Genomic DNA, 54,721 nt, shown 5'->3' on the forward strand with positions numbered 1-54,721 from the left:
CCGGCACCTGCAACATCTTGCCCACCGCAGGCTGGTCGCCGAATAACTGTCGAGCCAGCGACTGCGTAATGATCAAGGGCTCGGCCGTTGAAGTCGTTGGCAGGCCGCTGGAAGGCTGGTTGACGCCAAAGTCGCGATATTCCTCCGGCAGAAAGTCCCGGCCCGCCAACAGGTCCACCCCCAAGGTGCGGACGAGACCGACGCCGAAGTAGCCGTTCACACCCACCTTGGCGCCCTGCGGCGATTGCAGCGTGTAGTCGATCATCATCGTGCTGATCATCGGCAAGCCCAGCGCCGCAGACGCGGAGCGCACGCCGGGCAAGTGGCTCAACGCCAGCTCGCCCGTATGCACTTCGGCGGCCGTCCACGGGCGCACGGGCGAGGCAATCTGGTCGACCAGCACCAGTTCGTCTTCCGCCACCCCGCTGGGCGCGATCATCGGCTGCACGCGCTGCCACACAAGGAACAGCACGTTGCACAGAATGGCGCAGGCCAGTGCCGTCTGGAACAACACCAGCGCAGGCATCAATGCATGGCGGCGAAGGATCTTGAGCATGATGGCAGGTGACATCGTCGTACTCCTTAGGCGCTCTTGACCTGCAAGCCCGGCTCGACGCGTGAGGCGCGCCAGGCGGGCAGCCAGCCCGTGACGATACCTACCGCGAAGGCAAGTGCGAACAACGCTCCAAACATCGCCGGATCCAGCCGCGCCAGATCGGTGAAGCCGCCATCCTGCAAACGCAACGTCCACAATCCGAACAGCGTCAGCGGCAAGGCCATCACGCCGCCGATCAGGCAGATCATCGCCGCCTCCAATACATGCTGCTGGAAGATGGCGCGGCGCGGTGCACCCAGCGCGCGACGTATGCCGATCTCCGCGCTACGGCGCAGGAAGCGCGCGGCCAGTAGGCCAGCGACATTCGCCATGCACAGCAACAGGAAGGACCCTGCCAGCCACGCATTGAGTCGCACGTTGTCAGGCACGACATTTTGCTTGCTCAGCCACGCGCCAACGCCGGTCAATTGGGCCGGCCTCGGCTTGCCATAACTGGCCATGGCTTGTTGATTGTCGAGGTAGTGCTGCAGGTACAGGAGAAAGTCGTCCGCCTTGGCGCGATTCGGCAGGTCCACCCAATAGCTCAGTGTCGCGCAATGCCTGGCGTCACTGGTGAACAACGATTTCGTTTGAGGGCCATCCTCGTCGCAACCATCCGTGCCCGCCAAGTCCACGCCCGCGTCCAACAGCGCGTACAGCGGGACAAACGCCTGGTCACGGCGCAGGTTGCCGAACGTAAACGACGCCAAGTCATAGAAGTGCGGCTGCGGCGAAAACGGCGCACTCACCCCGATGATGCGGAACACGCCGTGTCCAAGAAGAAGGTCGCGCCCCAGTACATCGGTGGTGCCATACAACGACTGCGCCATCTCGCTGTCGATCACCGCGACCGGTGCGTGCGCCTGATCCTCCGCCGCCGTCCAGCCGCGTCCGCTCCGCAGCGACACGCCCAGCATCGGCATGAACTCGCTGGTGGTGGCAAGCAGGTAGTCCCTGCCCTTGCGTGGTTTGTCTCCGTCGCTTTTGAAGCCGGTGAACACGCTCGCCATCGGCGCCTGCCATGTGGCACGGTGATCGCGCAGCAGTTCTTCCGCATCGCCCAGCTTGATACGGTGATGGTTCTCGATCGTGAGGTCGTTGAGCGACTGGTTCTGCTGCGGCTTGGCATGCACCGTATCCACCCATGCCAGGTACAGATGATTGCTGCGCCCTGGCAGCGGATCGGCGGTGAGCTGGTGCAACAGCGCCAGCGTTGTCATGGTGGCTGCCAGCCCCATCGCAACGGTGAGTACCGCAAGCACTGTGCTACGAGGAAAACGCGTCAAGCCGTGCCACGCTAACATCAGGTTGTAACGCATCCGTTGCTTCCCTGTTGCCTGATTTACCTGCCTGACGCAGCACTCTTTGCGTGCTGCTCCCCTGTGACATTAACCGGCGCAGCGCCGGCCATGCCATTCCCCGCAAGACATCACACCGATCGCGTCGCCACCATTGGCGGTACCTGCGACGCGCGCAAGGCCGGCGCCAATACGGCTAGCTGCCCCAGCCCCCACAGCACCAGCGCACCCACTGGCAGGTAATACACCGGCAGGCGCGGCACTTCGTAGAACTTCATCAGCACCAGATTGAGCGCGAAGGTCAGCACCATGCCGATGGCGATGCCCACCGTCACGATCAGGAAATTCTCGGCCTGGAAGTAATGCAGGATGTCGCCGCGCGTGGCGCCGATGGCGCGGCGTATGCCGATCTGTTTGCGCCGCTGCTGTACCCAGAAGCTGGCCAGCCCCACGATGCCCAGCGCCGTCACCAGCAGCAACGCCACGATGACGCCGGCCAGCGTACCGACCATGATGCGCGTCTGGCGGAAGAAGTCCGAGCGAAGCTCAGGCACGGTGCGGCTCTGCTGCAGGTCGAGCACCGCTTCCGGGGCCGCCTTCTGTGCGGCGTCGCGAGCTTCGCGCAGCACGCGCGGAAGATCGCCAGGATTTGCGCGCAATGCATAAACACCATTGAGCGACGCGCCTGGATTCACCGGCACGAACACGGACCACTCGCCCGCGCTGTCGCCATGACCACCGCCTGGATCGGGAGGCGTCAGGTGCGCCATCACGCCGATCACCCGGAAGTGGTGCTGGTCCGAAAAGAACTCCTTGCCCAGCGGGTCCTGTCCGGGCCACAACCGCTCGGCGAACGCGCGGGTGATCCAAACCGAGGGGTTCTGTGGCAACCACAGGTCGGCCGTCTGAAAGTCCTCCGGCTGGAATGCACGTCCCGCCACCAGTTGCAGCCCCAGCGTTTCCACGGCACCGGGACCGCCCGCGTAGAAGTGCGGCACGGCGATGAAATGTTCGTGGTCGAGGTTGATGCCGGCATAACCCGTGGGTTGCGCGAACGGCACGGCATTGACCACCGCGACCGACTGCACGCCGGGCACCCTGCGCAGCGCGGTGGTCACCCTGGCGTTGAGGTCGGCGCCCTTGCATCCGTCACAACCTAGGTTGATCACCGCCAGCGATGACTCGGCCACGCCGCTCTCAATATGCAGCGCCCGAAGCTGCTCCACGATAAGAAAACAGGCGTTGCACAACACCGCGCAGGCAAGCGCGATTTCCAGCGCGATAAGCGCCGTGGCGAGACGATGACGGCGCAAGGCGGAAAGGATGGGAGCAAATTGCGTCATGGCGGGCCTCACAGCGATTTCAGTTGCCATGCCGGCACCACGCGGCACGCACGCACTGCCGGTAGCGCGCCGGCCAGCAGGCTGGCGCCGATCGCGGCGACGAAGGTGAGCAGGAACATCGGCACATCCAGGCGCGCCAGATCCGCATAGGCCACTGGTTGCTGCCGAATAAACCAAAGGCCCGCCATGGTCAGCAACCACCCACACGCCCCGCCGATCAAACCGATCAAGCCCGACTCCACCATGTACTGCGCGAATACCGCCGCGCGACTGGCGCCCAGTGCGCGGCGCAGACCAATTTCGCCACTGCGCCTCAGGAATTTCGCCAGCAACAAGCCCACCATGTTGACCAGGCAGATGGCCAGAAAAGCCACCGCCAGCCAAGCCTGCAGTCGCACATTGCTGGGCAACACGCCATTGAAATCCAGCCAACCCATCAGGCTGCGCATACGCGTGTTGCCCGAATGCGTAAAGCGACCGATTGCCTGCTGCTGCGCCGCGTAGTCAGCCACGAAGCGTCTATAAGCGGCGACGTGGGTGGCATCGTTGATCTGCACCCATAGCGCGACCCAAACACAGGGAGAATCCTGCAAATGTCCCGGATGCGCGGGCATCTGCCAGCAGGTGAACTGCTGGAAATTGCCATCATTGACATCCAGCCCGGTAAAGAACGGCGTGATCACGTCTTCCGGCTTGGCATAGAAGTCGCTGGTATCGCCCGCAGCAAAGCGGCCGCCCCGGACTGCGTAGAACTGTGGCGAAGGTCGCCATGGCTTGAGCACGCCCACGATACGCACATCGCTGCTGCGCAGGCGCAGGACGCGCCCCACGCTGTTCTCGCCGGCGAACAGCTTCTGGTTGAGATCGTCAGTGATCACGGCCACGCGCGCGCGGGCCGCATCATCCTGCTCGCTCCAGGGCCCGCCATAACGGAACGGCACATTGAACATGCTGAAGAAATCCGCCGTGGCCGACAGCATCGGCATCATCACGGCGGGCTTGCCGGCATCGGCCGTATCCAGCCGCACCGTGCTCTGCACCAGCATCACCTGACGATCGGCGCGCTTGGCGCTCCACAGGTCTAGCGCTGACCGGTAGTCCAGCATGTCCAGCGGTTCGCTGCTGTCCTTGTTCTTCGGATCGGCGTCCACTTGCGGATAGAAGATCGCCTGGCTGCGCCCCGGCAAGGGATCGCCGGAGAGCAGATGCACCACCGTGAGCGTCGTCATGCTGGCGCCGATACCCACCGCAATGGCCAACACCATCAATGCGGTGAGTATCTTGTTGCGGCCGAGACTGTGCAGCGCCAGATCGAGGTAGTAACCGAACATTCCCTTGTCCCTCCGTGGCTCAGACCGAACGCGTGGCGACCACCGGCGGCACCGCTGCTGCACGCATCGCCGGCCCCAGCACGGCCAGCTGCCCTATCGTCCAGAGCAGCAAGGCGCCCACGGGGAAATAAATCGCCGGCAGCCGCGGCAGTTCGTAGTGAACCATCAACAGCAGGTTGATGCCGTAGGCCAGCACCATGCCCACGCCGATGCCGATGGTGGCGAGCAGGAAGTTCTCGGTCTGGAAGTAATGCAGGATATTTCTGCGCGTCGCACCCAGCGCGCGCCGCACGCCGATCTGCCGGCGACGCTGTGCGACCCAGAAGCTGCCCAGGCCTACGATGCCCAGTGCGGTGACCACAAGCAGCGCCGCACATACAGCCACCAGCAGTCCCGTCATCGCGCGATCGTTCTGGAAGAAATCCTCGCGCATGTTCGACAGCAGATGCTGCTTGAGCACGATGCGATGCGGGTTGATCTCCTTGAGCTTCGCCACTGACGCCTTCAGCACCCGCTCGCGGTTCTTCGGGTCGTCCACGCGCACGATGTACTCGTTGTTCGCCACGCGTATCGGCAACACCATCGAGTAGCTGGCCGCCGAATCGTCCCAGATCGATGGGCGAATCAGCTCCTTGACCACACCCACCACGGTGAATGCGTAGTCGGACATGTAGACCTGCTTGCCCAGCGCCGACTGTCCCGGCCACAGGCGATTGGCCATCTTCTGCGTGATCACCGTGACGTGCGGAATGCCCTTGGCATCTTTCGCCGCCGCCGCGCTGACCACTTGGTCCATGTCCATATAGTCATCGGCGTGCAGTTCGCGCCCCGCGATCAGCTGGGTGCCCAGCGTCTGGGTGACGTTCTCTCCGAAGTAGTCGGTGGCATTGAGCGTGGCGAGGCGCTGCTTGGGATCGAGCTTGATGCTGCCGTTGGACGAGGAATTGCCGAACGGCACCTGGTTGACCGAGGCCACCGACACCACGCCCGGCACCTGTTGCAGCGCGGCCAGGTCCTCCGCGCGGCGCGCCTTGTCGTCCTTGGTCACGCCGATGTTGGTCAGCGCGATATGCAGCAGATGCTGCTCATCCACGCCACTCTGCATATGGATGCGCTCGATGCGCTGGTTGATGATGAAGACCGCGTTGCAGACGATGGCGCAGGTCAGCGCGATCTCCACGATCACCAGGAAGGCGGTGGTCTTGTGGCGGCGCAATGTTGAGAGGATCGGAAGAATGTCCATGGTCACTGGCTCTTCAGTTGCAGTGCGGGAGTGATCTGGCAGGCACGCCATGCCGGCAGCAGGCCGGCAAGCAAGGTGGCGCCAACCGCCAGCAGGAACGTCACCAACAACATGCCCATGCTCATATGCGCGAGCGCCGCGTAGCTGGACGGCTGCTTGCGCACCAGCCACAGGCCGAAGAAGGCCAGCAGCAGGCCGACCATGCCGCCGGCGAGGCCGATCACCCCGGACTCGATCAGCAGCTGTGCAAACACTTCACGCTTGGATGCACCCAAAGCCCGGCGCACACCCAGCTCGCCGGACTTGCGCAGGAATTTCGCCAACATCAAGCCCACCGTGTTGACCAGGCAGACCAGCAAGAAGCCCAGCGCCAACCAGGTCTGCAGGCGCACATCGCCGGGCACCACTTTGTTGATGTCCAGCCATTCCATCAGGCTGGGCAGCTGTGCGTTCGGCGGACGCTGGAAGCGACCGAGCGTCTTCTGCTCCTGCGAGTAATGCACCAGGTAGTCGCGATAGGCGGCGACCTTGTCCGTGCCGTTGATCTGCACCCAGAACTGCAGCCAGACGCATGGCGAAGTTTCGGCGTGTTCGTCGTCACCGCCGCCTGTGCCCCAGCAATCGGTGGAGCCGCTGTGTTCGAAGTGGACATCGCGAGCGGTGGTCAGCGGTACGAAGACGTCTTCCACCGAGCCGTAGCTTTCCATGTTCAAGTCGTAGAAGCGCGGCGTCGGGCGCCAGGTGTCCAGCACGCCAACCACCTGGAACGCACTGTCCTTCATGCGCAGCGTTTGTCCGACGCTGTTCTTGCCGCCGAAGAGCTTCTCATTGAGCGTGCGGCTGATCACCACCACGCGCGCCTTGGCGTTGTCTTCGGACTCGCTCCACGGACGACCGTACAGAAACGGCAGCTTGAACATCGGGAAGAAGTCGCTGCTCGTGTAGCGCGCATCGCTGAAAAATGGATCGATGTTGGCCTGTGCCGGCTGCACCGGCACGGCACCACCCGTCATCAAGGCCTGGCGGTCGGCGCGCTTGGCATGCAGCAGGTTCATGCCGTCGACCCAGCTGACCTGTTCCGGCGGGCGCTTGCCTTCCTCGTAGCCGTCCATGTCGCGCGGATCGACCTGCGGATAGAACAGCGTGGCGCTGGTGCCGGGCAACGGATCGCCCGACAGCACATGCAGCACCGTGAGTGTGGTCATGCTCGCCCCGATGCCCAGGGCGATCGCCACCACCATCAGCGCGGTGAGAATCTTGTTACGCCTGAGGCTGCGTAGCGCCAGGTCAAGGTAATAGCCGAACATGTGGTTTCCCCTCCTTAGCACCCTCCACGCGATCACACCGATCGCGTGGCCTCCACCGGCGGCACGCGCGACGCGCGAAGCGCCGGCGCCAGCACCGCACCCTGTCCCAGCAACAACAACATCGCCACGCCTGCCATCAGATACACCATCGACAGGTGATGCATCTCAAAACGCGTGACCATCCACAAATTGATCGCAATCGCGAGCACCGCCCCGAACAGCACGCCGCCCACGCTGATCAGCAGGTTCTCGGTCATGAAGTAATTGAGTATGTCGCGCCGGGTCGCACCCAGTGCGCGCCGCACACCGATCTGCTTGCGGCGCTGGCCGACCCAGAAACTGGTGAGACCGACAATGCCTGCCGCGGTAACGGCCAGCAGCACCGCGCAGATCACACCCATCAGGATGGCCATGCCGCGATCGCTCTCGTAGGCGCGCGAGCGCACTTCGCTGAATGGAAGCACGCCATCGTCCTCGTTGATCACGCGTCGCGGGTTATGCGCAAACAGCGCCTTGACCGCGGCCGGCATGGCTGTATCGAGCTGCCCCGGTCGAGTGCGCACGATGTAGAACGCGCCCAGCGACACATTGAGCCGCTCGGGGATGATCACCGAGCGATAGGCGAACTCGGAGGCCCAATGCTCCACGCTTTGCGCCTGCAGCAGCTCCACTTCGCCCACGACGGTCGCCGGACCGCCGATCAGGTAGATCGTCTTGCCCACCGCGGTTTCGCCCGGGAAGAGTTTTTCCGCCAGGGCCTTGGTGATGATGACTACCGGCGGCGCGAGCTTGTAACGCAGGTCCATATGGCCAATTTCCTCGGCGCGGAAATTGCGCCCGGCGATGAGCTTGAGGTCCAGCGTGTCGATAAAGTTTTCGTCGGCGAAGTAGATGGTTGCGCCGGAGGTGTCCTGGACCTGGTCGGGCTTGAGCCTGATGGCGTCATCCCAACCGTCGCCGCGCAGCGGATACGAATTGCTCGGCGTCACGTTTTGCACGCCGGGTACCTGGCGCAGCACCTGCAGGTCTTCGCGCATCTGCGCATCGGCCTGATCGGGACCGGGCGCGCCTACCCATTCGCTCTTGATCACGAAGGTGTTGGCTTCGTCGATGCCGCTCGGTTCGGACAGATGCGCCACGCGCTGCTGGATGATGAACAACGCATTGCAGACAATCGCCAGCGTCAGCGCGATCTGCGCGGCGATCAGAAAGGTGCCGGCCTTGTGCCGGCGCAAGGCGGAAAGAATCGGTTTGATCTGCATGGCTCGTCCCTCCCCTCAGTTGGACTTGAGCTGCCAGGCGGGCTGCACTTGCGCCGCCCGCCAGGTGGGATAGAACGCCGCAACCACGGTCGCCGTGATGGCCACCAGCAGGGTCAACAGCATCAACGACACGTCCAGGTGTGCAAGCCGCGCAATCTGCGGCTCGAACACCATGCCCAGGCCGAGCATGCCGATCGCGGTGAACAGCAATCCCAGGGCACCGCCCGCCAGTCCAACCATCGCCGCCTCCGCCAGGAACTGGCGATAGATGTCAGCACGCGAGGCACCGAGCGCGCGACGCACGCCAATCTCCGGAGCGCGGCGCATGAACTTCGCCAGCAGCAGGCCAATCGTGTTGACCAGGCAGATCAGCAGGAAACCGAACGCCAGCGTCATCGAGATGCGGCTTTCCGGCGGCACCGCATGCTGGTAGTCCAGCCATTCGCGCACGTTGCGCAGGCGATTGTTGGGAGCCCAATTGAAGCGACCCGCCTTGCGCTGCTCACGCGCGTAGCCGTCCAGGAATTGCCGATAGGCCTGTACCTGCTCGGCATTGTTCAGCTCGACCCATGGGTTGATCCACACGCATTCGCCCTGCAACCAGCTATCCCAGGTATCGCCGCGCTTGCCGTCGCTGCCGCAATTGTTGTTGCCGCGTGTGTCGATGTGCTGCGCGATGGCATAAGTAAAGGGAATATAGATCTGCGCCGGATCAGCATAGGCATTGCCACTGAAGGTGTCGAAGAAGCGCGGCTTGGGATCCCACTTGTTGGTGACGCCGACGATGCGGTACTGCTTGTCGTCCAGCACCAGTCGCTGACCAACACTGTTGTTGCCGCCGAACAACTTCTGATTGAGCTCGCGGCTGATCACGATGACGGGCTCGCGCGCTTCGTCTTCCGCATCGTTCCAGCCGCTGCCATACAGGAACGGCACCTCGAACATGCTGAAGAAGTCCCCGTAGGTGGCATAGCCGGGCGCCTTGAACGGCATGCGGTGCGGGTCATCCGGCATCACCGAAAGACCCACCGGATACAGCATGGTCTGGCGCGCCGCCTTGTGCGCCCGCATCAGGGCCACGGCGTCGACATAGTTGAGCGCCGAGGGCGGCTCGCCGTGGCGGTTGTATTGCGGTCCACGGTTGTCGATCAGCGGCACGAACAACTGCGACGACTTCTGCGGGATCGGATCACCCGATACCGCACGGAACACGGCAAAGGTCACCATCGACGCCGCCACGCCAAAGCCGATCGACATGATCATCAATGTCGTCAGCAAGACGTTGCGCCGAAGGCTCGCCGCGCCCAGTCGCAAGTTGTGCACAAACATGCCGCTCATCGTTACCTCGTGTTTCCCAACAGGCCTTGCGATCCTTGTCTTGCTACACCACGCGCCGGTCAGACCGAGCGCGTGGCTTCCACCGGCGACACGCGCGAGGCGCGCATGGCCGGCGCCAGCGTGGCACCCTGCCCCAGCAGCAGCAGCGTCACCACGCCCACCAACACATAGACCACCGACAAGCGCGCCATCTCGAACTGCGTCACCAGCCACAGGTTCATGCCGACCGCGAGCAAGGCGCCAATCACCACGCCGGCAATGCCGATCAACAGGTTCTCGGTGAGGAAGTAGCTGAGAATGTCGTGCTTGGTCGCGCCCAGTGCGCGTCGCACGCCGATCTGCTTGCGGCGCTGGCCAACCCAGAAGCTCGTCAAGCCGACGATGCCCGCGGCCGTGATGCCCAACAGCACCAGGCACACCACGCCCATCAGGATGGCCATGCCGCGGTCGCCCTTGTACGCATACTCACGCACCTGGGCGAAGCTGCGCACGCCACGCTCGGAAGGAATCACGCGCATGCGGTTGGCCTTGACCAAGGCTGCCGGCGCCGCCTTCATCACATCGGCCAGCTGGCCGGGCTTGGTGCGGATCAGGTAATTGGTGAACGCACTGGTGAGTTGTACAGGCTGAATCAGCGAGTTCTCGTAGAACGAGTCGGACCACGTGCCATTCCACGGCACCTGCAGGCGCTCCACGATGCCCACGATGGTGCTGGGCGACTTGGAATCGCCGATATAGATAGTCTTGCCCAGTGCCGAACCTTCCGGATACATCTTGTCGGCCAGCGCCTTGCTCACGATGATCGCGGCCGGATCGGGTATGGCCTGCGGATCGGCTTCCACGATTTCGTCCGGACGGAAGTTGCGTCCGGCGATAAGCTTGAGCTCCATGGTCGGCAAGGTGTGCTCGTCGCCGAAGTATTGGGTGGTATGTCCTTTGGAATTCTTCGCATCCGGATCGGTGCGCACACCGGTGGACCAGCCACCGCCGCGCAGCGGATAGGAGTTCAAGGCCACCGCGTCCTGCACGCCCGGAAGCTGGCGCAGCGCGACCAGGTCCGCCTTGACCAGAGGACCCGCCTTGGTTTCCTCGGTGCCGACGAAGCGCGTCTGTATGGCCATCAGGTCGCTTTCCACCATGCCGGTGGGACGCTGCACGCGGTCCAGTCGCTGATGGATGATGAAGATCGCATTGCAGACGATCGCCAAAGTCAGGGCGATCTGCATGGCGATGAGAACCGTGCCTGCCTTGTGACGCTTGAGCGCGGCGAGTATGGGCTTGATCTGTAGCATCGTCGTCGCCTCAGTTGGATTTCAGCTGCCATGCCGGCTGCACTTGCGCAGCACGCCACGTGGGATAAAAGGCCGCCAGCACGGTCGCCAGGATTGCCAGCAGCATGGTGAGCAGTACCAGCGATCCGTCGAGCGTGGCGAGCTTGGCGATATCCGGTTCAAACACCAGCGAGATACCCATCACGCCCAAGCCCGTGAGCACCAAGCCCACAACGCCACCGGCCAGACCGATCGCGGCTGCCTCGATCAGGAATTGCAGGTAGATCTCCTTGCGCGTCGCGCCCAACGCACGGCGCACGCCGATTTCAGAGGAGCGCTTCATGAACTTGGCGAGCAGCAAACCCACCGTGTTTACCAGGCAGATCAGCAGGAAACCCAGCGACACCAGCAGCGAGACCTTGGCCTCCTGCGGCACCACCTTCTGGTAATCGAGCCATTCGGTCACATTGCGCAGGCGCGTATTGGGTGCCCAGTGGAAACGGCCGGCACGCTGCTGCTCGGCGGCGTAACCGTTGAGATACTGGCGATAGGCATCCGCCTGGGCCGTGGTCGGCAATTCTGCCCAGTAACCCAACCACACGCACTCGGACTTGATCCACGCATCCCAACCCTTGCCCGGGTCCTTGCTGCAGTTGTTGTTGCCGTTGGTCGTCGTCTGCACTTCCACGGCACGCGTGAAAGGAATGAACACTTCGATCGGATCATCGAAGCCATTGGTGTTGATGACGTCGTAGAACACCGGCTCGGGGTTCCACTTGGCCGCCACGCCGACGATGCGGTAATCGCGGCCGTTGAGGTTGATGTTCTTGCCGACGCTGTTGGCGCCATTGAACAGCTTGTCGTTGAGCGCCTTGCCGATCACGGCTACCGCTGCGTGCGAGGCATCTTCGTCCGCCGTCCAGCCATGGCCATAGAGGAAGGGAATGTCGAACATCGGGAACGCGTCGGCATACCACGCGTAACTGGTTTCGCGGAACGGCAGCATGGACGGATCCGCCGGCACGATCGACATCGCCGCCGGGAACAAGGCCGTCTGGCGCGTCGCCCGCTTGTCGCGCATCAGGTTGATGGCGTCGGTATAGGTGATCGCGTTGGGCGGCTCGCCCTTGTTGTCTTGCTGCGCTTCCGGACCCCAGTTGTCGATCTGCGGCACATACAGCTGCGAGGACTTCTGCGGAATCGGGTTGTTGGAGGTCGCGCGGAACACCGAGTAGGTGGTCATCGACGCGGCCACGCCGCAGCCGATCGCCAACACCATCAGCAGGGTCAACAGCGGATTTTTGCGGAGGCTGCGCAAGCCAAGCTGGAGGTAGTAGGCGAACATGGTCGTCCTTTACAGGGCTTCAATCCGCCTCCTGCCGAAGCAGGAGGCATCGGCGGCCGGCTATCAGGCCGGAGCGTTGTTGCGGGCGGCGTGCACGGCGTGGTGGAAGCGCGGGTCTTCCGCCAGGTCGACCACCTGACCGTCGATGATGTGCACGTTGCGCTGCGCGCGGGCAGCCAGCTCCGGATCATGCGTCACCATCACGATGGTGGCGCCTTCGCGATGGATCTCTTCCAGCAGCTCCATCACGCCACGGGCCATCTGCGTGTCGAGGTTGCCGGTCGGTTCATCCGCCAGCAGCAGGCGCGGCGAACCGGCGAGCGCGCGCGCAATAGCCACGCGCTGCTGCTGACCGCCGGACAGTTCAGCCGGATAGTGCTTGGCACGCGAAGCCAGGCCCACGCGCTCGAGCGCATCCATGATGCGTTCCTTGCGTTCGGCCGCCTTCATGCCGCGATAGCGCAGCGGTACTTCGACGTTGTCGAACACATTGAGGTCGGGAATCAGGTTGAACGCCTGGAAGATGAAACCGATCTTCTCGTTGCGGATGCGCGATCGCTCGTTGTCGTTGAGGTTGCTCACTTCAACGCCGTCGAGGTGGTACTGGCCACCAGTGAAGGTCTCCAGCAGGCCGGCAATCGTGAGGAAGGTGGTCTTGCCCGAACCGGACGGGCCGGTCACGGCGACGAACTCGCCTTCGTTCACATTGATGTTGAAGTCGCGCAGCGCATAGGTCTCCACCACTTCGGTGCGGTAGACCTTGGACAGATGAGTCATCTTGAGCATGGTGTTGTCCTTCGAGTGGTGGTTAGTTGGAGGTTGCTTAATTAGAGATGGCGACACGCTGGGCGCCCTTGAAGCTGTCGGTACCGGAGATCACGATGTTGTCGCCTTCCTTCAGGCCATCGAGGATTTCCACTTTGTCGATGCTGCTGGCACCCACGCGGATGGGATGCTTTTCCGCCACGCCGTCGCGCACGAGGTAGGCATAGCTGCCACCCGATTCGTCGACGAAGGAGCCGCGCTGCACGGTGAGCACGTTGTCGCGCTTGTCGAGCAGGATGCGCACGGACAGGCGCTGGTTCTGGCGCAGCTGCTTGGGCGTCTGGCCGTCGAAGCGCAGGCGGGCGGCGACTTCGCCATTGACCACTTCGGGCGAAATGGCGCTGACCAGGCCCTTCCAGGTGACGCCGTTGCCGCTGATCTCGCCGGTCATGCCGATGCCCAGGTCACGCGCGAAACTTTCCGGCACCTTCATTTCCACTTCGAGCGCGGACAGATCGATCACGCTGACCAGCTGGGCATCCTTGGCCACGGTGGCGCGCTCAGCAATGAACAGCTGGCCGACCTGGCCGTCCACCGGCGACTTCACGTTGAGGTCGTCCACCTGGCGCTGCAGATCCTTCACCATCAGCAGCTGGCGATCGTGCGCGAGCTTCTTGGACTGGATGTCGAAGTTCAGGCTGTCGGTGTTGGTGGCCAGATCGGTCTTGGCATGCTCGAGCGTGATGCGCATCTTCTCGAGCGTGTCCTTGGACTTGTCCACGTCCATGCTGGGCACCGCACCCAGCGTGAACGCCTTCTGGTAGCGGGCAAGGTCGCGTTCCGCGCCCTGCTTGTCGATGCTGGCGTTGTCGAAAGCCTTCTGCAGCTCGCCGCGCGTCTTGCGCGCATCGATCTGCGCACGCAGGTAATCCACCTGCATGGCGTCGGCGGCGCTCATTTCCTGGGCGAGCTTGTTGGTCAGTTCGGGGCTGTCGATGACGGCCAGCACCTGGCCCTTCTTCACCGCATCGCCTGCGTGCACCTTGAGCGTGACCGCACCGCCGTAGGTGGCATAAAGCGTGGGGCTGACTGCCGCCACCACCTTGCCTTCGGCCGCGATATCGCGGACGAACGGACCGCGCTCGACCGTGGCGAACGCCAGACGCGAGCTGCTCACCGAAGCGTCGGCCGAGAACAGGCGCCCAATGCGCGGACCGAACAAGGCCAGCACGGCCACCACGGCCACGCCAATGCCGATCAGCAGCATGCGGCGCTTGGGGTTGGATTTGACCTCGACCAGTCGGTCTTGTGCGGAGGTATCGCGAATCATCGATGGGTCCCTGGCCGCTGACAATGCGGCCCCTGACCCTACTGAGCAATCCGCGTGCCAAGTCCAAAGCGCCGATTTATTCGATATTTTTCAGCGAGTTGAAATGTCACCCAGGGCGCGGACAGCTGTCCGCGGACACCTGCACGGACAGGCGGACAAACGTCCGCGGACGTGACCGTGACGCCTGCCTAGTCGAACGCCGGCGCCAGCGACACCGCCGCCGCCCTCGCCACGTCGCGGGCAATGCCCCGGCCCAGTGAGGAGAGTTGTCCCAGCGGCAGCGTGTCGAGCACATCCAGCGACGCGATCCGCGCGGTGTGAAAACACAGCAGCTCCGCAATCGCCGCCTTGCAGGCCACTTCGCCGGGGCATACCGGCGCGGCCGGCAGTGGCGTGCCGCCGGCGAGCAAGGCATCCCAGGCGAGATAGTCGGTGTCCGGCAGCAGGTGCAGGCGGGCGCAGAACGTGCCGGACGCATCGAAGCAGTCGATCCATTCGCGCGGGCCGTCTGCGCCGATCATGCTTGATGCGCGCAGTTCTTCCGTTTGCAGCAGCGGCGCCAGATCCTGCCGCGTCACCAGCCAGCCCGGAGCCAGCTCGCGTGCGGGACGCGAGGCGGCGCAAGCCGGCAGATACAGCACGCCACCCAGCGATGGCAGGCGCGCGGCGAGCGTCGTGCCGTCGATCCGAACCGAGCTGCGGCTGATGGTCCATGCCGCCGTGTCTGTACCGGATCGGTTCGTAGCAAAGGCATGTGCAAGCCAGCCAAACATCGTCAGTACTCCTTGGCAGGAAGCGACCTGGCTGGCGTTCGAAGGAGAACCGCGTGGCTTAGGGTCTTGAGAGGTGTCCCGGCCGTGGCCGGAGGAAGGCGTCCTTGCCCATGAAGCTCCCTCGGGGGAGACGGCATGCCCGGCGCCGGCCTGCGCCGCGGCAAGGCTTACTTGGTGAGGATCAACTTGTCGTTGCGGGTCAGGCGCAGGTGGTACTCGCTGCCCTGGTGCTGGATCACCAGTTCGCGCTCGCCTTTGAGCAGCATCTGGCTGGAAACACGGCGAGTGGCGGCATCCGGCGCGGGCACCGAGGGCTTCAGGCTGAGCAGGCGGAACGGGCGCGCCAGGGCGTCGGCACCCTGAGGGAGGGACAAAACCGTGGTCATGGTGGAGCTCCGCAGGAGAGTGGTGACACCTCAGATGATAATAATTCTCATTTCCGTGTCAACACCCTGTTTTGCCGGCGGTCGATTGCCCTACGCGCTCCTTGGCCAGCCTGTCATCCAGGCTGCGGGTTCCCATCTGCGCGTAGGCCTTACAGGCGGCGGGGTCCACCAGGGGATCGGGCGCGCCGGCGCTGCGGCGGGCCACCTTCTCGAGGAAATAGATCTGGTCGGGATGCGGCACCATCAAAATGTCGCAGGGCAAGCTGGCGATCACGGCCAGCCCGTGCCTGTAGTTGCTCACCCGCTCCGGATGGGCCGCATCGCTGTAGCGGAAACTGCCAGCCGTCAGCGCGCTGATGCTATCGGCGTAAACCATGTTGAGGCAGCGCTTGCCCTCGCACGACTGCCATGTCCAGGTGGTGCTGCCGGGGGTATGTCCGGGTGTGTAGTGGGCAGTCACGGTCACGTCGCCCAGGCGGACCACGCCGTTGTCTGCAACGACCTCCACCGAACTCACCGGCGGATACGTCGGCGCGTCGCCGTATTGCGGATCGTTCGGGTAGTGGCCACCCAGCTGCAACTCCTTCGCACCGACTTCACTTGCCATCACACGCGCACCGCTGTCGCGCGCGATCGCAGCGATGCCGCCGGCATGATCCGAATGCGCGTGCGAATTGAGGATGCGCTTTACATCGTGCAGCTGAAAGCCCAGCGCTTTGATATTGGCCTCGACCAGCGCGGCGTTCTGCGGCAGCGTGCCATCAAGCAGCACCAAACCGTCAGATGATGCGATAAGAATGGCGGTGAGCCCGTGCGTGCCGACGTAGTAAGTGTTGCCGTAGATGCGAAACGGCTGCTGCGGTTGCGTCCAGGCCGCCTTGTCAGCGTGCGCCACGGTGATCGAGGCGAGCGCGAGGCAGCCGCCAATCGCGATGCGGGAAAGTTTCATAAGCCAACATCCGTGATGGAAAGTCGGGGCAGCATGTCGCGAATTTTGCGGATGCCGAGGGCCGTGCGCGGGCGACACGGCGACCAGTTGTGGCAAACCGCGGGCAAAGGGCATTCGCTGTGTGTGGGAGCGCACCCTGTGCGCGACAAACCAACGGAGCGATACACCCAGGCGTGGCGGTCGCGCACAGGGTGCGCTCCCACAGAAAATCAGCTCACGCTACCGCCGTCGCGATGCGCCTCAACACATCCCCATCCAGCTTCGGCAACAACGCCAACGCCCCAAGATTCTGCTCCAGTTGCTCCAGCTTGCTCGCACCCAGCATCACCGTGGAAACATGCGGATTGGCCAGGCACCACGCAATCGCGAGCTGCGCCATGGAGACGCCGAGTTCATCGGCGATCGGCGCCAGTCGTCGCACCTTTTCAAGTCGCGAGCCGTCATTCTCGAGCACCGCTTCACGCAGCCACTCATAGCCCGGCTGCGCCAGACGCGATTCGGCAGGCACGCCATGGTTGTACTTGCCGCTCAGCAGACCCGACGCCAGCGGCGACCAGATGGTGGTGCCCATGCCATAGGTGTCGTACAGCGGCGCGTATTCCTGCTCCACGCGCTCGCGATGCAGCAGGTTGTACTGCGGCTGCTCCATCGTCGGCGCGAACATGTGGTTGTCGCGCGCCGCCCGATGGGCTTCGATGATGGCCTCCGCCGGCCATTCGCTGGTGCCCCAATAGAGCACCTTGCCCTGGCGCACCAGTGTATCCATGGCTGCCACGGTTTCGACAATCGGCGTATCCGGATCGGGGCGATGGCAGAAGTAGAGATCCAGATGATCGACACGCAAACGCTGCAGCGCCTGATGACAGGCTTCGATCACATGCTTGCGCGACAGGCCGCGCTGGGTGGGCAGCGGATTATCCACCGCGCCGAAATACACCTTGCTCGACACGCAGTAGCTGTCGCGGGGAAAGCGCAGATCGGCGAGCACATCGCCCATCAGTGTCTCGGCGACGCCATGGTTGTAGACCTCGGCGTTGTCGAAAAAATTGATGCCGTGATCGTGGGCCATGGCCAGCAGATCACGCGCCAGCGAACGCCCCACTTGCGTGCCAAAGGTGACCCACGCGCCGAATGAAAGCGCAGAAAGCTGCAGGCCGGATGTGCCAAGGCGACGGTATTGCATGGGAGCGCTCCACGGGTGGGGATGGAACAGCATGCCAACAGCGTGCGTCATTCGTCCATCGTTGTGCTTTACACGTGGCACCGACACGGGGCGCCCTAGACTGCGCGTTTTCCCACATGCCACCCTCCCCGACCGGAGCAATGCCATGTCAACCATGCAAGGCTGGGCTGTCCAGGAAGGGGGCAAGCCGCTGGTGCTTGCCGAGTTCGATCTCGGCCCCTTGGGCGCCGAAGAAGTGGAAGTGGCGGTGGACTATTGCGGCGTCTGCCACTCCGATCTTTCGATGATCAACAACGAATGGGGCATGTCGCGCTTTCCCTTCGTACCGGGGCACGAGGTCGTCGGACGAGTCACGGCTCTGGGCCCGCAGGCAAAAGGGTTGAAGGTAGGCCAGCGCGTGGGCATCGGCTGGACCGCGGGCAGTTGCATGCATTGCCATCAATGCCTGTCGGGGCACCACAACCTGTGTCCCGAAGTGCAGCCGACCATCGGCGGCCATCACGGCGGTTTCGCCGACAAAGTGCGCTCCCACTGGGCCTGGGCCATTCCTCTGCCCGACGGCATCGACCTGCCGAGTGCGGGCCCGCTGTTGTGCGGCGGCATCACGGTGCTCAAGCCGTTTCTGGCCTACAACATCAGCCCGACCGCCCGCGTTGGCGTGGTTGGGATCGGCGGCCTGGGGCATATGGCGGTGAAGTTTGCCCGCGCCTGGGGTTGCGAAGTCACTGCCTTCACCTCCAACGCGTCGAAGGCGGACGAGGCGCGCAGCTTCGGTGCGCACAACGTCGTTTCCAGTCGCGATGCCAACGCGATTGCGGGCATCGCCGGCTCGCTGGATCTATTGCTGGTGACGGTGAATGTGCCGCTGGACTGGGCGGCGCTGCTCGGCACACTCGCGCCGCGTGGTCGCATGCATGTGGTGGGCTGCGTGCTTGAGCCCATTCCCGTCTCGGCGTTCGCGTTGATTCTGACGGAGCGGGAGGTTTCCGGCTCGCCCACCGGCGCACCGGTGGATATCGCCACCCTGCTCGACTACGCCACCCGCCACGACATCCGCCCGCAGGTGGAAATGTTCCCCATGTCGGACGTCAATGCCGCGCTCAAGCATCTTGAGGAGGGCAAGGCGCGCTATCGCATCGTGCTCAAGGCCTAGCCGCCTGAAGCAGTATCGACGGCCGCCCGACCAGGCGGCCGTCGATGAGAACGCTGCACTTACGGCAGCGTATGGACGTCTACACGGTTCTCGATGCCCTGGTCGGCCTCGGGACGCCACAGCGTGCTCTTGAGCGGATCGCCCAGACCCCACGCCTTCAACTCGCTGATCAACGCCTCGTTGTCGCCATCTTTGCGGACGTAGAAATCCAGGTGGCGGAAATCGTCGCAGGCGGTATCGCAGTGATAGCTGGAGAAACCCAGCGCCTCGATCTGGCCGTACTCGTTGAGGATCACCGCGGCCGCGCTGCCGCCGCACTCGCGCGCCGGGCAGGCGGTGAACAGGAAGCGCTTATCGGCCAGCACCTGCACCGACGGCGAGGAGCCGCCCAGCGCCGACAAGGCCTGCTCGCTCACCGAGCGACTGCCGCGGAAATAGTTGACCTTGCTGTCGCCGGCGAAATGCCCCAGCGCCGTCACGAAGCCATTGGCTCGCGAGAGCTGGTTGGCGTTCGCGCAGGTCGACGGATCAATCGTTCGGCAAGGGCCCGCCGGCGCCGCCGTGGCGGCAAACACGGAACAAGGCACGACAGACAACAGCAGCATGAAACACACAATGCGCATGAGCTTGCACATGACACCCTCCCCTTAGAGTGAATCCCCTAACCCACATCAGGCCGCATCCGTTCCGGCTCCGGCAATCACGCCAGACGCGTGAGCTGCAGCCGGCGCCTGATGTAAAACCCGCGTCCGCAGTTTCAGGAATGGACGCTCCACCCCGTAGTGAAGCAACGCACCGACCCCCAACACCGCTGACGCATAAGCTGCAAAAGTCAGCAGGCCATGACCGTCCAGCTTTTCCCCCGCCGCGGATTCCACCAGATGGAATACCGCCTTGTGTGACAGATACAAGCTGTACGACACCGCCGCCAACCAGCCGGCCCCCGGTACGCGCAGACGCGCAAGCACGCCAGAGGTTTGAGCGCCGGCCAACACCAGCAGCCCCAGGCCGAAGGAAAGCAACGGATACCCCACCACGGTGGGAATGAAGCCGGTCCGATCGCGGAATAACATGATCGCACCGCCGACTACCGCTACCCCTGCGAGCAGAAAGCCGTTGGCATGTCGTCCCCATCGGGACCAGAGGACGGGCCGATAGACCCTGGCCGTAGCCAGCATCACGCCCATCAAGAGGCCGTCCAGACGGGACCACGTGGGATAGTAAATGCGCTCCAGGAAGGTTTTTCCATAGGAATTTTGGTCAAGACCGGCCAACGGCGCCAGTTCCCAGGCCCACATCACACCCCGCACCACCATCCCCGCCAGCACCACCGCCGTGCATACCAGCACGAACCGACGCACGGACGGACGCCGCGCCAGCCACCATGCCAGTAGCGGGAACAGCAGGTAGAAATGCTCCTCCACGCACAACGACCATACGTGGGAGAACGCCAGGTGATCCTTGGCGTCGATCAGCAGGTTCACCGTAAAGGTCAGGAACTGCCACAGCGGCTGCAGCTCCCCCTGCTCGCGCACGGACGGCCAAATGAAATACGCCGCCACCACGACCAGGTACGCCGGAAGGATGCGGAAGGCGCGGCGCTGGTAGAAATCCCCGAACGAGAATCCCCGCCCCTCCGCCAGCGGCTTGAGCACCTGCGAGCCGATCAGAAAGCCGCTGAGGACAAAGAACAGGTCCACGCCCATCCACCCGTTCTGCTCGATCCCGCCGAAATGACCCCAGCCACCGATGATGTACGAATGGAAAATCATCACCCACACGATTGCTATCGCGCGCAGTAAATCCAGACCCGGCAATCGGTTCACGTCATCTCCCCTTGGCATCCCTGCGGCATCCGACGCGAACGCATCGAACGGAATCGCGACCGTGAAATATATCGCGGCGCGCAGGCGGGACGGTGTTGGGTTTGTGGCAAAAGCGGGGCTTGGCCCGCTTCAGCTGCCGCATGGAAGCACCGCCGTAAAGATGCCAATGCCCCGACCTTCAGCCAAGCGCCAACCTAGCCATGTGGGAGTGCATCCTGTGCGCGACGAGCCTACGGAGCGGTACACCCCAGCGCCGCGGTCGCGCACAAGTGCGCTCCTACAAGGGAGCCATCAGGCCTGTACCGATCGGCTTGTCTGTGTGGGAGCGCACCCTGTGCGCGACAATCCTACGGAGCGGTACACCCCAGCGTGGCTGTCGCGCACAGGGTGCGCTCCCACAGACAAGCGCCAGGCGTGGCACCAGGTGCGCCATGTGTGACCCAAAGCCGATGCGCAGCGAGGCCCCGCTTTAAGTCCTCAGCGATTCGGGCGCGTTGCGGAGCGCTTGGAAGTATCCCCTGTGTACCCTCGGAGGTTGTCCCACGACGGCGCGCCTCGAGCGTTCGGGCTTATCCCAGCACGATGCTGCGGGCGTTATCAGGCCATTTTCTTTGGGTTACTTTTCTTTTGGGCCAGCAAAAGAAAAGTGACTCGAGCGGCGGCAGCCGATCGAAACGCCCGCCGCGTAGGCGGCACGCTGGCCTCGAGGCAACAACCGAAGACTGACGAAACTGAGTGACCAGCCATTCGGCTGTTAAAGAGCGCCTCCGGCCTACGCCGGAATAACGAGCTCAAAGCCGAATCCGATCTACGACGTGGTAACAACCAAACGGGTCAACGCAGCAAGGCCATCAAAATGGCAAGCACCACAGCCGCAAACACCCCCGCCACCACATCATCCACCATCACCCCCACCCCACCCTTAAGCCGACGATCCAACCACCCAATCGGCCAAGGCTTCCAAACATCAAACAACCGAAACAACGCAAACCCGACCACCACCGCCCACCACGGCCCCATCACCGCCGGAATCAGCGCAATCCACAACCCAACAAACTCATCCCACACGATGCTGCGATGATCGTCCACACCGACCAGGCGCCCCGCCACCCCGCACGCCCACACGCCGATGACGAAGCCCACCGCAATCGCGAACACATAGAGCTGCACCGGCAAACTGCGCAGCAACAACCATGGCAGCAGCGCCGCCAGTGAGCCGAACGTGCCCTGCGCCACCGGCGCCAGGCCAGAACCAAAACCGCAGGCCAGCCAGCCCGCTGGCGTAGCGAGCAAGGCGCGTCGTTGTTCCGGGGTGAGGATCGTCTTGTCGCTCATGCGAAATGGTCCCAGCCGCGTTGCGAGGGTTCCAGCCATTGTCCTTGGGCGTCGCGCACGCGCACGCCGGCGCCTTCGATTATGCGCCCGATCCGCGTGGCGCCGCAGCCAAGGCGCGCCAGATCGGTCTGAACGTCGGCCACCAGTGCCGGCGGCACGGTGAAGCACAGTTCGTAGTCGTCGCCGCCGGCCAGCGCGAAGTCGCGCACGGACAGGTCGTCGAAGCTTGCCATCAGCATCGGCGAGCACGGCAGCAAGGGCGCTTCGATTTCCGCGCCCACGGCGCTTTCATCGCAGATATGCCCAAGGTCAGCGAGCAAGCCGTCGGAGATATCGATGCAGGCACTCGCCCGATCGCGCAGCGCCAGGCCAACCGAAAGGCGAGGCGTGGGCCGATGCAGTCGTTCGATCAGATAGGCGGCGCGCCCGTCGCCTTCATCCACGCGCGCGCCGCGCTGTAGCAGATGCAAACCAGCGGCTGCGTCGCCCAGCGTGCCGGTAACCAGCACGACGTCGCCTGCGCGCGCGCCGGTGCGCGTCAGCGCTTTGCCGGGCGGGACGAAACCATGCACCGCAACGCTGATGGTCAGTGCGCCGCGCGTGGTGTCGCCGCCGATCAGGGCAAGCCGGTGCGGCTGCGCCAACTGGGCAAACCCTTCGGCGTAGCCATCAATAAAAGCGCTGAGCTGCTCCGCCGGTTGCGTCGGCAACGTCAGCGCCAGCAATGCCCAGGCCGGGCTCGCACCCATCGCGGCGAGATCGGAAAGATTCACCGCCAGCGACTTCCAGCCGATATCCGCTGCCGCCGTGCCATACGGGAAATGCACGCCTTCGACCATGGTATCGATCGCGATGGCCAGCTCCTGCCCTGCCGGTGGCGCGACCACGGCGGCATCGTCGCCGATGCCCAACTTCACGTCTTCGCGGCCTTGCGCGGTGCGCTCGCGGATACGGTCGATCAGTCGGAATTCCATGGCTTGCGACCTGCGCTGATCAGTCGGTCCAGCCAGAAAGTCAGCGGCTGAAGACCAGGGTGGGAGCGTCGTGATAGGTGGATTCCTGCCACAACGTGAAACCGGCCTTCTCCGCCACGCGGATCGAAGGCAGGTTGTCTGGCGAGATGATGCACACCTGCCGTCGATCGGCGAAGTTGCGCTCGCCCCAGGCGATGGCGGCGGCCACGGCTTCGCTCGCATAGCCTTTGCCTTGCGCATGCGGCGCCAGTGCCCAGCCGAATTCCAGCATGCCCTGCAGCGAAGGCTCCATCTCGCGCCTGAGATCAGCGAAGCCGACGTCGCCAATGAAGCGGCCGGTGGCTTTCTCTTCGACGGCCCAGTAGCCGTAACCAAGCGTGTGCCACAGTCCGATGTACTGCAGAAAGCGACGCCAGACTTCTTCGGCACCAAACGGACGCCCGCCGATAAAACGGGTCACCTCAGGGTCGGACCACAAGGCCACGCGTTCGGCATGATCGTCGACGCGATGCGCACGCAGGCGCAGGCGCGCGGTCTCGATCACGGGAATCACGGACGCATGCTCCGCGGCCCCGTCCATCAGTGACGCTTCTCCGTGGTGCGCAGCACGCCGGCGAGCTTGTCGAGTACGCCGTTAACGTAGCTGTGGCCATGATCCGCACCGAAGCGCTTGGTGACTTCAATCGCCTCGTTGATGATCACGCGGTACGGCACATCCGGGCGGTACTTGAGCTCATAGGTGGCCAGGCGCAGGGCGGCGCGCTCGATCGGGTCGATCTGCTCCACGTCGCGGTCCACGTAGGACTTGATCGCCTCGTCGATGGTCTTGACGTTGCGCTCGACACCGTTGAGCAGGTCCTCGAAGTACTCGAGATCCGCCACTTCCATGTCCTGCTCGTGGCGGAACTGCTCGATCACGGCATTCATGCGGCTGCCGCCGATCTGCCAGGCGTACAGCGCCTGCAGCGCACGGCGACGGGCGCGCGAGCGTGCAGCCAGATCGATGCCTTCGGGGCGAGAGTTCATCACAGCTTTCCGTACAGATTGACCATCTCGAGCGCGGCCAGGGCGGCATCCGCGCCCTTGTTGCCGGCCTTGGTGCCGGAACGCTCGATGGCTTGTTCGATGGTGTCGGTGGTCAGCACGCCAAACGCCACCGGCACGCCGGAGGCATAGGCTGCCTGGGCCAGGCCCTTGGCGCATTCACCGGCAACGAAGTCGAAATGCGGGGTGGAGCCGCGGATCACCGCGCCCAGCGCGATCACCGCAGCGTACTTGCCGGAGCTGGCGACCTTGTTGGCGGCCAGCGCGATTTCCCAGGCGCCCGGCACGCGGATCAGCTCGATCGCATCGTCCTTCACGCCATGGCGCACCAGCACGTCACGAGCGCCGGCCACCAGCGGCTCGACGACAAAGCCGTTGAAACGGCCGGCGACGATGGCAAAACGGCCCTTGGGCGTGGCGAAATCGCCTTCGATGGTCTTCATGGGGTATGCGTTTCCTGGGTTCCGGGCCCGGAGGGGCCGTCTATTTTACGGGATGCAAGGGCGGCGTGCCCGGATCGGGCCGGGAAACCGCCCCAGCGAGGGTCGGATGGCCGCGAAAGCTCAGGCTGGCCTGGCCTGCCGCCACCCGCAAGCGGGCTGGGACGCCGAACGGGAGCGTGAATTTGTCCGGCTCATGGCCAAACGGCAGGTCGCGGACGATGGGAATCCGCGCCACCCGGGCCAGTTGCTCGAACGCGGCCTCGGTGTCGTAGCCGTTGTCGTAGGTATGCGGGCGGCACTGGGTGAAATGGCCCAGCACCAGGGCGCGCTGGCGACCCAGCAGGCCGGACAACTGCAACTGGTACAGCAGGCGCTCGAGGCGGAACGGCGGCTCGCCGATGTCTTCCACGAACAGGATGCCGTCATCGATGACCGGGAAATAGGGCGTCCCAAGCAGGCTGCACAGCATGGCAAGGTTGCCACCCCACAGCGGGCCTTCGACCTCCAACTCCGCGGCGCTGGATGTGCTCCAGCTGGCGGTGGCCTGCGGCTCGCCCACGGCGCGCCAGAAGTGTTCCCACATGAGGCCGTTGAGCTCGGGCGCACCAAAATCGGGACCCAGCATGGGGCCGCCGAAGGTGACCAGTCCGCCCTTTGCGTAGAGCGCCATCTGGATGGCGGTGAAGTCGCTATGGCCAACCAGCAAGGTGTTGGAGCCTGTCAGCCGCTCGCGCAGCGCGTCGTAGTGCAGGTACTCGAGCAGGCGGGTGGCGCCGTAGCCGCCGCGGATGGCGAGCGCGATGTCCGGCAGCTGCTGCATCGTCGCCAGCGCATTGAGGTCGGCTGCGCGTGATGCGTCGGGACCGGCAAAACGATGTTCGACGCGATCGAGCACTTCCAAGCCATCCACCGCGCAACCGGCCGCCTGCAGACGCGCGATACCGCGCGCCATGGCGTCGCGGTCATGCGGATAGCCCGAAGGGGCGATGAGGCGGATGGCGGGAGAGGTCATGGCGGTGGTTTGTGGTGAAAACCTGAGTATGCCGGTGGATGGATGGCGTGGAAGTGGCGAAGGTGGGCAAACCCTCTGTAGGAGCGCACTTGTGCGCGACCAACCAACAGGGCGGAAACAATCCGGCGCTGCGGTCGCGCACAAGTGCGCTCCTACAAGGGGATGCCTGCTTAGACGTACTCGGTCACTTCCAGCCCGAAACCGCCCAGCCCCACCATCTTGCGCGGCGTACCCAGCACGCGCAGCTGGCGGATGCCCAGGTCCGCGAGGATTTGCGCGCCCAGGCCCAGCTGTCGCCATTCCTGCTGCTGCGCCTCCTCCGGCGCCTGCACCGAGGGCTGGCGATTGAGGCGACGCAGCAAGGCGTCGGCGGTGTCTTCGCCCGACAGCACGAGCAGCGCGCCGCGGCCTTCATCGGCAATGCGGCGCAAGGCGGAGGTGACCGTGAGGCCGAGGTCGTCACGCTGCAGATGCAGCACGTCCGACAGCGTGTTGCGCACATGCACGCGGGTGAGCACGGGCTCGCCATCGTCCACGGTGCCGCGCACCAGGGCGAAATGCAGGCCGTGGCGAATGGCATCGCGATAAGCCACCAGCTTGAACGCACCGAATTCGGTATCGACATCGCCCTCGTAGACGCGCTGCACGGTCTTCTCGGTTTCCAGGCGATAGCGGATCAGGTCGGCGATCGAGCCGATCTTCAGACCGTGCTTTTTCGCGAAGATTTCCAATTCGGGCCGGCGCGCCATCGAGCCGTCTTCGTGCAGGATTTCGATCAGCACGGCCGAGGGCTCAAGGCCTGCCAGCGCTGCCAGATCGCAACCTGCCTCCGTATGCCCTGCGCGCGTCAGCACGCCACCGGGCTGGGCCGTCAGCGGGAAGATATGACCCGGCTGGGACAGATCCTGCGGCTTCGCATCGGACTTCACCGCAACCTGGATGGTGCGTGCGCGATCGTGCGCGGAAATACCCGTGGTGACACCTTCGGCCGCCTCGATGGAGACGGTGAAGTTGGTCTGATACGGCGAGGTGTTGTCCACCACCATCGGCCGCAGGCCCAGCTGGCGAGTGCGCTGCTCGGTGAGCGTGAGGCAGACCAGGCCGCGCGCCTCGCGCACCATGAAGTTGATGTCCTCGGGGCGCACCATCTGTGCCGCCATGATGAGGTCGCCTTCGTTCTCGCGATCTTCATCGTCGAGTATCACGACCATGCGGCCGGCGCGGATGTCTTCGAGGATTTCGGGGATGGTGTTGAAGCTCATGGGGTGTCCAATTCAGTAACGTTGTGCGCCGCGCGTGGCGACGTGGCGATCACGCAAAACCGTGTTGCTTGAGAAACGCTTCATCAATCCTCGGCGCATCGCCACTGGCGATCAGCCGTTCGATGTAGCGAGCGACCACGTCCACTTCGAGGTTTACTGCATCGCCCGCGCGACGCGCGTTGAACGCCGTGTGTTCCACCGTATGCGGAATAAGGTTGACCCCGAAGCGATGGCCGTTCACCTCGTTCACGGTGAGGCTGGTGCCGTCGATGCAGATCGAGCCCTTGGCGGCGATGTAGCGCGACAACGATGCAGGCGCCTCGAAGACCCAGCGCAGTGAGCGGCCATCGGGCGTGATCGACACCACCTTGCCCACGCCATCGACATGGCCGGACACCAGATGCCCACCCAGGCGATCGGCCAGGCGCAAGGCTTTTTCCAGGTTCACCGGGTCGCCTGCGCGATGCTTGCCCAGCGTGGTCAGCGAGAGTGTTTCGTTGGAGACGTCCGCGCTGAAACCGCGCGCTTCCAGCGTCACCGCGGTCAGGCATACGCCGGACACGGCGATGCTGTCGCCCAGTTGCACGTCGGAGAGATCGAGGTCGGCGGTGTCAACGTACAAACGTACGTCACCTCCGCGAGGTTCTAGCCGCGCGATGCGGCCCACGCTCTGGATGATGCCGGTAAACATCAGCGCACCTCCGAAACGGAGGCGGCGAAAGAATGGCAACGATGCTTGGACATGAAACGTTTCCCGCGTAAGAGTGCGAAAAACGCCCCAAGGCGTCAGGCAGGCGCACGCCACCAGGGCCTGCACCGTACCGTCTTCTCTCATCCGGACTTTCTGGCCGCCATCGCTGGCTGCCAACCGTCGGCTCCGGCATTGGACCGGATCTGCTGACCTTCCGATGACCTGGAAGCGCTCGCGGGCTCATGCCTTACGGCACCTACCGCCGGTGGGGAATCGCACCCCGCCCTGAAGACGTCGTTTTGTAGTTTGCCGGCGAACCGGCCGGCGCAGTTTAACACCATCCCGGGCAGCGGCCGCCGCTGCAGCGTCCGCCCCGGGGAACAATGTGTCGCCTGGGAGTGAGTGCCTTCCGCGAGCCTTTGGGTTACAGGCTCGCGATCTGGCCAGTTTCCTGGCGGTAGTCGCGCAGCACCTGGTCCATCACCCAGCTGGTGCGCGCGCCGCTTTCGGCGGTGGACGGACAGGCGCCCTTGTGCCCGGTCAGCTCAGCCACGATGGTTTCGATCAGCGGCTGCTGGATATGCAGCGGGTTGGCCACGCGGTAGTCGTGCGAGCCTTCCATGTTTTCCACATGGATCGGCCCGTCGCCGAAGGTGGCGAACGCGATGCGGCCCTTGTCCCCTATCACCTCGATTTGGTCGTGGCGCTTGAAGCTGTCGAAACTCCACAAGCCGCTGCCGAGCATGCCGTTGCCGAACTGGAACGACATGGCCACGCCGTCTTCGACCGGATACGCACCCAACTGATTGGTTGCCTGCCCGCTGACCGAAACGATGGGGCCGAACAGCCAGTCGAGGATATCGAGCGTATGGCAGCCCAGATCCATGAACACACCGCCGCCGGAAATCTCCGGACGCACGTGCCAGGGCAAGTTGGCCGGATCCTGATAACGCGGATGATGCGGTTCGTACAGCACCGTGTTGACGATGCGCGGCTTGCCGATCGCCAGCTGACCGAAGATCAGCTCGCGCACTTTCTGGAAGCGCGGCAGGCTGCGGCGGTAGTACGCAACGAACACGGGCACCTTCGCCTGCTGCCCCGCATGGATGATGGCCTCGCACTCGGCGTGATCCATCGCCATCGGTTTTTCGATGTAGACGGGTTTGCCCGCGGCGATGCTCATCAAGGCGTATTCCTTGTGCGTTGATGGCGGCGTAGCCACGTAGACGGCGTTGACGTCGGCGTCGTCGATCAGCCTGGCCGCATCGTCGTACCAGCGCGGCACGCCATGGCGTTCGGCGTAATCGCGGGCTTTTTCACCGTCGCGGCGCATTACCGCCATCAACGCGGAGTTCGGCGTCTTGCTGAAGCCCGGACCGCTCTTCACCTCGGTGACATTGCCGCAACCGATGATGCCCCAACGTACCGCTGCCTTCGTCATGTGCTCTTGAACTCCTGCTTGCGACATGGCCGGTGATAGCCATCAAACTCGATCGTGAATCCGTCGCTCACGCGACGGGACGCAGCAAAAGCCGCATATCCTCGCCCAGCACGCGCCGATCGAGCGTGCGCAGTTTCCAGCGCGACGCCATATCACTGAGTGAGGGCAATCCCATTAGCGCTTGTGCGTTGTCGCCGAGCAGCACTGGCGCGATGTAGAGCAACAGCTCGTCGACCAGTCCGGCGGCGAACAACGCGCCGCACAGATTGGGGCCGGCCTCGACATGGACCTCGCTGATATGGCGACGCGCGAGCTCGTCCATCACGGCATGCAGGTCCATCGCACCGCCCTGCTCCGCGACCACCGCCAACTCCGTTGCCTGAAAGCGTGGATCGACCGGCGTGTACTGTTCGTTGTGCAGCACCAGGGTCGGCATCGTGCCATCGAGCACATGGCTGTTGGACGGCGTACGCAGGCGATTGTCGAGCACCACGCGCCATGGAGGCGTAAATGCCTCGCCTTCCGGCAGCCGCACGGTGAGTCGCGGGTTGTCCGCCAGCACCGTGCCCGATCCGGTGAGTATCGCCGAACTGCGCGCACGCCAGCGCTGCACATCCGCACGCGCCGCCTCGCCCGTGATCCACTTCGATTCGCCATTGGCGAGCGCCGTGCGGCCGTCCAGGCTCATCGCCAGCTTCACGCGCACCCAGGGGCGTCCGCGTTCGATACGGCTGAAGAAACCGATGTTGAGTTCGCGTGCCGGCTCGCGCATCAGGCCGGTTTCCACCGTGATGCCGGCGTCGCGCAACTTGCCGATGCCGCGCCCGGCGACCTGGGGGAACGGATCTTCCGCGGCGATGACTACGCGCGAGACGCCGGCAGCGATCAGCGCATCCGCGCATGGCGGCGTACGACCGTGATGGGCACAGGGCTCCAGCGTCACGTACGCAGTAGCGCCGCGCGCCTGCTCACCGGCTTCGCGCAACGCGTGGACCTCGGCATGGGGCTCGCCAGCCCTCACGTGATAACCCGCCCCCACCACCTGTTCGGCATGTGCGACGACGCAGCCGACGCGAGGATTGGGATGGGTGGTGTAGAGGCCAAGCTCGGCGAGGCGCAAGGCGTGCGCCATGTGCAGGTGGTCGATGGCGGTGAATGGGGAGGCCATGCGGGGTCGCTTTGGGGTGCGGGTGGGGGGAGTTTAGGCGAAGAGGTGGGGTTGCTTGTGATTCTGGGGTTTTAGTGGGGGTTTTAGGCCTGGAGCTCATGTCATGGCCGCTGCGAAGAACGGCGGATACTTGTGGTTCGTCGTTCCGTCGCACAGATCGGGGCTCGCTTTTGCTCGTCACTACGGCGCTGACTGGCAGCGCTGTTCAACGGCCGAATGGCTGGTCATCCAGAGCTTCGGTGTTTCCTTGTCACCTTGAGGCCAGCGTGCCGCCTACGCGGCGGGCGTTTCGAACGGCTGCCGCCGCTCGAGTCACTTTTCTCTTGCTGGCCCAAGAGAAAAGTAACCCAAAGAGAATGGCCTGATAACGCCCGCAGCATCGTGCTGGGATAAGCCCGAACGCTTGAGGTGCGTCTGATGGGACAACCTCCGAGGGTACACAGCGGGTACTGCCAAGCGCTGCGCAACGCGCCCGAATCGCTGAGGACTTAAAGCGGGGCCTCGCTGCGCATCGGCTTTGGGTCACACATGGCGCACCTGGTGCCACGCCTGGCGCTTGTCTGTGGGAGCGCACCCTGTGCGCGACAGCCGCGCCGCGGTGTACCGCTCCGTAGGTTTGTCGCGCACAGGGTGCGCTCCCACAAAGAACTGAGCGGCAGCATTGATCCGCCATCCACAGGCCAGCGCGATCCCTTGTAGGAGCGCACTTGTGCGCGACCGCGGAGCTCAGATGTGCCGCTCCGTAGGTTGGTCGCGCACAAGTGCGCTCCTACAGTTGCGCCGTGGCCAGCTTGCCGCCACGCGATGCGCCGCACTCCTCACTCTCACCTGGCCCAACCCAGCCTCCCGCTGAAGCTCCCCCGGTGCTGCACTGCGAAAACCCCCGCCGCCCTTTACAATGGCCCGCTGCGCCGCTCCAGGCGCACCCCTATGGCAGTTGGAGTCCCCATGAAAGTCCTGGTCATCGGCAGCGGCGGGCGTGAACACGCGTTGGCGTGGAAGCTCAAGCAGTCGCCGCGCGTGAGCGAAGTGATTGTCGCCCCGGGCAATGCGGGCACGGCGCGGGAAAAGGGTGTGCGCAACGCCGACGTGGCGGTGACCGACCTGGATGGCTTGTTCAAGTTGGCCAAGGACGAAAAGATCGGGCTGACCGTGGTCGGTCCCGAAGTGCCGCTGGTAGCCGGTGTGGTCGACAAGTTCCGCGCGGCGGGGCTGCGCTGCTTCGGCCCGCGCGCGGTGGCCGCGCAGCTGGAGGGCTCCAAGGCATTCGCCAAGGACTTCCTGCTCCGCCACAACATTCCCACCGCGCGCTACGCGGTGTTCACCGAACTCAACCCCGCGCTCGCCTATGTGCGCCAGCATGGCGCGCCCATCGTGATCAAGGCCGATGGCCTGGCCGCGGGCAAGGGTGTGGTGGTGGCGTTGACGCTGGCGGATGCCGAGCAGGCGCTGCATGACATGCTGGGCGCGCATCAGTTTGGCGATGCATCCGCGCGCGTGGTGATCGAGGAATTCCTCGACGGCGAGGAAGCCAGCTACATCGTGGTGAGCGATGGCCAGCACGCCTTGCCGATGGCGAGCAGCCAGGACCACAAGCGCCGCGACGAAGGCGATCTGGGTCCCAACACCGGCGGCATGGGCGCGTATTCGCCTGCGCCCGTCGTCACGCCTGACGTCGAGAAGCGCATCCTCAAGGAAGTGATCGAACCCACCCTGCGTGGCATGGCGATGGAAGGTGCGCCCTTCATCGGCTTCCTCTACGCCGGCCTGATGATCGACAAGAGCGGTACGCCCAAGGTCATCGAGTTCAACGTGCGCTTCGGCGATCCGGAAACGCAACCGATCATGCTGCGCCTGAAATCCGATCTGGTGGATCTGATCGAAGCCGCGCTCGACGGTGAGCTGCATCACACGCATGTGCAGTGGGACGCGCGCCCGTCGCTCGGCGTGGTGATGGCGGCGGGTGGTTATCCGGGCAAGGTGCGCAGCGGCGACGTCATTACCGGGCTGGACAGCGATTTTGGCCCCAGCGTGAAAGTGTTCCACGCCGGCACGCAGCTCGATGCGCAGGGCAAGGTCGTCACTGCCGGCGGTCGCGTGTTGACGGTGTGTGCGCTGGGCAAGGACATCGCGGCTGCTCGTGAACACGCTTATGCGGCAGTGGCCAAGATTCACTACGAGGGCGGCTTCTGCCGTCGCGATATCGCGCATCGCGCGCTGCATCGCCTCTGAGCTGATCGATTCATCCCGCTGAAAGCCCCGGATTTCCGGGGCTTTTCTTTTGCATCATCCGTGACAGCGCATTCATCGCGCCTCTTCCACGATCTTCTTCAGCGAACGCAGTACGTCGCCAAAATCGCCCGTCACCTGCGGCCCGATCGCCTCAGCCTCGGGGCCGGTGATCCCGGTGGCGTAAGTCACTCTCACCCGATGTGGCGAGAGTGCTTCGATACGGTGGTCGACCACAACGCGCGTTTCATCGATAACGGTTGCGTCGGTAAAAGCCTTGCGCTCGTCCACCGCGATCAAGGTGCTGACGAACGCGTCCGTGCCCGGCGGCTGCATGGTGAAGGTGGTGCCGGTGGCAAACGGCCCATGCAACTGGATGTGTTCGATGCCTGCGTTCCAGCGCTGCCAGCCGTGCACATCGGCAAACACCGCCCAGACTTGCGCCGGTGTGGCGTCGATCTCGATGCCTTCTTCATGCGTCCACATGACAGCTCCTTGCGAGTCGTGGAACGCAGGCGTTCCATCAATGAATCAGCCGGGAATCTCCGGCTCGACCAGGTTCGCCAGATGCAGCAGCGACTCCTGCCAGCCCAGATAGCATGCCTCGGTGGGGATCATCTCCGGGATGCCTTCCTGCACCACGTTCATTTCCGTGCCGCAGGAAACTTGCCTCAGGGTGACCGTGGTCTGCATCTCGCCAGGCAGGTTCGCATCGTCGAAGCGCGCGGTGTAGCGAATGCGTTCACCGGGCACGAGCTCCCGATAGGTGCCGCCAAACGAATGGCTGTGACCGCTGGTGAAATTGGTGAACGACATCTGATAGGTGCCGCCGACCTTGCCATCGAGATACTGCACCTTGCCGGTGAAACCATTGGGCGGAAGCCAGCGCGCCATGGCGTCGGCATCGAGGAAGGCGCGATAGATCTTCTCGGGCGTGGTGCGAAGGACACGGTGGAGCGTAACGGTACCGGTGGTCATGCCTGGGACTCCTGTTCAGGGAAGAACGGTCCGCGGTGGGACCTTCATCCATACGACGAACCTGTCGCGCCTTTTTCGACGTCTGCTATCGATCCTCTCGACGCAGGATGACGTGAGTGGCGCGTTCGCCTGCGATGCTGTCCACCGCCTGGTAACCGAGCTCAGGCAGGTCCAGGCCCTGGAACAAGGCTTCGCCACAACCCATCAACCACGGCCGCACAGCCAGATGAAGCTCATCGATCAGGCGCGCCTCAAGGTACTGGCGCACCGTGGACACACCGCCACCGATGCGAACGTCCTGGCCGTTCGCGGCGACACGTGCCTGTTCCAGTGCGGCGTCGATGCCATCAGTGACAAAATAGAACGTGGTGCCACCCGCCATGGTGAGCGGTGCGCGTGCGTACTGGGTCAAGACGAACACCGGCACGTGATACGGCGGCTCCTCACCCCACCAACCCTTCCAGCTGTCATCAGGCCATGGGCCACGAACCGGGCCGAACATATTGCGGCCGAGTATCCACGCGCCAATGTTCGCGAAGCCCTTTTCCGCCATGTCGTTGTCAACGCCGGTTTCGCCCTCGCTGCCGCTGTCGCCATGCATGCGCTGGAACATGCGGGTGGGGAAAACCCATTCCATCAGGCCCAGGCCACCCACGCCGAGCGGATGCTCAAGATCCTGGGCGAGTCCCGCGGCGTAACCATCCAGCGATACGGCAAAACTTTGCACGCGAACTTTCGACATGACGACTATCCGTGTTGGAGGAGTTACCTATCCGACGAACCATCGGCGCCGATATCGACACGAGCTGATCCCGGCGCCTGCCGACGCAACGGAGCATGCCAGAAAGCGAGCGGAGGCGATGTCGACGCCCGGTCGTCACCGCTTGCCGATGCAGACGCCGACGAGCGTCCGTGCGTGATGTCCCCGCTGCTATGCTCCGCGCGTGAAGGACACCACGCCACCGAGCTGCGCATGAGCCAATTCAACCTGCTGGGAAGCCGACGTTTCGCGCCATTCTTCTGGACGCAGGCGCTGGGCGCGTTCAATGACAATGCGTTCCGCAACGCGATGGTCATGCTGGTGGCGTTCCAGATGGGGCTGGATGACAAGACGGTGTCGCTCTACACCAATCTGGCGCCGGCCCTGTTCATTCTTCCCTACTTCCTGTTTTCGGCCACGGCCGGGCAGCTGGCGGAGAAATACGAGAAGTCGCGCATCATCCGCTATGTGAAGCTGTTCGAGATCGCTGCCATGGCGATCGCCGCAGTCGGCTTTTACACGCACCACACCACCTTGCTGCTGGTGGTGCTGTTTCTGATGGGGCTGCACTCGACCACGTTCGGTCCAATCAAGTACGCGATCCTTCCGCAGGCGCTGAAGCCGGAAGAACTGGTCGGCGGCAACGGCCTGGTGGAAATGGGCACGCAGCTGGCGATGCTGATCGGCATGATCGCCGGCAATTCGTTGATGTTGATTGCGGGTTATGGGCCGTTGGCTGCCTCCGCCACCACGATTCTTGTCGCGGTGCTTGGCTATCTCGCCAGCCGGCGCATTCCGCCAGCACCTGCCACGGCGCCGGATCTCGTGTTCAACTGGAATCCAGCCAGCGAAACCATGCGCGTGCTTGGCATCACCAAGCAGGATCGTCGCGTGTTCAACGCGGTGCTCGGCATTTCCTGGTTCTGGTTTTTCGGCACCGTGTTGATCGCGCAACTGCCCAATTACACGCGCCTCAACCTGGGTGGCGACGGTTCGGTCAATACGCTGGTGCTTACGCTGTTTTCGCTGGGCACGGGTGTCGGCGCCTTGCTGTGCGAACGCATGTCCGGACGCCGCGTGGAAGTGGGCCTGGTGCCGTTGGGTGCATTCGGCCTGACGGCATTTGGCGTCGATCTCTACCTGGCCCATCCGCATCTGGCGACCGCGCATGGCCTGGACTGGCTGGGTTTCATCCATGGCGCGGGCAGTTGGCGCGTGGTGATGGATCTCACCCTGATCGGCGTCTTCAGCGGTTTCTACGTAGTGCCGCTGTTCGCCTTCGTACAGGCGCGCACGCCGCGCGACCGGCTGTCGCGCGTGATCGCGGGCAACAACATCATCAACGCGCTGTTTATCTGCCTGGCCTCGGGTTTCGGGCTGGCGCTGGGTGCACTGGGTTTCACTGCCGTGCAGATTTTCCTCGCCGCCGCGCTGCTCAACGTGCTGGTGGCGGCGTACATCTTCACCATCGTTCCCGAATTCCTGATGCGCTTCATCACCTGGGTGCTGGTGAATACGCTGTACCGCGTGCGCGTCGACGGACTGGAAAACATTCCGCAGGAAGGTCCTGCCCTGCTCGTGTGCAATCACGTGAGCTTTATGGATCCGTTGCTGCTGATGGCGAATCTGCGCCGGCCCGCGCGCTTCGTCATGTACTACAAGATCTTCAATATCCCGGTGTTGAAGTTCGTGTTCCGCACGGCCAAGGCGATCCCAATTGCAGGACAGAAGGAAGATCCGGTCGTGCTGCAGCGCGCCTATGACGAAGTGGATGCCGCACTCGCCGATGGCGAGCTGGTGTGCATCTTCCCCGAGGGCGGCTTGACCAAGGACGGCGACATCGCGCCGTTCCGGCCTGGCGTCGCGCGCATTCTGGAGCGACGCCCCGTGCCGGTCGTGCCCCTGGCCTTGCGCGGTTTGTGGGGCAGTGTGTGGAGCCGGCGCGATTCGATGTTGCACCGAGCGCGCCTGCCGCGACGCTTCCGCGCTCGCGTGGAACTGGTCGCCGGTACGCCCTGTTCACCTCAGGACGTGCAGTTGGACACGCTGGAGGCTCGCGTGCGAGAGCTGCGTGGCGATTTCGCCTGACAACTTGCTTGGCGATCGCACCGGTCCCGTGCGATCGCCCGCTTGATCAGCCCATCCAGCCAGCCAGTACGATCAGGGCCACGACACTGAGCCACGCCAGCAGTGCGCGCAGCAAGGCGCCGCGCAGGCGGATGAGTTCGGCCAGCGTATCGATGCGTTCCTCGGCGTAACCGTCGCCTGCTTCGATATCCACCTGCACATCCGCACGCGCGGCAGCGCCGAGGAAACCCGGGCCTTCCACGTACCAGCGGTTGGGCGGCTGTTGCTGGTGCCAGTGCTTCCACGCGCCAATCACTGCATCCCAATGGCCAACCAGGGCGAGCGTAAACACCATCAGCTGCGCCGGCAGCCAGTCGGCCACGTTGGCGAAGGCACGGGCGGCATGGCGCGCGGCGGTGTCCAGGCGCAGGGTCTGGTCACGGCCCAGTGTCTGCGCCAGGCGATAGAGCAGTGCGCCGGCAGGACCGAGCAGGAAGAACCACAGCAGCACGCCAAAGCGTCGGCGCAGCGCGGCATAGGCGGTCGCTTCACCAAGTGCGAGCGCATTCCAGGCCACCGGCTCGCCGTCGTCCGACAACGCCTGGGCGGCGGCTTCGCGTGACGGCTGGTCGGGTGCCTTGATGATGGCTTCGAGATCCGCTTCGTACGCGTGCGGACCGAAGCAGTACAACAGCACCACCAGGGCAAAGATCAGGCGAAAAAGATCGCTGCCCGGCAACAGGTCGATCAGCCATATCGCGATCAGGCACAGCACCACCGGCACGCCCAGGGTCACCGCGACGCGCGCCGGTCCGCTGGTGTCACCCAGCTGCGCCACCCAGCGCCGGAAGCCGCCGTCGCCGCGCCAGTGCGCGAGCTGCGGCATGACATGCACCAGGCCAAGTGCGATGAGTGCAGATAGCAAACTGACAGCCATGAACGCGTTACTCCCGGTCGATGGGCGCATTGTAGGACAACGCTGTGACGGGTCAGTGGGTACGCAGCCGGGCGTGCTGCTGGTCATTGCGGCGCAGGCCGGAACGACAGCCAGGGAGGTCCGGAAAACCTCAGCCCTTGCGCTGCGCGACCAACTCATCGAGCTCCAGGCCCGCCTGTTGGCGCAGCCAGTGCTCGAGCAATCGGTAAGACACCGACAGCGGCAACGAAGGCAGGAAGCTGCCATCGGCGATGCCGTCGACGATGTCCTGCGGCGTAAACCAGCGAGCCTCTTCCAGCTCTTGATCGCGCAAGCGGATGGTGCGTGACAGCGCCTTTGCCGTGAAACCCACCATCAGCGATTGCGGCAGCGGCCATGGTTGCGACGAGTGATAGTGCACCTCGCCCACGGTCACGCCGGATTCTTCCGCCACTTCGCGGCGCACCGCATCTTCCAGTGATTCGCCAGGTTCCACAAAGCCCGCGAGCGTGGAATAACGGCCCTTCGGCCAGCCGGCCTGGCGACCGAGCAGGCAGGCGCCCTGGTGTTCCACGATGACGATGACGGCGGCATCCGTGCGCGGAAAATGCACGCGTCCGCATTCGGCATTGGTGCACTGCGCGCGATGACCCGACGCCACCAGCACCAGCGGCGAGCCGCAGTAAGGGCAATGTCGTGTTTCGCGCTGCCAGTGCACCAGACCCTTGGCGTAGGCGAAGAGACCCGCTTCGTCGGCGGGCAGCAACAGACCGATATCGCGCAGGCCGCCGCGGCGGGCACCGAGAGCCAGTTCCAGCGCTGCCGCACGTTCCGCCTCGTCGATCGCCAGCAGGAAACGCGGCTGCTCGTCCGCCAGGCCCATGAAGCTGGCCTTGATGTCGCCAAGCAGACGCTCGCGCTCGGCGCTGTCCAGCCAGCGCAGCGTGTCGCTATCGGGTAACAGGTAGGTCTGGCCGAGCGGGTCGATCAGCAGGTAGCGCGCGTTCTCGGATGCGCCCAGCTCGTTCACCCACATGCCTTCGTCGCGCCGTTCGGCGACGCGATCGAGGATCAGGCTGAGTCCCGCGAAAGTATTGGGTCGCGCCAAGGTGATGCGATCCATGCCGTGACGACTCTCAGGTGGAGAAGGACGAGCCGCAGCCGCAGGTGCTCTTGGCATTGGGATTGCGGATGACGAACTGCGAGCCGCTCAGGCTTTCCGAGTAGTCGATCTCGGCGCCGGTGAGGTATTGCAGGGACAGCGGGTCGACCAGCAGGGTGACGCCCTCGCGGTCGATCGCGAAATCGTCTTCGGCCTGGGCTTCGTCAAAAGTGAAGCCATACTGGAAACCCGAGCAGCCGCCGCCGGTGATGTACACGCGCAGCTTCAGCTCCGGGTTGCCCTCTTCCTGGATGAGTTCGTGCACCTTGCGGGCCGCCGCCTCGGTAAACACCAGGGCAGAGCCGGCGCTGCGGTAATCGGGAACGATGGGGAGAGAGACGACGGTATCCATGATGCTCAAGTGGGGATGCGACAACGCGTACGCAAGGATACCGCGATCAGGCCGGTACGGCTTCGGCGTCCCGCATCGACGGCGCCGGCAGCTCGCGAGTCAGCTCGGCGGCCTGGTGGCTCATCCGCCCGTTGACCTGCGCGCCGGCGGCCATTTCTAGCGTTTTGTAGTGAACGTCGCCGATCACGCGCGCTTCGGGCGCCAGTTCCAGGCGGTCGCTGGCATGGATGTCGCCCCTCACTTGCCCGTTGATGATGGCGTGGGGGACATGGATCTCGCCCTGTACGTGACCGTTCTCGCTCAAGGTGAACACGGCGCCTGCTTCATCGGCCAGCACCGAACCGACGATCTGGCCGTCGAGGTGCAGCGCGCCGCTGAAGCGCACGTCGCCGTGGACCACCGTGCCGCGGGCGATCAGGCTGGTGTCGTGGCTGTTGGGTGCGCGCTCGCTGCGCTTACGGTTGAGCATCTTGTTCCCCTTGGGTCGGTGTCAGGTGGCCCGACAGCGCCTCGCCCCAGGCGACCGCGCGGGTGACCGGGTCGTCCCCGGCTGGCTGGGCCTTGATGATCAGGCGGGTGGGCCGAAAATCGGTGGGCAACACGATGGTGCCCTGCAGCTGCTGGAAATATTTGAAGCGGAAAGGCATGCCGTCGCGCTGCGCGTTGTCGCCCAGCGCCGACCAGTCGAGCTGGATCACCTTGTCGCCGCGCAGGCCCTCGACACTCACGCTGGCGTTGCCGGTGACATCGTCACCGCGCTTGGCATTCTGGGTGAGGCTGAGCGTGAGGTTCCACGCGTGCGAATTGTCCACCGGCTGCAGGCGTACCTCCTGCACCTTGAGTCCCTCGCGCTGGGCATCGCCGCCGGTCAGGCGGGAGTAAAAGCCCAGGTCGGCGCGCAGGCCGCTGATTTCCTCTTCGCGCTCGCCCAGCGTCTTGCGCAACGAGCGCGTGGCGATGTCGGCCACCTGGCCCGCTCGCTGCAGGTTGGCCACCTGCTGCTGGAGGTCGTCGTTCTGCTGGGTCAGCGCCTTGAGCTGGCGCGCTTCATTGGCGGCCGGGGTGGCGCGGTGGGCAAGGCCGCCCACCACCAGGGCGACGATGACCAGGCTGGCCAGCCAGGCTGCGCCTAGCCACAACGCGCGGCGCCGCCCGACGGACGCGTCGTGCGGACGTACCACGAAGCGCGGCGGTGGGCGTGAAGCCATGCTTGGCTATCCGGGGGAAAGGCCAAGGTATAGCCCCGCTGTGTAGAAAGCGTCAAGGAACGGCGGCACGCTTTGCGCGCCGCTCCGGGGGTGCCAAATGGCCGATCAGCTGTCGATCTTGGACTGCAGGTAGCGCTCGGCGCTCAGGTCCTTGATCAGGCTGAACTGGGTTTCCAGCCAGTCGATGTGTTCTTCCTCGTCATGCAGGATGTTCTTGAACAGGTCGCGGCTGACGAAGTCGGCAATGCTTTCGCTGTGGACAATGGCTTCGCGCAGATCCTTCACGGCGGCCATTTCCAGGTCCAGGTCGCCCTGCAGGCATTCCACCGGGTTTTCGCCGATGCGCAGCTTGCCCAGGTGCTGCAGGTTCGGCAGCCCGTCGAGGAACAGAATGCGCTCGACCAGGTTGTCGGCGTGCTTCATTTCCTCGATCGATTCCTTCCTCTCGTGCTCCGCCAGCTCGTCGTAGCCCCAGTCCTTGTACATGCGGTAATGCAGCCAGTACTGGTTGATCGCGGTCAGCTCGTTGTAGAGGACCTTGTTGAGGAATTCGATAACTTTCGCGTCGCCCTTCATGGGAAGTCTCCTTCAGCGCAGAGGGCGACTATACGGCGAGTTTTTCAGCCATGTCGGAACGAGAATGACTAAGAGTTGCGCATGCAAAAACGCGCAGCTAATGCCGCGCGTTTCGGGGGAGATCTGTGGGGTGCCGGGTCAGGCGATGGCGACTACTGGCAGGGTCGACATGACGTGCTGCACCGCCTTGTCCAAGGTGGCGCGCGCTTCCTGTTCGCAACAACCGCAGCAGTCCGAACAGCCCGTGCGAGCCTGCAGCTCGGCGAACTGATGGACGCCTTCGCTGGCGGCCCGGCGGATGTCGCCGTCGGTGACGGCGTTGCACATGCAGATATACATGGCACATATGGGAACGCAAATGCGAATGATTGTCAACTCAGAACTCGTGTCGTTCCCGGCGGGGTGATTCAGCTGCCGTCAGGGTTGGTGAAGAAGGCAAGCGGGCGAATACCGCTCTGCCGTGGGCGAACCTGGGCATCGGCTGTGGGCGAGCCGGCTGGCGGCCCGTCAGGCCGCGGCCTTGCCCTTGCGGGGGGTATCGCCCGCGTCCGGACCGTCGCGGTGCGGCAGGTCACCCAGCTGGACGCTCAGCAGGGTCTCCACCAGCGGCGCAAAGTGGCGCAGCGCGCGTTCGTAGACCTGGCGCTTGAAGTTGACCACGTGGGCGGCCGGGTACCAGAAATCCACCCAGCGCCAATGGTCGAATTCCGGCTTCTCGCAGGCATCCAGACGCAGCGCTTCCTCGCTGCCCACCAGGCGGAGCAGGAACCACACCTGTTTCTGGCCGATGCAGGTCGGGTGCTGGTGGTGGCGTACATAGCGGCTGGGCAGGCGGTAGCGCAGCCAGCCGCGGGTCACGCCGATCACTTCCACATGGTGCGCGGCCAGGCCGGTTTCCTCTTCCAGCTCGCGGTACATCGCCTCCAGCGGCGTCTCGTCGCTGCGCATGCCGCCCTGGGGGAACTGCCAGCCATCACGATTGACGCGGCGCGCCCAGAACAGCCGGCCGTCCGCATTCAGCAGAACGATGCCCACATTCGGACGATAGCCATCGACGTCGATCATGTTGCCTCCTGGAGCCGGGCGGATACGGCGGACTACAGGAAACCACCGCGGCTCGGAGTCGATTCAAGCACAGCGCAGGAAGCGGGGGCAACCGGCCCCCTTGAACCGGAAGGCGCTGACAACTAAACTGCCGGGCCCTGCCTGGTCGACCTCACGTCGACAACCCTGGCAGGCGGCACCCAAGGCTATGTAGCTCAGCCGGTTAGAGCACAGCACTCATAATGCTGGGGTCGGTGGTTCGAGTCCACCCATAGCCACCATCGATCCGATGGTCCCAATCTCCCTGAATCCAGCGGCAAGTCTGTTCTCCGCCCGTTTCGTGACGGGACGGGAGCGAGCCGTCGTCGTGTCTCGGATCTTCGCCGCGCCGCTCCCCCTGGCTTATCTGTTCCGCATTCAGTCGATCGCGGCATCAAGATCAAAACCGCCCCGTCGTGTTGCCTCCGCGTGTTGCCCTCGCCAATAAGCGCTCCCTCTGTGATGAAGGGCGACGCATCGCGCGCTACGCGCTGCCCTAAGTAGTGGAGTGGCTACTCCCCAGCGCGGATAGACGCTCTCCTGACCCGTTGTCAGTTTCATCGCGTACCCATCCGTCGACGTCTTCGGCGCGCGGACATCGAGCCACCGTTTGTTTTTGAAAGCACCGATGCGGATCGACAAGTTGGCTGCAACAGTGCGGAGCACCATGGAAAAGAGGTCGGTCATGCCGGCCGGACACTGCGTCGCGATGACGCGTCATCGAGCGTGCCCCGTCGCCATCAGCGTAGCGAGGGATCCGTCACCCGCCCGATGCCGTGTTCTGGCGTCAGTTCCACCACGTCGCTGTTGGCATCACATCCATGATGGTTCCCCAATCCAGTTTCCGGTTATCCATGCTCACCAAGCGCGAGTACGAGATCCTGCGCCTGATCGCCTGCGGCATGAGTTCGCTCACGATTGCCGCGGCATCGGGCATTTCCATCCATACCGTGCGCCAGCACCGCACCAATATGCGCACGAAGATGGCCATGCGCCATCCGGGCGCGCTGATCCGCTACGCCATTCTTCATCTGGGTGAGCGCCGGTCGGACGATGCCAGCGACAGCCGCGATCTGCTCAGCACACGCGAGCGCGAGATCTGTCGGCTGGCGGGGACAGGCGTGTCCAACGACGATATCGCCGCGCGCCTGAGCATCTGTCCGATTACCGTGCGCAAGCATCGTCAGAACGCGATGCGCAAGTTCGGTGCGCAGAGCACCGCAGATTTCATCCGGCGTGTCGCCCATGCCTTCGTCGAATGAAGCTTATTTGGGGCAGCCCTGCGTGAGCGGTTCACGCCTGCCATTGCGGCCGCCCGACTTCGTCGCGCTGCTTGAGCCCAGGGGGCGCGACGATGAGGCCTTGCCAGCAGGCGTGTGGGACACCGTGCTCTATGTGCAAAGCCACTGCTGGAGTGCGCAGGCGCGTCTACTGGCGTGGTCCGACGATGCAGGCCGCGTCGCTGAAGTGTGGCTGCGCCATCGGCAGAGTGCGCGGGCCGTGTTTGCACCCCGCGCGGAATTCCAGTTTTGGTACCGAGGCGCGCGCACGAACGCGCGCGTGATCGTCGTCGTGTGATTCATCACCTGGCGCGGCAAGCACGCCATCGCCGTGTGCAATCGCACCACACAGGTGCTGCCTGCCAAGGCCGGCCCCGCTGCGATGCCCCTCGCTTAAGAAGTCGCAGTCAGCGCAAAACCGCGCCTGCCCGGCATTCCGGGCTCTTTTCCACGAGCGGTGGGCCGAGTCGATCCTTGAAGCTCCGATTCCTCCCGCGCTTCGGCAAGCTGCCGCTGGAGTGGGTGTAAGCCGCCAGGCGCTAGAATGGCCGCATGCATATCTTCAAAGAATTCCACATCGAGGCGGCTCACCGCCTGCCGAACGTGCCGCCGGGCCACAAGTGCGCGCGGCTGCACGGGCATTCGTTCCGTATCCAGATCCACGTCGAGGGCGAGCCTGATCCCACGCTGGGCTGGGTGATGGACTTCGCGGACGTCAAAGCGGCCTTCGCGCCGCTGTTTGACCAGCTCGACCATCATTACCTCAATGACATCGAGGGCCTGGAGAATCCCACCAGCGAAGTACTGTGCCGCTGGATCTTCAAGCGCCTGCAGCCGGCCCTGCCGGGTCTGGACAAGGTGGTGGTGCACGAGACCTGTACCTCGGGTGCCAGTTGTAGCCGTGACAGCTTTTGACGCGTCGCAATAAATGAGCGTTTGACTGTAACGGATTGGTAATCTTGAATTTTTCATGACACGTGTTCGTGTTCAGGAAAAATATATTGCAATGCACAAAATGATTTGGTAGGGTAGCCGCCACTACCCCTAATCCCGTCGAGGGACCCAAGTCATGACGCAGCAACTGAACTCCCAGGTTTTCGCCTACGCCAAGCAGCTGGCCGATAGCGCCTTCAAGGCACAGTCGGTGGCCTTCAAGGGTTTGGAGCAGGTCGCCGATCTGCAGATCCGTGCGCTGGAAAAGCAGACGGAAGCTGCGGCTGACTTCTTCAGTGGCGCCCTCGAGACCCGCGATATCGACGGTTTCCGCGTCCTTTGGGAAAAGGCAGCTGCCGCCGGTCGTGAAAACGCCGAGCGCGCCGTGGCCGTCACCCAGGAAATCATCGCCGTGACGCAGAAGACCGCCGAATCGCTCAGCGCGCTCGCGCAGGAGCAGCAGCAGGCTGCCAACGACGCCGTGGCCGCTCCGGTTGCCGCCGTCAAGAAGGCCGCTGCCGCCGCTGGCGCCAAGTAAGACCGCTTAGCGACGCAGCGCTTCTTCCCCCCAGTTGCGTCTAAGGGCCGGACGGTTGTCCGGCCCTTTTTCTTTCGTGAGTTCTCACGACGGCTGCTAGTTTTGTGAACAGATCGGCCTGTGGACAAGATGTCGCGCCAGCCGCGGCTTGTCGCTGTAAATGCCCCGCTGATATACTTTTTGGGATTGGACCGTGGCCCGCAGCTGGTTCGGTGCCGCCTTGAGCGAAGCCGCGCGGGAACATCACGTGATCAACAGTCTTGCTTCCGGTCGTCGTCTGGCACTGCGCATGATTTTGCTGCAGCTCGCCGTGGCGGTGGCCGTCGGTCTCACCTTCCTGATGCAGGGGCCCCGCGAAGCCGTGGCGGCCGCTGCAGGCGCCACGCTGGTGGCGCTGGGTTCCGCGCTGCTGGCGTGGCGCTCCTTCAAGGGGTTGGGTGGGGGAGGCACGGCCATGTGGCACGTGATGTCAGGTTTGGTCCTGAAGTGGATCGTGATCTTCGGAGGGCTGATCGCGATCCTGGGTCAATGGAAATTACCGCCACTAGCTGCCATCACGGGGCTGGTGGCTGCTTACGCAATAAATCTGCTGGCGTTCAGATTCAAGGGCTAACACATGGCAAGCGAGCCGCAGGGCGGACTAACTGAGTACATCCAGCATCACCTTCACCACAATGTGGTGAGCCTGGGTGATGGTGCGTTCATGAAGATCCACGTCGACTCGCTCGTCGTGTCCTTCGTGCTGGGTGCCCTGTTCTGCCTGTGGTTCTGGCTGAAGGCCCGCAAGGCGACTTCGGGCGTACCGTCCAAGGGCCAGGCCTTCGTCGAGATCATCGTGGAGTTCGTCGACACCCAGGTGAAGGACACCTTCCACGGCGATCGCCGTACGGTGACCCCGCTGGCGTTGTCCATCTTCATGTGGGTCGTGTTCCTGAACACGATGGACCTGTTGCCGCTGGATGCGCCCGGCTGGGGCGTGAAGACCATCGCCGGTGCCGAGGTTGCTCACCACACCTTCTTCCGCTGGGTTCCCACCGCCGACATCAACACCACCATGGGCCTGGCCCTGGCCGTGTTCTTCATCGTGCTCGCGCACGGCATGAAGGCCAAGGGCGTGGGCGGCTTTGGCTGGGAGCTGATCACGGCGCCGTTCCATGCGGACAACGTGGTCGTCAAGATCATCCTGATGCCGTTCAACCTCGCGCTCAACGTCATCGAATACCTGTCCAAGCCGGTCTCGCTCGCCATGCGACTGTTCGGCAACATGTACGGCGGTGAGCTGGTCTTCATGCTGATCGCGGGCCTGTTCGCGGGCTGGATCAGCTTCCTGCCGGGTGTGCTGTTCAACACCGTATGGGCGATCTTCCACATCCTGATCATCCTGCTGCAGGCGTTCATCTTCATGATGCTGACCATCGTCTACATCGCGACGGCGCGTGAGCATCACTAAGTTTCGCTTTACTCCAAGTTTCGCTTCATCTTTCTTGTTCCAACCAACAACCCGTTATCGATTCACAGGAGAACACCATGGAACTCATCGCACACGTGCAGGGCCTGACCGCCATTGCCATCGGCATCATCATCGGCCTCGGCGCTCTGGGCGCTTGCTTGGGTATCGCCATCATGGGTTCCAAGTTCCTTGAGTCCGCCGCACGTCAGCCGGAGCTGGTGCCGCTGCTGCAGGGCCGCATGTTCCTGCTCGCCGGCCTGATCGACGCTGCGTTCATCATCGGCCTGGCCGTTGCGCTGCTGTTCGCCTTCTCGAACCCGCTGATCAGCGTCCTGCCGCACTAAGTATTCGCTTGGCCGCAAGGCCGATCGGAGAGCGGGTTAGGTGGTGCCGCGGCGAATCCAAAGCCGCGGCTTCACGTCAGCTTCAACGCGTTCGGGAGTATTTGGAAAGCTCATGAATATCAATCTGACTTTCCTGGGCCAGATGGTTTCTTTTGCCATCCTGGTCTGGTTCACCACCAAGTTCATCTGGCCGCAGCTCAATCACGCGATTGAAGAGCGCCAGAAGAAGGTTGCCGATGGTCTGGCCGCCGCTGAAAAGGCGCGCGCCGAACTCAAGGACGCCGACGCCAAGGTGGCCGTCGAGATCAAGCAGGCCCGTCAGCAGGCCAACGAGATCATCGAGCGAGCACAGCAGCAGGCCAACCAGATCGTGGACAAGGCTCGCGCCGAAGCCGTGACCGAGGCCAGCCGTCTGAAGGCCGCCGCTGCCGAGGAAATCGTCAGCATGCAGCAGCGTGCGCGCGAAGAACTGCGTGGCTGGGTCGGCCGTCTGGCGGTCCAGGGTGCGGAGAAAATCGTGCAGCGCGAAGTCGACGTCAACGCCCACAAGGCGATGCTCGACCAGCTCGCGGCCGAGATCTAAGCCATGGCACAGGCAATCACCCTCGCCCGTCCGTATGCGCGTGCCGCCTTCGAGGTAGCCCATGCGGCCGGCTCGCTGGGCGCATGGTCGCAGGCGCTGGCCTTTGCCGCGGAAGTGGCAAAGGACTCGCGCGTGGCCGGTTTCGGCAACGATCCGCGCGTGACGTCGGACCAGCTGGTCGCGTTGCACCTGCCGCAGGGCATGGCTGCCGACGCGCCGTTCGCCCGTTTCCTGGGTGAGCTGGCCGAGCACCGTCGCATGGCGCTGCTGCCGGAAATCGCCGCGCTGTACGAACAGTACAAGCGCGAATCCGAATCGCAGCTGTTGGTGAAGGTGACCAGTGCATTCGCGCTGGATGCCGCCCAGGCTGAACAGCTGAAGGTGTCGCTGAAGCGTCGCTTCAAGCGCGAGATCGAACTGGAAACCCAGGTCGACGCCTCGCTGCTGGGTGGCGTGGTGATCGATACCGGCAGCGAAGTGATCGACGGTTCGGCTCGTGGACGTCTGGCGCGCATGACCCGCGCCTTGACTGCCTAAAAATTTAAGCGAAGTCCGTTTCGCGAAGAGCCCCGCCCGCGGCAGGCGCTTCAAAAAAGACTCAAATCTCAGGATATCGACCCATGTCCAGCTCCACCTTGAACCCGTCCGAGATCAGCGAACTGATCAAGACCCGCATCGAGCAGTTCAAGCTCGGCGCGGAAGCACGTAACGAAGGCACCATCATCAGCGTGTCCGACGGCATCGTGCGCATCCACGGCCTGGCCGATGTGATGCAGGGCGAAATGATCGAACTGCCGGGCAACTCCTATGCGCTGGCGCTGAACCTCGAGCGCGACTCGGTGGGCGCCGTGGTGCTGGGCGAATACCAGCACCTGCGCGAAGGCGACACCGCCAAGACCACCGGCCGCATCCTCGAAGTGCCGACCGGTCCGGAGCTGCTGGGTCGCGTGGTCGATTCGCTGGGCAACCCGATCGACGGCAAGGGCCCGCTGAACGCCAAGACCAGCTCGGCCATCGAAAAGGTCGCGCCGGGCGTGATCTGGCGTAAGTCGGTCGACCAGCCGGTGCAGACGGGCTACAAGTCCGTCGACTCGATGATCCCGATCGGCCGCGGCCAGCGCGAGCTGATCATCGGCGACCGCCAGACCGGCAAGACCGCGCTGGCCATCGACGCGATCATCAACCAGAAAGATTCCGGCATTAAGTGCATCTACGTTGCCATCGGCCAGAAGCGTTCGTCGATCGCCAACGTGGTGCGCAAGCTCGAAGAGAACGGCGCGCTGGCCAACACCATCGTGGTGGTGGCTTCCGCTTCCGAGTCGGCCGCGCTGCAGTACATCGCGCCGTATTCGGGTTGCGCCATGGGCGAGTACTTCCGCGACCGCGGCGAAGACGCGCTGATCATCTATGACGATCTGTCCAAGCAGGCCGTGGCCTACCGCCAGATCTCGCTGCTGCTCAAGCGCCCGCCGGGCCGCGAAGCCTACCCGGGCGACGTGTTCTATTTGCACTCGCGTCTGCTCGAGCGTGCGGCTCGCGTCTCCGAGGAGTACGTCGAGAAGTTCACCAACGGTGAAGTGAAGGGCAAGACCGGTTCGCTGACCGCGCTGCCGATCATCGAAACGCAGGCCGGTGACGTGTCCGCCTTCGTGCCGACCAACGTGATCTCGATCACCGACGGCCAGATCTTCCTGGAAACCGACCTGTTCAACGCCGGCATTCGCCCGGCGGTGAACGCCGGTATCTCGGTGTCGCGCGTGGGCGGTGCCGCCCAGACCAAGATCGTCAAGAAGCTGTCCGGCGGCGTGAAGCTGGCCCTGGCGCAGTTCCGCGAGCTGGCTGCGTTCGCGCAGTTCGCCTCGGACCTGGACCCGGCCACCCGCGCCCAGCTGGACCGCGGCCAGCGCGTGACCGAGCTGATGAAGCAGGCGCAGTACGCGCCGCTCTCCATCGCCGAACTCGCACTGTCGGTGTACGCCGCCGAGAAGGGCTACCTCGACGACCTGCCGGTCAACAAGGTGCTGCCGTTCGAGAAGGGCCTGCACGCGTTCATGCACCAGAACCACGGCGAGCTGATGAAGAAGATCGTCGCCACCGGTGACTGGAACAACGACATCGAAGCCACCTTCAAGTCCTCGCTCGACGAGTACAAGAAGACCGGCAGCTGGTAAGCAATAAAGGGTGTACGGCCGTCCAGACGGCCGTACCGCACTCCGGTCAGCTGACCGGGATCGCACTAACCCAGATAGGTTGAGGCAAACGTGGCAAGCGGACGCGAAATCAAAACCAAGATCAAGAGCACGCAGAACATGCGCAAGGTGACGCGCGCGCTCGAGATGGTCTCGGCCTCGAAGATCCGCAAGGCGCAGGATCTGATGAAGGCCTCGCGTCCCTATGCGCGTGCCATGCGCAAGGTGATCGCGCACGTGGCCCAGGCCAGCACCGACTTCAGCCATCCGTTCCTGCTGGAGCGCGAGAAGGTGCAGCGCGTCGGCTTCCTGGTGGTCAGCACCGATCGCGGTCTGTGCGGCGGCCTGAACTCGAACCTGTTCCGTCGCCTGCTGCCGATCATCCGCGAGTGGCAGGACAAGGGCGCGGAAATCGACGTCGTCGCCGTCGGCCAGAAGGCCACCCAGTTCTTCCGCCGCATCAAGGGCGTGAACCTGATCGGCAGCGTCACCCACCTGGGTGAGAAGCCGAAGGTCGAGAGCCTGATCGGTGTGATCAAGGTCATGCTCGATGCCTACACCGAAGGCAAGCTCGATCGCGTGTTCCTGGCCCACAACGACTTCATCAACACCATGACGCAGAAGCCGGCGGTCCACGCACTGCTGCCGCTGCCGGTGGTGGCACAGGAGATGGTCAGCGGCGAAGGCAAGCCGAACTCGCCGGATTTCCCGGTGGCGGGCCTCAAGCTCGAGCAGAAGCACGACTGGGATTACATCTACGAACCCGATGCCGCCACCGTGCTTGAGCACGTGCTGGGTCGTTACATCGAGTCGGTGGTGTACCAGGGTGTGCTGGAAAACCTCGCCAGCGAGCATGCCGCGCGCATGGTCGCGATGAAGAGCGCATCCGACAACGCCAACAAGGTGATCGGCGAACTGACGCTGATTTACAACAAGGCGCGCCAGGCGGCGATCACGCAGGAAATTTCCGAGATTGTTGGTGGTGCCGCGGCGGTATAACCGGCGCTGTAGCCCAAAATTATTTTGGCGACGCATAGCGGCGCCGCAACAGACACTAAAAGATCCATCCGGAGCACATCCATGAGTCAGGGCAAAGTTGTACAGATCATCGGCGCGGTCATCGACGTGGAGTTCGCACGCGATCAGGTGCCGCAGGTTTACGACGCGCTGAAGGTCGACGGCACCGACATCACGCTGGAAGTCCAGCAGGTGCTGGGTGACGGCATCGTCCGTACGATTGCCCTCGGTTCCACCGATGGCCTCAAGCGCGGCCTGGTGGCCCGCAATACCGGCGAAGGCATCAAGGTGCCGGTCGGCAAGGCCACGCTGGGTCGCATCATGGACGTGCTCGGCAATCCCATCGACGAAGCCGGCCCGATCGGCGAGGAAGACCGCTGGGTCATCCATCGCGAAGCCCCGAGCTACGACGACCAGGCCACCGCCAACGACCTGCTGGAAACCGGCATCAAGGTCATCGACCTGATCTGCCCGTTCGCCAAGGGCGGCAAGGTCGGCCTGTTCGGCGGCGCCGGCGTGGGCAAGACCGTGAACATGATGGAGCTCATCAACAACATCGCCAAGGCGCACTCGGGTCTGTCCGTGTTCGCCGGCGTGGGCGAGCGTACCCGCGAGGGCAACGACTTCTACCACGAGATGAAAGACTCCAACGTGCTCGACAAGGTCGCGATGGTGTACGGCCAGATGAACGAGCCGCCGGGCAACCGTCTGCGCGTCGCGCTGACCGGCCTGACCATGGCCGAGTACTTCCGCGACGAGAAGGACGCGTCGGGCAAGGGCAAGGACGTGCTGCTGTTCGTGGACAACATCTACCGCTACACGCTGGCCGGTACCGAAGTGTCCGCGCTGCTCGGCCGTATGCCGTCCGCCGTGGGTTACCAGCCGACGCTGGCCGCCGAAATGGGCGTGCTGCAGGAGCGCATCACCTCGACCAAGACCGGTTCGATCACCTCGATCCAGGCCGTGTACGTGCCCGCGGATGACCTTACCGATCCCTCGCCGGCGACCACATTCGCCCACTTGGATTCGACCGTCACGCTGTCGCGTAACATCGCCTCGCTGGGTATCTACCCGGCCGTGGATCCGCTGGACTCGACCAGCCGCCAGCTCGATCCGGATATCGTCGGCGCCGAGCACTACGACGTGGCCCGCCGCGTGCAGGGCACGCTGCAGCGCTACAAGGAGCTCAAGGACATCATCGCGATCCTGGGCATGGACGAGCTCTCCGAAGACGACAAGCAGGCCGTGTCGCGCGCCCGCAAGATCGAGCGCTTCTTCTCGCAGCCGTTCCACGTGGCCGAAGTGTTCACCGGCTCGCCGGGCAAGTACGTGCCGCTGAAGGAAACCATCCGCGGCTTCAAGATGATCGTGGACGGCGACGTGGACCACCTGCCTGAGCAGGCGTTCTACATGGTCGGCGGCATCGACGAGGCCATCAAGAAGGCCGAGGAAATGGGCGCCAAGAAGGCGGCCTGATCCCTGTGAGGCATCACGGTGAAGCGCGCAGGCCGCACTTCACTTAGCTCCACACAGCATCGTCTGCTTTTCACCGAACGCACCGGAATACCGTCATGAGTCATACCCTCCGTGTCGACATCGTCAGCGCCGAAGCCGAGATCTTCTCCGGCGACGCGCAGCTCGTGGTCGCCACCGGCGAGATGGGCGAACTGGGCATCGCGCCCCGCCATGCGCCGCTGATCACCCGCCTGAAGCCCGGCCACGTGGATGTGGTGCTGGCCAATGGCGAGCGTCAGCAGTTCTGGGTGTCCGGCGGCATCCTGGAAGTGCAGCCGCAGGTTGTCACCGTGCTGGCCGATACCGCCGCACGCGCCTCCGACCTGGATGAAGCCGCCGCCCAGCGCGCCAAGCAGGAAGCGGAAGACGCCCTGGCCAATCGCACCGACGCGGTCGAGATCGCCGAGGCGCAGGCCAAGCTGGCCCAGGCCATCACCCAGCTGCAGGCGCTGGAGCGCATGCGCAAGACGCTCAAGCACTGAGCAAGCTTGCCCGGGTAGCACCCCGCAGAACGCCGGCCCTGGGCCGGCGTTTTTGTTTATGCTGAGGCTACTCGACAGCGAGGGGGCTACGACATGGATGCGAAGCAGCAAGCTGATTGGCACAGGTTCCCAAGGTTCCTGTTGGTCGCGTTGATCGCTTCGCTGGCCGGGTGCGCGAACGCACCTCACGCCACCTCGACCAAGCCGTCCACTGAAGGTGACACCTCGTATAGGTCCGTGGCCAAGGACGATATGCAGCACTACCAGCTCGCCATGGGTGAGATCTCTACCGGGGCGATTCCCTGGGATCATCCCTCGCCGCCGTACCCGGCCGCCCTGCTCGATCAGCGCCTGCCGCCACAGGAGGTGGAGGCCACGCTTGTCGTCAACGAAGCAGGCAAGGTGGTCGAGGTACGCATCACCGATGAGGCGCAGGCCGATGCGCAGATCCGCCTGTTCGATCAGGCCGTGCGTGAGACCACCATGCAATGGACGTTCGAGCCGCTGCGTTTCAGCCAGTGGGCCGCGGATGCCAACGGCAATAGTCATCAAGTGAGCAGCCAGACGCGCCCCTTCAGTCTTGACTACGTGTTCCGCTTCGCCTGGAAAGACGGCAAGCCGGTTGCCGATGCCAGCGCGGCCAAACACGCCCTGCCATAGCCATAGGTTCTACATCCTCAGGGCCTTAGGGCACTGAGCCTCGGCTGCTATCCTCCGCCGCTAGTCAAGGACAGGTTGGATCCCATGCTCAAGACCACGCCGTTGCACGTCATCGTTCTCGCCGCCGGCGAGGGCAAGCGCATGAAGTCGAAGAAGGCCAAGGTGCTGATGCCCCTGGCCGGCCGGCCCCTGCTTGCCCACGTGCTCGAGGCGGCGCGTGCATTGCAGCCGAAGGCGATCCACGTGGTCTATGGGCATTGCGGCGACCAGGTGCGTGCGGCGTTCGAGGGCCAGGACGACCTGCACTGGGTGCTGCAGTCGCAGCGGCTAGGCACCGGCCACGCCGTGCGCGAGGCACTGCTGGAAGTGCCCGACGACGTTACCGTGCTGGTGCTCTACGGCGACGTGCCGCTCACGCGTACGCAGACGCTGGAGGCCCTGGTACGAGCCGAAGGCACGGTGAGCCTGCTCGCCACGCGCGTCACCCATCCGCACGGCTACGGCCGCGTCCTGCGCGACGGCAACGGCTTCGTGCGCGCCGTGGTCGAAGAAAAGGATGCCGACGACGCACAGCGCGCGATGAACCTGATCAATACGGGCATCCTGGCGGCCGATGCAGTCGCCTTGAAGCGATGGACGTCCAAACTCGATCGCAACAATGTGCAGGGCGAGTACTACCTCACCGACATCTTCGCCATGGCGGCCGGCGAAAATCGCGCGGCAGCCTGCGTGGAATGCGAAGACGAATTCGAGACCGCCGGCGCCAACAATCCCTGGCAGCTGGCGGAGCTTGAGGCTCAGTACCGTTCGCGTGCGGCCCAGGCGTTGGCGCTGGAAGGCGTGCGCATCGCCGATCCGCTGCGCATCGATGTGCGCGGCAAGGTCAGCGCCGGCATGGATGTCGAGATCGACGTGAACGTCGTGCTCGAAGGCGACGTGCAATTCGGCGATGACGTACATATCGGCCCGTTCACGCGCCTCAAGGACGTGAAGCTAGCCAGCGGCACCGTGGTGCAGGCGCACTGCGACCTCGAAGGCGTGGTGACGCACGGGCCCTGCACGATCGGCCCGTTCGCGCGACTGCGTCCGGGCACGGAGCTGGCGGCGGGCGTGCACATCGGCAATTTCGTCGAGACCAAGAAAGCCGTACTCGGCGAGGGCAGCAAAGCCAATCACCTGAGCTATCTGGGCGACACACTGATCGGCCGCGGCGTGAACATCGGCGCCGGCACCATCACCTGCAATTACGATGGCGCCAACAAGCACCTCACCGTGATCGGCGACCGTGCCTTCATCGGTTCCAACAGCGCGCTGGTCGCGCCAGTCACCGTGGGCGAGGATGCGACGATCGGCGCCGGTTCGGTGATTGGCAAGGAGGCGCCAGCCGGCGAGCTGACCATCGCACGCGCCAAGCAGGTAACGCTGCATGGTTGGAAGCGACCGACCAAGCAGTCGTGAAGGATTGCCGCCGCCCGGCGTCTTGGCCCAATCACGGAGTAGTCATGCGCATCGAAATGTCGATCGGTACGTTGCTCGGGTTGCTGCTGTTGAATGCCTGCGCCAGTTCGCCCAGCGGCGATGCAGCGGTGCAGCTGTTTGGCGCGCAGGACGCGCCACGGTTTCACGCCTATCTGGCATGCACCAGCAGCACGGTCGATTGCGCCATCGTGGAGCGCGCGTTCGACCGCTGGGCGGACGACCGGCACGTCGCGCTGGAAACGGTGGCGTCGGACAACCGGGTCTTCATGACGGGCACGCCGTCGCCCACTGCGGAGCAGGCGCAGCCGTACCGCATCACCATGCGCTACGTGCCTGACTTGTCCGCGCCGGCCAACCCCATGGGCGGCGGCAGCATGCGTCCGATGATCAGCTACAACGCGACGGTGCACGTGTTCGATGCGAGCACGGGGCGCTTGTTGAAGACCATGTCGTTCAAGGACAAGGCCATCATCGACCAGGACAGCGGGCAGGCCAATCCGTATATCAACGGTCAGGTGCGCGCGTTCCTGCATCAACTCGATCCTGCTTACGCGAAGACCTCCGCCTCTTGATCCATCGCGCGCGTCCTCGCCGGCAAGTGCGGCTAGCAACGGCCCGGCCAGAAACAGATGCTGCCTCACACCGGACTTTTGACCGACTCGCGCGCTGCCGGCGCACGCGTATAAGCTGCTAGCCGCTGACGCGACAGGGGGTGGTCATGCGCTTTCGGTTCCGACACGCGGTTGCGCTCGTCGCCACCGCCTTGCTGTGGGGAATGATGCCGCAGGTTCATGCGGCGGCGGGCGTGCGCGAGCTGCCCGCCACGCCTGAGATACGGTCGGCGCCAGGAAC

Annotated in this window: 60 protein-coding genes, 1 tRNA gene and 1 riboswitch (2 of these 62 only partly in view); of the genes, 22 read left to right on the forward strand and 39 right to left on the reverse strand. The window is 64.0% G+C overall.

All coding sequences use genetic code 11. The annotated features are described in order from the left end of the window. The 16 genes from AB4Y82_RS04245 to AB4Y82_RS04320 all read right to left on the reverse strand — a co-directional run. Positions 1 to 571: the 5' end (the start) of an ABC transporter permease gene (locus AB4Y82_RS04245; protein WP_441602476.1), read on the reverse strand. Its footprint begins 680 nt before the window's first position; 571 of the gene's 1,251 nt are visible here — the first part of the coding sequence; its start codon is at positions 569 to 571; its stop codon lies off the left edge, out of view. An 11-nt stretch (positions 572 to 582) separates the two neighbouring features. Further along, the gene (locus AB4Y82_RS04250) at positions 583 to 1,914 is read right to left on the reverse strand and encodes an ABC transporter permease (RefSeq protein WP_441611123.1); all 1,332 of its coding nucleotides are present in this window, start codon (positions 1,912 to 1,914) and stop codon (positions 583 to 585) included. A gap of 110 nt (positions 1,915 to 2,024) precedes the next feature. Then, positions 2,025 to 3,236 (reverse strand): ABC transporter permease, encoded by a 1,212-nt coding sequence (locus AB4Y82_RS04255; RefSeq protein ID WP_441602475.1) that lies wholly within the window; start codon positions 3,234 to 3,236, stop codon positions 2,025 to 2,027. An 8-nt stretch (positions 3,237 to 3,244) separates the two neighbouring features. Continuing rightward, positions 3,245 to 4,567: an ABC transporter permease gene (locus AB4Y82_RS04260; RefSeq protein ID WP_441602474.1), complete on the reverse strand. Its 1,323-nt coding sequence runs from the start codon at positions 4,565 to 4,567 to the stop codon at positions 3,245 to 3,247. 19 nt (positions 4,568 to 4,586) lie between these two features. Further along, complete coding sequence (locus AB4Y82_RS04265) at positions 4,587 to 5,810, reverse strand: ABC transporter permease (RefSeq protein ID WP_441602473.1); 1,224 nt, start codon at positions 5,808 to 5,810, stop codon at positions 4,587 to 4,589. 2 nt (positions 5,811 to 5,812) lie between these two features. Further along, positions 5,813 to 7,117 (reverse strand): ABC transporter permease, encoded by a 1,305-nt coding sequence (locus tag AB4Y82_RS04270; RefSeq protein WP_441602472.1) that lies wholly within the window; start codon positions 7,115 to 7,117, stop codon positions 5,813 to 5,815. Between the two features lie 32 nt (positions 7,118 to 7,149). Further along, positions 7,150 to 8,379 carry an ABC transporter permease gene (locus AB4Y82_RS04275; RefSeq protein ID WP_441602471.1) on the reverse strand — a complete coding sequence of 410 codons (1,230 nt, stop codon included), beginning with the start codon at positions 8,377 to 8,379 and terminating at the stop codon, positions 7,150 to 7,152. 15 nt (positions 8,380 to 8,394) lie between these two features. Then, complete coding sequence (locus tag AB4Y82_RS04280; RefSeq protein WP_441602691.1) at positions 8,395 to 9,708, reverse strand: ABC transporter permease; 1,314 nt, start codon at positions 9,706 to 9,708, stop codon at positions 8,395 to 8,397. A 68-nt stretch (positions 9,709 to 9,776) separates the two neighbouring features. After that, the gene (locus AB4Y82_RS04285; protein ID WP_441602470.1) at positions 9,777 to 11,009 is read right to left on the reverse strand and encodes an ABC transporter permease; all 1,233 of its coding nucleotides are present in this window, start codon (positions 11,007 to 11,009) and stop codon (positions 9,777 to 9,779) included. A 10-nt stretch (positions 11,010 to 11,019) separates the two neighbouring features. After that, positions 11,020 to 12,333, reverse strand: a complete 1,314-nt coding sequence (locus AB4Y82_RS04290; protein WP_441602469.1) for an ABC transporter permease — start codon at positions 12,331 to 12,333, stop codon at positions 11,020 to 11,022. A gap of 63 nt (positions 12,334 to 12,396) precedes the next feature. Then, a complete protein-coding gene (locus AB4Y82_RS04295) occupies positions 12,397 to 13,119 on the reverse strand; it encodes an ABC transporter ATP-binding protein (protein ID WP_046970517.1) in 723 nt (240 codons plus the stop codon). Between the two features lie 37 nt (positions 13,120 to 13,156). Continuing rightward, on the reverse strand, positions 13,157 to 14,428 hold the full coding sequence (locus tag AB4Y82_RS04300) for an efflux RND transporter periplasmic adaptor subunit (RefSeq protein WP_441602468.1): 1,272 nt from the start codon (positions 14,426 to 14,428) through the stop codon (positions 13,157 to 13,159). 188 nt (positions 14,429 to 14,616) lie between these two features. Further along, positions 14,617 to 15,201 carry a hypothetical protein gene (locus AB4Y82_RS04305; protein WP_441602467.1) on the reverse strand — a complete coding sequence of 195 codons (585 nt, stop codon included), beginning with the start codon at positions 15,199 to 15,201 and terminating at the stop codon, positions 14,617 to 14,619. 167 nt (positions 15,202 to 15,368) lie between these two features. After that, on the reverse strand, positions 15,369 to 15,587 hold the full coding sequence (gene hemP, locus AB4Y82_RS04310) for a hemin uptake protein HemP (RefSeq protein WP_441602466.1): 219 nt from the start codon (positions 15,585 to 15,587) through the stop codon (positions 15,369 to 15,371). Positions 15,588 to 15,645: 58 nt separating this feature from the next. Beyond that, entirely contained in the window at positions 15,646 to 16,536 is an 891-nt protein-coding gene (gene bla / locus AB4Y82_RS04315; protein ID WP_441611124.1) for a subclass B3 metallo-beta-lactamase, read from the reverse strand. A 214-nt stretch (positions 16,537 to 16,750) separates the two neighbouring features. Continuing rightward, positions 16,751 to 17,719 carry a potassium channel beta subunit family protein gene (locus AB4Y82_RS04320; protein WP_441602690.1) on the reverse strand — a complete coding sequence of 323 codons (969 nt, stop codon included), beginning with the start codon at positions 17,717 to 17,719 and terminating at the stop codon, positions 16,751 to 16,753. Between the two features lie 145 nt (positions 17,720 to 17,864). On the opposite strand from AB4Y82_RS04320, the gene ahr reads away from it, so the two are divergent. Beyond that, the gene (gene ahr / locus AB4Y82_RS04325) at positions 17,865 to 18,872 is read left to right on the forward strand and encodes an NADPH-dependent aldehyde reductase Ahr (protein ID WP_441611125.1); all 1,008 of its coding nucleotides are present in this window, start codon (positions 17,865 to 17,867) and stop codon (positions 18,870 to 18,872) included. Positions 18,873 to 18,931: 59 nt separating this feature from the next. Here ahr and AB4Y82_RS04330 read toward each other — a convergent pair whose 3' ends face one another. The 12 genes from AB4Y82_RS04330 to ribD form a co-directional block, all read right to left on the reverse strand. Next, positions 18,932 to 19,507 (reverse strand): hypothetical protein, encoded by a 576-nt coding sequence (locus tag AB4Y82_RS04330; RefSeq protein WP_441602463.1) that lies wholly within the window; start codon positions 19,505 to 19,507, stop codon positions 18,932 to 18,934. Between the two features lie 36 nt (positions 19,508 to 19,543). Beyond that, positions 19,544 to 20,698: an acyltransferase family protein gene (locus AB4Y82_RS04335; RefSeq protein ID WP_441611126.1), complete on the reverse strand. Its 1,155-nt coding sequence runs from the start codon at positions 20,696 to 20,698 to the stop codon at positions 19,544 to 19,546. An 834-nt stretch (positions 20,699 to 21,532) separates the two neighbouring features. Beyond that, on the reverse strand, positions 21,533 to 22,033 hold the full coding sequence (locus AB4Y82_RS04340) for a phosphatidylglycerophosphatase A family protein (protein ID WP_441602461.1): 501 nt from the start codon (positions 22,031 to 22,033) through the stop codon (positions 21,533 to 21,535). Further along, positions 22,030 to 23,007 (reverse strand): thiamine-phosphate kinase, encoded by a 978-nt coding sequence (thiL, locus tag AB4Y82_RS04345; protein WP_441602460.1) that lies wholly within the window; start codon positions 23,005 to 23,007, stop codon positions 22,030 to 22,032. Before thiL ends, AB4Y82_RS04340 begins: the two co-directional genes overlap by 4 nt. Before the next feature lie 40 nt (positions 23,008 to 23,047). After that, positions 23,048 to 23,587: a GNAT family N-acetyltransferase gene (locus tag AB4Y82_RS04350; protein WP_441602459.1), complete on the reverse strand. Its 540-nt coding sequence runs from the start codon at positions 23,585 to 23,587 to the stop codon at positions 23,048 to 23,050. Continuing rightward, positions 23,587 to 24,033, reverse strand: coding sequence for a transcription antitermination factor NusB (nusB, locus tag AB4Y82_RS04355; protein ID WP_441602458.1), 447 nt, complete (start codon positions 24,031 to 24,033; stop codon positions 23,587 to 23,589). The genes AB4Y82_RS04350 and nusB overlap by 1 nt, the downstream gene beginning before the upstream one ends. After that, positions 24,033 to 24,494, reverse strand: coding sequence for a 6,7-dimethyl-8-ribityllumazine synthase (gene ribH / locus AB4Y82_RS04360; protein ID WP_046970675.1), 462 nt, complete (start codon positions 24,492 to 24,494; stop codon positions 24,033 to 24,035). Before ribH ends, nusB begins: the two co-directional genes overlap by 1 nt. Before the next feature lie 40 nt (positions 24,495 to 24,534). Next, positions 24,535 to 25,506, reverse strand: a complete 972-nt coding sequence (ldcA, locus tag AB4Y82_RS04365) for a muramoyltetrapeptide carboxypeptidase (protein ID WP_441602457.1) — start codon at positions 25,504 to 25,506, stop codon at positions 24,535 to 24,537. Positions 25,507 to 25,676: 170 nt separating this feature from the next. Continuing rightward, positions 25,677 to 26,768: a bifunctional 3,4-dihydroxy-2-butanone-4-phosphate synthase/GTP cyclohydrolase II gene (gene ribBA, locus AB4Y82_RS04370; protein ID WP_441602456.1), complete on the reverse strand. Its 1,092-nt coding sequence runs from the start codon at positions 26,766 to 26,768 to the stop codon at positions 25,677 to 25,679. 49 nt (positions 26,769 to 26,817) lie between these two features. Then, positions 26,818 to 27,459, reverse strand: a complete 642-nt coding sequence (locus AB4Y82_RS04375) for a riboflavin synthase (protein WP_441602455.1) — start codon at positions 27,457 to 27,459, stop codon at positions 26,818 to 26,820. Between the two features lie 128 nt (positions 27,460 to 27,587). After that, positions 27,588 to 27,756: riboswitch (FMN riboswitch) on the reverse strand. Positions 27,757 to 27,883: 127 nt separating this feature from the next. Then, a complete protein-coding gene (locus tag AB4Y82_RS04380; protein ID WP_441602454.1) occupies positions 27,884 to 28,900 on the reverse strand; it encodes a Gfo/Idh/MocA family protein in 1,017 nt (338 codons plus the stop codon). 67 nt (positions 28,901 to 28,967) lie between these two features. Continuing rightward, positions 28,968 to 30,068: a bifunctional diaminohydroxyphosphoribosylaminopyrimidine deaminase/5-amino-6-(5-phosphoribosylamino)uracil reductase RibD gene (ribD, locus tag AB4Y82_RS04385; RefSeq protein WP_441602453.1), complete on the reverse strand. Its 1,101-nt coding sequence runs from the start codon at positions 30,066 to 30,068 to the stop codon at positions 28,968 to 28,970. A 103-nt stretch (positions 30,069 to 30,171) separates the two neighbouring features. Here ribD and AB4Y82_RS04390 point away from each other — a divergent pair, with 103 nt between their 5' ends. Together AB4Y82_RS04390 and purD are read left to right on the forward strand one after the other, a co-directional pair. Beyond that, positions 30,172 to 30,327 (forward strand): hypothetical protein, encoded by a 156-nt coding sequence (locus AB4Y82_RS04390; protein WP_441602452.1) that lies wholly within the window; start codon positions 30,172 to 30,174, stop codon positions 30,325 to 30,327. A 689-nt stretch (positions 30,328 to 31,016) separates the two neighbouring features. Further along, a complete protein-coding gene (purD, locus tag AB4Y82_RS04395) occupies positions 31,017 to 32,300 on the forward strand; it encodes a phosphoribosylamine--glycine ligase (protein ID WP_441601922.1) in 1,284 nt (427 codons plus the stop codon). A 72-nt stretch (positions 32,301 to 32,372) separates the two neighbouring features. Here the strand turns inward: purD and AB4Y82_RS04400 are convergent, their stop codons facing one another. From AB4Y82_RS04400 to AB4Y82_RS04410, 3 genes are all read right to left on the reverse strand, one after another. Next, complete coding sequence (locus tag AB4Y82_RS04400) at positions 32,373 to 32,783, reverse strand: SRPBCC family protein (protein ID WP_441601923.1); 411 nt, start codon at positions 32,781 to 32,783, stop codon at positions 32,373 to 32,375. 45 nt (positions 32,784 to 32,828) lie between these two features. Then, a complete protein-coding gene (locus tag AB4Y82_RS04405) occupies positions 32,829 to 33,275 on the reverse strand; it encodes an SRPBCC family protein (RefSeq protein WP_441601924.1) in 447 nt (148 codons plus the stop codon). Between the two features lie 85 nt (positions 33,276 to 33,360). Continuing rightward, a complete protein-coding gene (locus AB4Y82_RS04410) occupies positions 33,361 to 34,017 on the reverse strand; it encodes a dihydrofolate reductase family protein (RefSeq protein WP_441601925.1) in 657 nt (218 codons plus the stop codon). A gap of 231 nt (positions 34,018 to 34,248) precedes the next feature. Here AB4Y82_RS04410 and AB4Y82_RS04415 point away from each other — a divergent pair, with 231 nt between their 5' ends. Further along, on the forward strand, positions 34,249 to 36,123 hold the full coding sequence (locus AB4Y82_RS04415; protein ID WP_441601926.1) for an MFS transporter: 1,875 nt from the start codon (positions 34,249 to 34,251) through the stop codon (positions 36,121 to 36,123). Positions 36,124 to 36,169: 46 nt separating this feature from the next. On the opposite strand, the gene AB4Y82_RS04420 is transcribed toward AB4Y82_RS04415, so the two are convergent. From AB4Y82_RS04420 to AB4Y82_RS04455, 8 genes are all read right to left on the reverse strand, one after another. Beyond that, positions 36,170 to 37,039, reverse strand: coding sequence for a beta-lactamase induction protein (locus AB4Y82_RS04420; protein ID WP_441601927.1), 870 nt, complete (start codon positions 37,037 to 37,039; stop codon positions 36,170 to 36,172). A gap of 130 nt (positions 37,040 to 37,169) precedes the next feature. Then, positions 37,170 to 38,141: an NAD(+) diphosphatase gene (gene nudC, locus AB4Y82_RS04425; protein ID WP_441601928.1), complete on the reverse strand. Its 972-nt coding sequence runs from the start codon at positions 38,139 to 38,141 to the stop codon at positions 37,170 to 37,172. A gap of 13 nt (positions 38,142 to 38,154) precedes the next feature. Next, positions 38,155 to 38,532 carry an iron-sulfur cluster insertion protein ErpA gene (erpA, locus tag AB4Y82_RS04430; RefSeq protein ID WP_441601929.1) on the reverse strand — a complete coding sequence of 126 codons (378 nt, stop codon included), beginning with the start codon at positions 38,530 to 38,532 and terminating at the stop codon, positions 38,155 to 38,157. Between the two features lie 46 nt (positions 38,533 to 38,578). After that, positions 38,579 to 39,001 (reverse strand): bactofilin family protein, encoded by a 423-nt coding sequence (locus AB4Y82_RS04435; RefSeq protein ID WP_441601930.1) that lies wholly within the window; start codon positions 38,999 to 39,001, stop codon positions 38,579 to 38,581. Next, positions 38,988 to 39,740, reverse strand: a complete 753-nt coding sequence (locus AB4Y82_RS04440; protein WP_441601931.1) for a DUF6776 family protein — start codon at positions 39,738 to 39,740, stop codon at positions 38,988 to 38,990. Before AB4Y82_RS04440 ends, AB4Y82_RS04435 begins: the two co-directional genes overlap by 14 nt. Before the next feature lie 105 nt (positions 39,741 to 39,845). Then, positions 39,846 to 40,316, reverse strand: coding sequence for a bacterioferritin (gene bfr / locus AB4Y82_RS04445; RefSeq protein WP_204634695.1), 471 nt, complete (start codon positions 40,314 to 40,316; stop codon positions 39,846 to 39,848). A gap of 138 nt (positions 40,317 to 40,454) precedes the next feature. Beyond that, positions 40,455 to 40,655 (reverse strand): (2Fe-2S)-binding protein, encoded by a 201-nt coding sequence (locus AB4Y82_RS04450; protein ID WP_441601932.1) that lies wholly within the window; start codon positions 40,653 to 40,655, stop codon positions 40,455 to 40,457. A 168-nt stretch (positions 40,656 to 40,823) separates the two neighbouring features. Then, positions 40,824 to 41,381 (reverse strand): RNA pyrophosphohydrolase, encoded by a 558-nt coding sequence (locus AB4Y82_RS04455; RefSeq protein ID WP_441601933.1) that lies wholly within the window; start codon positions 41,379 to 41,381, stop codon positions 40,824 to 40,826. 183 nt (positions 41,382 to 41,564) lie between these two features. Between AB4Y82_RS04455 and AB4Y82_RS04460 the strand changes: the two genes are divergently transcribed. The 18 genes from AB4Y82_RS04460 to AB4Y82_RS04545 form a co-directional block, all read left to right on the forward strand. Further along, a tRNA-Met gene (locus AB4Y82_RS04460) sits at positions 41,565 to 41,641 on the forward strand. 579 nt (positions 41,642 to 42,220) lie between these two features. Then, complete coding sequence (locus AB4Y82_RS04465; protein ID WP_441601947.1) at positions 42,221 to 42,661, forward strand: LuxR C-terminal-related transcriptional regulator; 441 nt, start codon at positions 42,221 to 42,223, stop codon at positions 42,659 to 42,661. A 22-nt stretch (positions 42,662 to 42,683) separates the two neighbouring features. Then, positions 42,684 to 42,977 carry a hypothetical protein gene (locus AB4Y82_RS04470; protein ID WP_441601948.1) on the forward strand — a complete coding sequence of 98 codons (294 nt, stop codon included), beginning with the start codon at positions 42,684 to 42,686 and terminating at the stop codon, positions 42,975 to 42,977. Between the two features lie 254 nt (positions 42,978 to 43,231). Further along, positions 43,232 to 43,594 (forward strand): 6-carboxytetrahydropterin synthase QueD, encoded by a 363-nt coding sequence (gene queD, locus AB4Y82_RS04475; RefSeq protein ID WP_441601949.1) that lies wholly within the window; start codon positions 43,232 to 43,234, stop codon positions 43,592 to 43,594. Positions 43,595 to 43,748: 154 nt separating this feature from the next. After that, positions 43,749 to 44,150 carry a phasin family protein gene (locus AB4Y82_RS04480; protein ID WP_441601950.1) on the forward strand — a complete coding sequence of 134 codons (402 nt, stop codon included), beginning with the start codon at positions 43,749 to 43,751 and terminating at the stop codon, positions 44,148 to 44,150. Positions 44,151 to 44,370: 220 nt separating this feature from the next. Next, entirely contained in the window at positions 44,371 to 44,763 is a 393-nt protein-coding gene (locus AB4Y82_RS04485; RefSeq protein ID WP_441601951.1) for a hypothetical protein, read from the forward strand. 3 nt (positions 44,764 to 44,766) lie between these two features. Then, a complete protein-coding gene (gene atpB, locus AB4Y82_RS04490) occupies positions 44,767 to 45,600 on the forward strand; it encodes a F0F1 ATP synthase subunit A (RefSeq protein WP_441601952.1) in 834 nt (277 codons plus the stop codon). A 77-nt stretch (positions 45,601 to 45,677) separates the two neighbouring features. Beyond that, positions 45,678 to 45,944: a F0F1 ATP synthase subunit C gene (gene atpE, locus AB4Y82_RS04495; protein WP_266159141.1), complete on the forward strand. Its 267-nt coding sequence runs from the start codon at positions 45,678 to 45,680 to the stop codon at positions 45,942 to 45,944. Positions 45,945 to 46,056: 112 nt separating this feature from the next. After that, positions 46,057 to 46,527, forward strand: a complete 471-nt coding sequence (locus tag AB4Y82_RS04500) for a F0F1 ATP synthase subunit B (RefSeq protein ID WP_441601953.1) — start codon at positions 46,057 to 46,059, stop codon at positions 46,525 to 46,527. Positions 46,528 to 46,530: 3 nt separating this feature from the next. Continuing rightward, the gene (locus tag AB4Y82_RS04505; RefSeq protein ID WP_441601954.1) at positions 46,531 to 47,064 is read left to right on the forward strand and encodes a F0F1 ATP synthase subunit delta; all 534 of its coding nucleotides are present in this window, start codon (positions 46,531 to 46,533) and stop codon (positions 47,062 to 47,064) included. Positions 47,065 to 47,147: 83 nt separating this feature from the next. Beyond that, the gene (gene atpA, locus AB4Y82_RS04510) at positions 47,148 to 48,698 is read left to right on the forward strand and encodes a F0F1 ATP synthase subunit alpha (protein WP_441601955.1); all 1,551 of its coding nucleotides are present in this window, start codon (positions 47,148 to 47,150) and stop codon (positions 48,696 to 48,698) included. A 90-nt stretch (positions 48,699 to 48,788) separates the two neighbouring features. Further along, on the forward strand, positions 48,789 to 49,715 hold the full coding sequence (gene atpG / locus AB4Y82_RS04515; RefSeq protein WP_204634670.1) for a F0F1 ATP synthase subunit gamma: 927 nt from the start codon (positions 48,789 to 48,791) through the stop codon (positions 49,713 to 49,715). Positions 49,716 to 49,796: 81 nt separating this feature from the next. After that, positions 49,797 to 51,209, forward strand: coding sequence for a F0F1 ATP synthase subunit beta (gene atpD, locus AB4Y82_RS04520; RefSeq protein WP_441601956.1), 1,413 nt, complete (start codon positions 49,797 to 49,799; stop codon positions 51,207 to 51,209). 95 nt (positions 51,210 to 51,304) lie between these two features. Further along, entirely contained in the window at positions 51,305 to 51,730 is a 426-nt protein-coding gene (locus AB4Y82_RS04525) for a F0F1 ATP synthase subunit epsilon (RefSeq protein WP_441601957.1), read from the forward strand. A gap of 237 nt (positions 51,731 to 51,967) precedes the next feature. Beyond that, a complete protein-coding gene (locus tag AB4Y82_RS04530) occupies positions 51,968 to 52,390 on the forward strand; it encodes a hypothetical protein (RefSeq protein WP_441601958.1) in 423 nt (140 codons plus the stop codon). An 84-nt stretch (positions 52,391 to 52,474) separates the two neighbouring features. Beyond that, entirely contained in the window at positions 52,475 to 53,848 is a 1,374-nt protein-coding gene (glmU, locus tag AB4Y82_RS04535; RefSeq protein WP_441601959.1) for a bifunctional UDP-N-acetylglucosamine diphosphorylase/glucosamine-1-phosphate N-acetyltransferase GlmU, read from the forward strand. A 44-nt stretch (positions 53,849 to 53,892) separates the two neighbouring features. Then, positions 53,893 to 54,441 (forward strand): hypothetical protein, encoded by a 549-nt coding sequence (locus AB4Y82_RS04540; RefSeq protein WP_441601960.1) that lies wholly within the window; start codon positions 53,893 to 53,895, stop codon positions 54,439 to 54,441. A gap of 146 nt (positions 54,442 to 54,587) precedes the next feature. Continuing rightward, on the forward strand, positions 54,588 to 54,721 hold the start of the coding sequence (locus tag AB4Y82_RS04545; protein ID WP_441601961.1) for a hypothetical protein. It continues 661 nt past the right edge of the window; 134 of the gene's 795 nt are visible here — the first part of the coding sequence; it begins with the start codon at positions 54,588 to 54,590; the stop codon falls past the right edge of the window.

The sequence above is a fragment of the Dyella sp. 2YAF14 genome, assembly GCF_052114725.1.
GTDB lineage: Bacteria > Pseudomonadota > Gammaproteobacteria > Xanthomonadales > Rhodanobacteraceae > Dyella.

Excerpts from the sequence above, each read along its gene's own strand:
- AB4Y82_RS04250 (WP_441611123.1), bottom strand. The coding sequence starts at position 1,914 with ATGCGTTACAACCTGATGTTAGCGTGGCACGGCTTGACGCGTTTTCCT.
- AB4Y82_RS04255 (WP_441602475.1), bottom strand. The coding sequence starts at position 3,236 with ATGACGCAATTTGCTCCCATCCTTTCCGCCTTGCGCCGTCATCGTCTC.
- AB4Y82_RS04260 (WP_441602474.1), bottom strand. The coding sequence starts at position 4,567 with ATGTTCGGTTACTACCTCGATCTGGCGCTGCACAGTCTCGGCCGCAAC.
- AB4Y82_RS04265 (WP_441602473.1), bottom strand. The coding sequence starts at position 5,810 with ATGGACATTCTTCCGATCCTCTCAACATTGCGCCGCCACAAGACCACC.
- AB4Y82_RS04270 (WP_441602472.1), bottom strand. The coding sequence starts at position 7,117 with ATGTTCGGCTATTACCTTGACCTGGCGCTACGCAGCCTCAGGCGTAAC.
- AB4Y82_RS04275 (WP_441602471.1), bottom strand. The coding sequence starts at position 8,379 with ATGCAGATCAAACCGATTCTTTCCGCCTTGCGCCGGCACAAGGCCGGC.
- AB4Y82_RS04280 (WP_441602691.1), bottom strand. The coding sequence starts at position 9,708 with ATGTTTGTGCACAACTTGCGACTGGGCGCGGCGAGCCTTCGGCGCAAC.
- AB4Y82_RS04285 (WP_441602470.1), bottom strand. The coding sequence starts at position 11,009 with ATGCTACAGATCAAGCCCATACTCGCCGCGCTCAAGCGTCACAAGGCA.
- AB4Y82_RS04290 (WP_441602469.1), bottom strand. The coding sequence starts at position 12,333 with ATGTTCGCCTACTACCTCCAGCTTGGCTTGCGCAGCCTCCGCAAAAAT.
- AB4Y82_RS04295 (WP_046970517.1), bottom strand. The coding sequence starts at position 13,119 with ATGCTCAAGATGACTCATCTGTCCAAGGTCTACCGCACCGAAGTGGTG.
- AB4Y82_RS04300 (WP_441602468.1), bottom strand. The coding sequence starts at position 14,428 with ATGATTCGCGATACCTCCGCACAAGACCGACTGGTCGAGGTCAAATCC.
- AB4Y82_RS04305 (WP_441602467.1), bottom strand. The coding sequence starts at position 15,201 with ATGTTTGGCTGGCTTGCACATGCCTTTGCTACGAACCGATCCGGTACA.
- hemP (WP_441602466.1), bottom strand. The coding sequence starts at position 15,587 with ATGACCACGGTTTTGTCCCTCCCTCAGGGTGCCGACGCCCTGGCGCGC.
- bla (WP_441611124.1), bottom strand. The coding sequence starts at position 16,536 with ATGAAACTTTCCCGCATCGCGATTGGCGGCTGCCTCGCGCTCGCCTCG.
- AB4Y82_RS04320 (WP_441602690.1), bottom strand. The coding sequence starts at position 17,719 with ATGCAATACCGTCGCCTTGGCACATCCGGCCTGCAGCTTTCTGCGCTT.
- ahr (WP_441611125.1), top strand. The coding sequence starts at position 17,865 with ATGTCAACCATGCAAGGCTGGGCTGTCCAGGAAGGGGGCAAGCCGCTG.
- AB4Y82_RS04330 (WP_441602463.1), bottom strand. The coding sequence starts at position 19,507 with ATGTGCAAGCTCATGCGCATTGTGTGTTTCATGCTGCTGTTGTCTGTC.
- AB4Y82_RS04340 (WP_441602461.1), bottom strand. The coding sequence starts at position 22,033 with ATGAGCGACAAGACGATCCTCACCCCGGAACAACGACGCGCCTTGCTC.
- thiL (WP_441602460.1), bottom strand. The coding sequence starts at position 23,007 with ATGGAATTCCGACTGATCGACCGTATCCGCGAGCGCACCGCGCAAGGC.
- AB4Y82_RS04350 (WP_441602459.1), bottom strand. The coding sequence starts at position 23,587 with ATGGACGGGGCCGCGGAGCATGCGTCCGTGATTCCCGTGATCGAGACC.
- nusB (WP_441602458.1), bottom strand. The coding sequence starts at position 24,033 with ATGAACTCTCGCCCCGAAGGCATCGATCTGGCTGCACGCTCGCGCGCC.
- ribH (WP_046970675.1), bottom strand. The coding sequence starts at position 24,494 with ATGAAGACCATCGAAGGCGATTTCGCCACGCCCAAGGGCCGTTTTGCC.
- ldcA (WP_441602457.1), bottom strand. The coding sequence starts at position 25,506 with ATGACCTCTCCCGCCATCCGCCTCATCGCCCCTTCGGGCTATCCGCAT.
- ribBA (WP_441602456.1), bottom strand. The coding sequence starts at position 26,768 with ATGAGCTTCAACACCATCCCCGAAATCCTCGAAGACATCCGCGCCGGC.
- AB4Y82_RS04375 (WP_441602455.1), bottom strand. The coding sequence starts at position 27,459 with ATGTTTACCGGCATCATCCAGAGCGTGGGCCGCATCGCGCGGCTAGAA.
- AB4Y82_RS04380 (WP_441602454.1), bottom strand. The coding sequence starts at position 28,900 with ATGACGAAGGCAGCGGTACGTTGGGGCATCATCGGTTGCGGCAATGTC.
- ribD (WP_441602453.1), bottom strand. The coding sequence starts at position 30,068 with ATGGCCTCCCCATTCACCGCCATCGACCACCTGCACATGGCGCACGCC.
- AB4Y82_RS04390 (WP_441602452.1), top strand. The coding sequence starts at position 30,172 with ATGGCCGCTGCGAAGAACGGCGGATACTTGTGGTTCGTCGTTCCGTCG.
- purD (WP_441601922.1), top strand. The coding sequence starts at position 31,017 with ATGAAAGTCCTGGTCATCGGCAGCGGCGGGCGTGAACACGCGTTGGCG.
- AB4Y82_RS04400 (WP_441601923.1), bottom strand. The coding sequence starts at position 32,783 with ATGTGGACGCATGAAGAAGGCATCGAGATCGACGCCACACCGGCGCAA.
- AB4Y82_RS04405 (WP_441601924.1), bottom strand. The coding sequence starts at position 33,275 with ATGACCACCGGTACCGTTACGCTCCACCGTGTCCTTCGCACCACGCCC.
- AB4Y82_RS04410 (WP_441601925.1), bottom strand. The coding sequence starts at position 34,017 with ATGTCGAAAGTTCGCGTGCAAAGTTTTGCCGTATCGCTGGATGGTTAC.
- AB4Y82_RS04415 (WP_441601926.1), top strand. The coding sequence starts at position 34,249 with ATGAGCCAATTCAACCTGCTGGGAAGCCGACGTTTCGCGCCATTCTTC.
- AB4Y82_RS04420 (WP_441601927.1), bottom strand. The coding sequence starts at position 37,039 with ATGGCTGTCAGTTTGCTATCTGCACTCATCGCACTTGGCCTGGTGCAT.
- nudC (WP_441601928.1), bottom strand. The coding sequence starts at position 38,141 with ATGGATCGCATCACCTTGGCGCGACCCAATACTTTCGCGGGACTCAGC.
- erpA (WP_441601929.1), bottom strand. The coding sequence starts at position 38,532 with ATGGATACCGTCGTCTCTCTCCCCATCGTTCCCGATTACCGCAGCGCC.
- AB4Y82_RS04435 (WP_441601930.1), bottom strand. The coding sequence starts at position 39,001 with ATGCTCAACCGTAAGCGCAGCGAGCGCGCACCCAACAGCCACGACACC.
- AB4Y82_RS04440 (WP_441601931.1), bottom strand. The coding sequence starts at position 39,740 with ATGGCTTCACGCCCACCGCCGCGCTTCGTGGTACGTCCGCACGACGCG.
- bfr (WP_204634695.1), bottom strand. The coding sequence starts at position 40,316 with ATGAAGGGCGACGCGAAAGTTATCGAATTCCTCAACAAGGTCCTCTAC.
- AB4Y82_RS04450 (WP_441601932.1), bottom strand. The coding sequence starts at position 40,655 with ATGTATATCTGCATGTGCAACGCCGTCACCGACGGCGACATCCGCCGG.
- AB4Y82_RS04455 (WP_441601933.1), bottom strand. The coding sequence starts at position 41,381 with ATGATCGACGTCGATGGCTATCGTCCGAATGTGGGCATCGTTCTGCTG.
- AB4Y82_RS04465 (WP_441601947.1), top strand. The coding sequence starts at position 42,221 with ATGATGGTTCCCCAATCCAGTTTCCGGTTATCCATGCTCACCAAGCGC.
- queD (WP_441601949.1), top strand. The coding sequence starts at position 43,232 with ATGCATATCTTCAAAGAATTCCACATCGAGGCGGCTCACCGCCTGCCG.
- AB4Y82_RS04480 (WP_441601950.1), top strand. The coding sequence starts at position 43,749 with ATGACGCAGCAACTGAACTCCCAGGTTTTCGCCTACGCCAAGCAGCTG.
- atpB (WP_441601952.1), top strand. The coding sequence starts at position 44,767 with ATGGCAAGCGAGCCGCAGGGCGGACTAACTGAGTACATCCAGCATCAC.
- atpE (WP_266159141.1), top strand. The coding sequence starts at position 45,678 with ATGGAACTCATCGCACACGTGCAGGGCCTGACCGCCATTGCCATCGGC.
- AB4Y82_RS04500 (WP_441601953.1), top strand. The coding sequence starts at position 46,057 with ATGAATATCAATCTGACTTTCCTGGGCCAGATGGTTTCTTTTGCCATC.
- AB4Y82_RS04505 (WP_441601954.1), top strand. The coding sequence starts at position 46,531 with ATGGCACAGGCAATCACCCTCGCCCGTCCGTATGCGCGTGCCGCCTTC.
- atpA (WP_441601955.1), top strand. The coding sequence starts at position 47,148 with ATGTCCAGCTCCACCTTGAACCCGTCCGAGATCAGCGAACTGATCAAG.
- atpD (WP_441601956.1), top strand. The coding sequence starts at position 49,797 with ATGAGTCAGGGCAAAGTTGTACAGATCATCGGCGCGGTCATCGACGTG.
- AB4Y82_RS04525 (WP_441601957.1), top strand. The coding sequence starts at position 51,305 with ATGAGTCATACCCTCCGTGTCGACATCGTCAGCGCCGAAGCCGAGATC.
- glmU (WP_441601959.1), top strand. The coding sequence starts at position 52,475 with ATGCTCAAGACCACGCCGTTGCACGTCATCGTTCTCGCCGCCGGCGAG.
- AB4Y82_RS04540 (WP_441601960.1), top strand. The coding sequence starts at position 53,893 with ATGCGCATCGAAATGTCGATCGGTACGTTGCTCGGGTTGCTGCTGTTG.